Source organism: Chitinilyticum litopenaei DSM 21440 (genome assembly GCF_000428145.1).
Lineage (GTDB): Bacteria > Pseudomonadota > Gammaproteobacteria > Burkholderiales > Chitinibacteraceae > Chitinilyticum > Chitinilyticum litopenaei.
This window is the reverse complement of sequence record NZ_ATZJ01000014.1, coordinates 1-55,788: the sequence shown is the minus strand read 5'-3', so window position 1 is coordinate 55,788 and position 55,788 is coordinate 1. Positions and strand designations below refer to the sequence as shown.

Genomic DNA, 55,788 nt, shown 5'->3' with positions numbered 1-55,788 from the left:
CTCGCCGCGCAGGCTGTGGCTGAGCGCGCTGGTGATGGTGACATCGGCAAAATGCCCGATCAGCCGCGCATTGCCGGCAAAATTGACGATGCGGTTGTTGTCGGTACGACCGGCCAGCTCGGCCGGGTTTTTCTTCGAACGGCCCTCGATCAGCACGCGCTGCGTGCTGCCGACCATGGCCTGGTTGATTTCATTGGCGAATTCATCGATGCGTTTCTGCAGCCGCGAGAGTCGCGCCGACTTCACATCAGCAGGAACGTCATCCTTCAGATCGGCTGCCGGCGTGCCCGGGCGCTCGCTGTAGATGAAGCTGAAGCTGGCATCGAACTTCACATCCTCGATCAGCTTCATGGTCTTTTCGAAGTCGTCGTCGGTTTCGCCGGGGAAGCCGACGATGAAGTCGGAAGACAGGCAGATGTCCGGACGCGCTTCGCGCAGTTTGCGCACCAGCGATTTGAATTCCAGCGTGGTGTAGCCGCGTTTCATGTTCACCAGCACGCGATCCGACCCGGCCTGCACCGGCAGGTGCAGGTGCGACACCAGCTTCGGCAGCTTTTTGTAGCAGTCGATGATGCGCTGGGTCATTTCCTTGGGGTGGCTGGTGGTGTAGCGGATGCGCTCGATGCCGGGAATCTCGTGCACGTATTCCAGCAGCATGGCGAAATCGGCGATGTCGTCATCGTCGCCTTCCTTGGCGATCTTGCCGCGATAGGCATTGACGTTCTGGCCCAGGAGCGTGACTTCCTTCACGCCCTGCTGCGCCAGGCCGGCGATTTCCACCAGCACGTCGTCGAGCGGGCGCGAGACTTCCTGGCCGCGGGTATAGGGCACGATGCAGAACGAGCAGAACTTGGAGCAGCCTTCCATCACCGACACAAAGGCGGTGGCGCCCTCGACCCGCGCCGGCGGCAGATGGTCGAATTTCTCGATTTCCGGGAAGCTGATGTCGACCTGCGACTGGCCGGTTTCGCGCTTGACCTTGATCAGCTCCGGCAGGCGGTGCAGCGTCTGCGGGCCGAACACCACATCGACGTACGGCGCGCGCTTGATGATGGTTTCGCCTTCCTGGCTGGCGACACAGCCACCCACGCCGATCACCAGATTCGGGTTGGCGAGTTTCAGCTCGCGCACGCGGCCGAGATCCGAGAACACCTTTTCCTGTGCCTTTTCGCGCACGCTGCAGGTGTTGAACAGGATGACGTCGGCTTCTTCCGGATTGTCGGTTTTTTCCAGGCCGTCGGAGACGCCCAGCACGTCCACCATCTTGTCCGAGTCGTACTCGTTCATCTGGCAGCCGTAGGTCTTGATATAAACTTTCTTGCTCATTGCTACGTGTTCCGCGGCCGGGCCGCTGTGTTTGAGTCAAACAGGATGTGGGTCACTCGCTGGCGGTATCGCGGGTGACGAAGGGCTTTTTCACCGGCTTGAGTTCGGCCAGCTCGTCGGCGCTGAGCACCCACATGCGCCAGACGTAGCCGGTGCGGGCTTCGCGCACGGCGTAGACATTCACGTCGGTGGCCATTTTCGGCAGCGGGATCAGCTCGCCCTTCACGCCGCGAATCTGCAGGCCGGGCGCGGCCTCGAAGACCTTGCCGTCGAGTTTCAGCAGCGACAGCGGCCGGGTGACTTCAAAGGCTTCCAGTTCGGCGACGAAACCCCCTGGCGGCAAGGTGCGCAGCGCAGCGCTCGCGAGGGTCGAGGTCAGGCTGAAAGCCAGAAAAAACAGCCACTTGCGCATGAGTGTTGCTCCGTCATCGAGAAGGCGCATGGTAGCACGATGCGCAGTGCCTCGCGTAAACGAAAAACCCCGCAAAACAATGTTTTGCGGGGTTTTGATGTCTGGTGGCTATGGCGGGACTCGAACCTGCGACCCCAGCATTATGAGTGCTGTGCTCTAACCGACTGAGCTACATAGCCAAGAGAGGCAGGATTATGGTTTTGCTCCCGAACCTTGTCAAGCAGACTGGCGAAAATATTTACAATTTACAGCGCGCCCGAGCGGTCGGCGCCGCGAAAACCCGGCAGCAGGCTGGTGGCGCTGCGGTTTTTCGAGAAGGCGATGGCCTTGAACAGCTCGCCCATTTCGGCCGGCGACAGCAGCTTTTGCACGGCGTTGAGCGCGGCGATGCGTTCCATTTCAGTACATCCCTGGGTATGTCCGTCCAGCCTTTGCAGGATATTGCAGTCAAGCAGATACTGCCCTTGTGATACGTAACCTTCCAGCGCCAGCCCGGCGTCGGCGCCGGCATGGTAGATGGCGGAGAAGTCGACATGACAGGTCAGGTCGGTCAGCCCCGGCAGGAAGAAGGGATCATGAATGCTGTGGTGGCGGTAGTGGCCGATCAGCGTGCCTTCGTTGCGCTGCGGGTGGTAGAACTCGTGCGCCGGAAAGCCGTAATCCAGCCACAGCATGACGCCGCTCTCCAGTCCGGCGGCGCAGCTGGCGAGCAGCGCGGCGGCCTCGGGCTGGAATTCGCTGCAATAGTCATTGGGCAGCACCTGCGCGGCGGCGACCAGCGCAGGTTCCGTCAGCGGGCGGTCGGCGAAGCACAGACCCTCAGCGGCAAAACCCACGCCGCGCTCGAACAGCCGCCCTTCGGCATCGCGGTAGAGCAGCTGGCAGGGTACGGCGTCGAATACCTCGTTGGCGACCAGCATGCCCGACCAGCGCTCGGGCAGGGCGTCGAGCCAGTCCACGCGGTCGAGCAGGTGGGGCAGTGCGGCGGCGATTGTTTCGCGCTGCCGTTCGCGCAGCTCGGCGGACAGATCAAGGATGCAGTAACGCGCGGGCAGTTGCCCCTGCCGCTCCAGCTCGCCCAGCAACTGCACGGCCAGCCGGCCGGTGCCCGCACCCAGCTCCAGCACGATGCCGCCAGGCGTTTCGGCCAGTACGGCGGCGACGGTGTCGGCGAGGCTGGCGCCAAACAGCGGCGAGATTTCCGGCGCGGTGATGAAATCGCCGGCGGCGCCGAACTTGGTGCTGCCGCCGGAGTAATAGCCAAGCCCCGGCGCATACAGCGCGCTGCGCATGTAGTCGGCAAAGCTGATCCAGCCGCCGGCAGCGGCGATCAGCTGGCAGAGGTGGCTGACCAGCGCCTGCGAGTGGGCGAGGGCTTCCGGTGACGGGGCGGGGAGATTGGCTTGCTGCTGCATGCGAAATGCCATGAAAATGCGTGAAAACAGGATTCTACCGGATGAGAACACGATGCACGCTTCAGTCACGCACGCGACACATGATAATCCGGCGCCAGTAGTACTGATCACCGGCGGCGCCAAACGGGTCGGCGCGGGTATCGCGCGCTACCTGCATGCGCGCGGCTGGCGCATTGTGCTGCATTACCGCAGCGCGGCGGCAGCAGCGGCAGAGCTGGCCTCGGAGCTCAACGCCATTCGCCCCACTTCGGTGCAGATCGTGCAGCTCGATCTGCTCGATACCCCCCGTCTGTCCGATCTGGTCAGTGCCAGCCTTGCGGCGTTTGGGCGGCTGGATGCGCTCATCAACAATGCCTCGTCCTTTTTCCCGACGCCGGTCGGCGAGTTCAGCGAGGCGGCCTGGGATGACCTGCTGGGCAGCAACCTGAAGGCACCGCTCTTTCTGGCGCAGGCCGCCGCGCCCGCATTGCGGCAGACCGGCGGCAGCATCATCAGCATCACCGACATTCATGTCGAGCGGCCTTTCCCGCTGCACACGCTGTATACCGTCGCCAAGGCCGGGCTCGTTGCGATGACGAAGTCGCTCGCGCGCGAGCTGGCGCCGGAAGTCCGCGTGAACGCGGTCGCGCCGGGTGCTAATATCTGGCCGGATTCCGGGTCCGAGGTGTTTGACGCGGCGACGCGGTCTGCCATTCTGGCGTCGATTCCCCTGCAGCGGACGGGCGAGCCGGACGATCTGGCGCAGGCCATCCTTTTCCTGCTGGAAGCGCCGTATCTGACCGGCGTCATCCTGCCGGTCGATGGTGGGCGCAGCGTGGTTCTATGAGGATTTACCGATGATTTTGGATCGAGTAGCACTGGATGAATGTGACGCAGCAACGGTCAGGCAACTGTACGGCGAAGCGCAGAACTGGGCCCGGCATTATGAGCAACTTGTTGTAAATGCAAATGTCCTGATCGTTTCGGCGTGCCTGATTTTTGTTGGTTTGGCTTTCGGCGAGAAAATATCGACGGCCCAGTCCTTGATGATCATTGCGATTCCCGTCTTTATGGGCATTGTCGGTATCGTTATGACCAATACACTCTTCAATTTGTATGCAAAGTGCATTGAGCGAATGATCAGGTTCGAGAATTTCCTTGGGTGTTTTTCGGAAGGGCGCTGGCAACGCATCGATGGCGGAGGAGCATTGTTATCACCAGACTTGATGGCCCTTCCAGTAAATAAGCCGACATCGGTGCGTTTTTTCTTGGGAATGCATGGAGTATTAATTGCATCCTATGTCTTACTTGTTGGTGTAAAGCTGTCAGGTTGATGCGCAACTCGCTGCGCGCACTGGCCTGGCTGGCCGCACTGGCTACCGTGCCTGGCCTCGCTGCCGCGCTCGACTGGCGGCTTGAGCTGTTCAGCCATTTCCTGCCCCTTTATCTGTTGCTGACGCTGGCCGGACTCGGACTGGCGCGGTACTGGCCCGAACGCCTGGCCTTGCTGCTGGCCGCGCTTGCCCAACTGGGCTGGCTGTTGCTGGCGCTGCAGCCGGGCAAGATTGATGCTGTTGTATCCAGGGGTATGCCGCTGCAGCTTATTGCCTTCAATGGTTATGTGAATAACCCTGATAGGGTATTGGCTGCGCAGGCCCTGCTGCGGGAAGGGCCGGAACTGCTTTTGCTCACCGAGGCTGACGCCGGCTGGCAGGCGGCGCTGCAGCCGCTGGCAGCGGCCATGCCGCATGGTTGTGCGCGGCATGACGACAGCCCGTTCGGCATCGCACTGCTGGCGAAACAGCCCTTGCGTCACTGCGCGGTGAAAACCGTTGCCGGTCTGCCGGGCTGGCTGCCCTATGTGTGTGCCGAGCTGGCCAGCGGTCTGGTCGTGTATGGCATCCATCCCCCGCCGCCGCTGGGGGCCGAGCTGGCAGGCTGGCGCGACGCCATGCTGGACGGGCTGGCGGGGCAGATTGCCGCCGAAACGGCGCCCGTGCTGGTGCTGGGCGATTTCAACAGCACGCCGTATTCGCCGGTTTATCTGCGCTTTCGCCAGCGCGCCCGCCTGCAGGAAACCGGCGCGGCCGGCTGGCCCAGCTGGGGGCCGCCGGGCTGGCCGGCCCTGCTGCCGCTGGATCGGGTCCTGGCGCGTGGCGTGCGTGTGAACGCGCGAATTGGCCCGGCGTTGGGTTCGGATCATCGCCTGCTGCGGCTTGGCGTGGGCGGCTGAGTCCGGCCCCGCGGGGCGACCCGGGCGGATTTGTGCCATGCTTTGGAGAAGCTTTTCCGAGCCGTGCCGATGAGTACCTCCGCCCTGACCTCCGCCGAACAGCAGGCGCTGGCCGAGATCGACGCCATCCTGCACAGCGACCTTGAACGGGCGCGGCAGGCGTGCGTGCGGCTGATCGAGGCCAGCCGGCTGCAGCGCTCGCCGCTGGCGCATGTGCTGGCGGCCGAGCGCTACGGCCTGATCATGGATCACCAGGGACATGCGCCCGCAGCGCGCGACGTGCTGTTTGAGGCGCTGCAGGTGGCGCAGGCCGAGCACCTGTTCGTGAAGGAGGCCGGCCTGCTGGAACAGATCGCGCGCGGCTATTACACCAGTGGCGAGTATCGTCCCGCCATCCAGTTCTGGGCGCGTGCGGTGGAGTTGTGCGAGGCCAGCGCCGACGCCGATCGGGTGTGGATGCTGGCCAAGGTCGGGCTGGGGCAGGTCTATGACGCGCTGGGCGACCATGCTTCGGCGGTTGCACTGCACCGCGCGGCGCTGGGCCGCATCGGGCTGGCCCCCGATGCCTGGCTGGAAGCAAAGATACGCATCAATCTGGGGGTCAACCTCATCCATCTTGGCGATCTGGCGGAGGCCGGCGTCGAGTTCGAGCAGGCCTTGCAGTTGTGCAATCAGGGCCATTTCTGGGATTACGCCGCCGAGGCGCATCAGCGCTTGGGCGAACTGGCCATGCAGGCCGGCCAGCCTGATCAGGCCGAGGTGCATCTGTATGCCGGGCTTGCCACGGCCCGCATGGTGGCTTACCGCTGGGGCGAGGCCAATCTGCTGTCGGACATCGCCGAGCTGCAGGCGCAGGCCGGGCATTTGCCGCAGGCGCTGGCCACCGTGCTGGAAGGGGCGCAGATCAGCGAGGCCTTCGGCTTTATCCACATTCTCGAACGCCAGCATCTGGCCGCCGCGCGCTATGCCGAGCTGCTCGGTGGCTATTCGGTGGCGCTGGCCCAGCTGAAGGCCGGCTTTCAGCTTGCCGAGCGCATCCAGGCTGCGGCCGCGCCGGAGCGCCAGCGCGAGCTGGAGGACAAGGCGGGCCTGCGGCCCAGCCCGGGGCGCCTGCTGGTCGAGCTGTCCAACCATCCGGTGATCGACCGTGGCAATCTGGCGCGCGCCTTCAGTGAAATCTGCCGCCAGTCCTGTGCGATTCTTGCCGTGGCCCGTGCGCAAATCCTGCTGATCGACGATAGCGTGTCGGCTGTCTCCACGGCCTGCCTCTATCTGGCGCTGGAGGGGCGCACCGGCGACGGGCAGATGTGGTCGGGCAAGGAATGGCCGCAGCTGGCCGACTGGCTGGCCGAGCCCGAGGCCATCATTGCCCATGACAGCGCCCATCATCCGCTGACCTGGTCGCTGCACGCGCGCTACCTGCAAGCGGCCGGCGTTTCTTCGCTGCTGGCCTACCCGATCCGCGTGCCGGGGCGGCTGGCCGGCCTGCTGTGGCTGGAGCATGTCGGCACGCAGCGCAACTGGACGCCCGACGAGCTGGTGCATGGCAGCCAGCTCGCCGATATTGCCGCGCGCGCGCTGGCCACGCGCGAGCGCAAGGTTTTCCAGAATGAAATCCACCAGCTGAACGTGCGGCTGATGGAGGCCAACCAGGCCCTGGAAGAACGTGTGCAAAGCCGCACGCGCGAACTGGAGCAGGCCAATGCCGATCTGCGCCATGCCATGCAGAAGCTGGTGCAGGCCGAAAAACTGGCTTCGCTGGGCAGCCTGGTGGCCGGCATTGCCCACGAGCTGAACACGCCGCTTGGTGGCCTGCTGACGATGGCTTCGACACTGCAGGATGAATCCGGCGCCTTCATGGCGGCGATCCAGGAGGGGCGCGCCCGCCGCACCGAGGCCGAGCGCTTTGCCGCCTTGTGCCGCGACGGCTCCGCGCTGATCCGGGGCAATGTCGAGCGTGCCGCCGGGCTGATCGCGCGGTTTCGCCAGGTGGCCGTCGATACCACCAGCGAGCGTCGTCGCGCCTTCGATCTGGCCCAGCTGGTCGAGGATGTGCTGGCGACCATGGGCGTGGCGCTTGCGCATGCCGGCTGCCGGCTGGAGCGCCAGATTCCGCCTGGCCTGCAATTCGACAGCTATCCCGGCCCGCTGGAGCAGGTGCTGACCCATCTGCTCAGCAACACCCTGCAGCACGGCTTTGCCGGCCGCACGGAAGGGCAGATACTGATCAGCGCCCGCCCGCTGCCCGATGAGCGCGTGGAGTTGATGTATCTCGACAATGGCAACGGCATTCCGGTGCATCTGCAAAAGCGGGCCTTCGACCCCTTCTTCACCACGCGCATGGGGCAGGGGGGCTCGGGGCTGGGGCTTTATCTGGTGTACAACTTTGTAACCGGCGCGCTCGGCGGCGATGTGCGCCTCGAAAGCGTGCCGGGCCAGTTCACCCGTTTCACGCTCTCGCTACCGCGCGTGGCGCCAGGGGGCACGGCCGCGCCGTGACAGCGCCGCCTCGCTGCGCTAAAATCCCCGCCAATTCAACGATCTGCTGACAACGGGGCGCCCTTCTCTTTGGAGCTGCGCCCCGTTTCCATTGAGAGCCCATGGACGCCAAAACGACCGCCGAGGTCATGAACGACCCGGAAAAGAAAGCCCAGTACAACCTGAACAAGCTCGCCAAGCGCCTGCGCCACGGCGTCGGCGACGCGATCAACGACTTCAACATGATCGAGGATGGCGACCGCATCATGGTCTGCCTGTCGGGCGGCAAGGACAGCTACACGCTGCTCGACATCCTGCTGAATCTGCAGAAATCCGCGCCCATCGATTTCTCCATCGTGGCGGTCAACCTTGATCAGAAGCAGCCGGGCTTTCCCGAGCACATCCTGCCCGAGTATCTGCAGTCCATCGGGGTGGAATACCGCATCGTCGAGGAAGACACCTATTCCATCGTCAAGTCCATCATTCCGGAAGGCAAGACGACGTGCAGCCTGTGCTCGCGCCTGCGTCGCGGCATTTTGTACCGTGTGGCGGAAGAACTGGGCGCGACCAAGATTGCGCTGGGTCATCACCGTGACGACATCCTGGAAACGCTGCTGCTCAACATGTTTTACGGTGGCAAACTGAAGGGCATGCCGCCCAAGCTGGTGAGCGACAACGGCAAGCATGTGGTGATCCGCCCGCTGGCCTACTGCCGCGAAAAGGACATCGAGCGCTACGCCGAGATCAAGCAATTCCCCATCATTCCGTGCAATCTGTGCGGCAGCCAGCCCAACCTGCAACGCCAGGTGGTCGGCGACATGCTGCGCGACTGGGACAAGCGCTTCCCCGGCCGGCTGGAGACCATGTTCACCGCGATGTGCAATGTCGTGCCCTCGCACCTGGCCGATCCCAAGCAGTTCGATTTCGTGAACATCCGCGCCGATGGCGTCGCGCGCGAGGATGGCGACAAGGCCTTTGACAAGGAAAGCTTCAGTGATCCTTCCCGCATCAACATCCTCGCCTCGCGTCCGGTCGCCGGGCTGAATGATTGCGGAGAGATGTGATGCTGTTTCGCTCCAAGCGTTTTTCCAGAAGCTCGCCCGACGATATCGTCATCGACATTTCCGAGGATGCGGGCATCCGCAAGCTGCATTTCGGCGGCGATGACACGCAAAGCGCGATGCGCATCAGCAATCCGACCGAACTGGTGCTGGCCTACTCGCGTTGTGTATTCGGCAGCCTGCTGTTTGTCGAGCCGCCGCGCGACATGCTGCTGATCGGCCTTGGGGGCGGCTCGATCGCCAAGTGGGCGCACGAACACCTGCCGGACACGCGCCAGACCGTGGTCGAGCTGCATCCGCAGGTGATCGCGGTGGCGCGTTCGATGTTTTTCCTGCCGGAAGATGACGAGCGACTGCAGGTGATTGCCGCCGACGGGGCGGCGCATCTGTATGGTATACCGCCAGAGGCCATGGACTTCATCGTGATGGATGCCTATAGCGCCACGGGTATTGCGCCACCACTGGCCACGGAGGAGTTCTTCCGCGCCTGCAGCGAGCGCTTGCGCGACGATGGCGTGCTGGCGGTGAACCTGTGGGGTTCGGACAAGCGCTTTGCCCAGTACTGCGACCTGATTTCGGCGGTGTTCGACGCGCGCATTCTGCTGCTGCCGGCACGCCAGAAGGGCAATGTGATTGCCTTTGCCTTCAAGCGGGGCCAGAACAGTCCGAAATGGGCCGAGCTGGCGGCGCGAGCGGAAAAGCTGCAGCAGCAGTACGGCCTGGAATTTGGCGAATTTGTCACCGATCTGGCGCGCATGAACCCCCACAACGACCGCCGCCTGTTCATCTGAGCGGCGTCCTGCCCGGTTTAACAGGCTGTTGGAACAACAGCCTGTGGCCCCTTTTTTACGGCCAAGCCGGGGGAAACGTACGCAAGCCCAAGAATAAGTCCTTGATTTTGCAGGTGGCGATTTGCGCCTGGCTTTTCCCGATGCCTGATGGCAGCCGAAAATCCGCCTTTTTCAAACCCCTGTTAATCGTCCCGTCACGGTTTCCAAGCGTGGCGGCATGCCATAAAATCGGGGTAACCAACGAATTCAGGAAGTAACCATGCTCGATCGTGACGGCTATCGGCCGAACGTCGGCATTGTCATACTCAACCGCCAGAACATGGTGTTCTGGGGGAAGCGCGTGCGCGAGCACTCGTGGCAGTTTCCCCAGGGTGGAATCAAGCAGGGCGAAACGCCCGAGCAAGCCATGTATCGCGAGCTGGCCGAGGAAGTCGGTCTCTTGCCGGAACATGTGCAGATTCTCGGTCGCACGCGCGACTGGTTGAAGTATGACGTGCCCACCAACTGGGTGCGCCGCGAATGGCGCGGCACCTATCGCGGCCAGAAACAGATCTGGTTTCTGCTGCGGCTCACCGGGCGTGACTCCGACGTCTGCCTGCGCCGCACCAGCCATCCGGAATTCGATGCCTGGCGCTGGAGTGACTACTGGCTGCCGCTGGATTCGGTGATCGAATTCAAGCGCGGTGTCTATGAGGCCGCGCTGTCGGAGCTGGCCCGCTTTGTCGAAGGAATGGCGCGCCAGCAAGGCGGTAAACCCGGTGAACGCTGAGCAGGACCCAGCCCAGATCGCCAGCGAAGCCCGCTGGCGTTCGCTGCGCCTGCTCAACGGCTTTCGCCTGCTCGTGGTGTTCGGCCTGGCCATCGGCCTGCAATTGCGGGTCGGGCGCCAGGGACCGGACAGCGCGCAGCTGGGCATCATCATTCCGGTGCTGATGCTCTATGCCACGACCGCCAGCCTGTTTTTCTTCGGCATTGTCTGGCGCAAGCCCAGGCTCTCGGCGCAGCTGACACTGCAGGTCGGCCTCGACATCCTGTTCATTGTCTTTCTGATGCACGAAATGGGCGGCATCCGCAGCGGGCTGGGCATGCTGCTGCTGCCCTTTCTGGCTGGCGCCGGGCTGATTGCCCGCAGCCGCATGACGCTCTTTCACGCCGCGCTGGCCACGCTGGCGCTGCTGGGCGAAGCGGTGCACAGCACGCTGGAAACGCCGGCCTACACGGTTGATTTCATGCCGCCGGTGCTGCTGTGCCTGGCCTGTTTTGCCGTGGCCTGGGTGTCGCACCGGCTGGCCAGCTATGCCGAAGAAAACCGGGCGCTGGCCGAACGGCGCGAAATCGATCTGGCCAATCTGGGCCAGCTCAACCAGCGCATCCTGCAGGACGTGTCGGATGGCGTGCTGGTGCTGGATCGTGACGGCGTCATCCACCAGTTCAACGAGCAGATCGTGCGCCTGGGCGGCCCGGCACCACAGCTGGGCATGCCGCTGGCAGAGTGGTCGCCGGCGCTGGCCGGTCTGGTGGCGCGCTGGCGCGATGAAGACTGGGGCAAGCCCGGCCTGCTGAGCTGGCAGCGCAAGACGCTGCGGCCGCGCTTTCTGGCGCTGGGCGCCAATCGCGGCGGCAATGTGCTGATTTATCTCGAAGACATGGACCGCCTGCGCCGCGAGGCGCAGCAGCTGAAGCTGGCGGCGCTCGGGCGGCTGACCGCCAATCTGGCGCACGAAATCCGCAATCCGCTGGGGGCGATCACCCATGCCGCCCAGTTGCTGCAGGAAGAGCATCACGACGATCCGCTGCTGGCGCGCCTGACCCGCATCATCAATGAAAACGCGCTGCGTCTGGATCGCATGGTCACCGACGTGCTGGAGCTCAACCGGCGGGATCGCGTGCAGCGCCGCGAACTGCAGCTTGGTGAATGGCTGGCCGACTTCATCGAGGAATTCCGCCAGCAGGAAGGCATCACCGTGGCGTTGCCGGTCGGCGGGGCGGCGCTGGCGACGGTGCGCTTTGACCCGGGGCATCTGCACCAGGTGCTGTGGAACCTGACGCGCAATGGCTGGCGCTATTGCGGCAAGCAGCAGGGCAGCCTGTATTTCGTGCTGGGCGAGCTGGATGGCTATGTGGTGCTGGATGTCTGCAATGATGGCCCGGCCGTGCCCGCCGATGCCCAGCACCAGCTGTTCGAGCCGTTTTTCACGACCGAAGCCAAGGGCACCGGCCTTGGCCTTTATATCGCACGGGAAATCTGTGCGGCCAATGGCGCTGCGCTGGAGTATCTGACTCCGGTCGAGGGTGGCGCCTGTTTCCGGATCGTGTTCGGAGTGGTGGATGCAGAAAAGAACGAGGAATGAGCGCCGTATCCTGGTGGTGGATGACGAGCGCGATCTGGCCGACCTGCTGGAGCTGACGCTGATCAAGATGGGCCTGGCGGTCGACAAGGCCTATGGCGTCGAGGGCGCGCGCGAGCTGGTGGCGGCCAACCATTATGATCTGTGCCTGACCGACATGCGCATGCAGGATGGCGACGGCCTGGACGTGCTGCGCGCCGTGCAGGCCAGCGGCCATGACACGCCGGTCGCGGTGATCACCGCCTATGGCAGCACCGACAATGCCGTTACCGCCCTCAAGCACGGCGCCTTCGATTATCTGGCCAAGCCGGTCGCGCTCGAGCAGCTGCGCACGCTGGTGCGCTCCGCGCTCAAGCTGGATGCCGCAGCCAGCGAGGCCGCGCCCGAGGCCGCCGGCGACAGCCTGCTGGTCGGTGTCTCGCCGCCGATGCAGCAGGTACGCCAGCTGATCGACAAGCTCGCGCGCAACCAGGCGCCGGTGTACATCACCGGTGAATCCGGCTCGGGCAAGGAGCGCGCGGCACGCATGATTCACGCGCGCTCCAGCCGTGCCGACAAGCCCTTTGTCGCGGTGAACTGCGGGGCGATTCCGGAAAACCTGATGGAAAGCGAGTTTTTCGGCTATCGCAAGGGCGCGTTCACCGGCGCCAATGAAGACCGCAGCGGCTTTTTCCAGGCTGCGCACGGCGGCACCCTGTTTCTCGATGAAGTCGCTGACCTGCCACTGGCCATGCAGGTCAAGCTCCTGCGCGCCATCCAGGAGCGCAAGGTGCGCAAGGTGGGTGCCACGCAGGAAGAAGAAGTCGATGTGCGCATCATCTCGGCCACGCACCAGAATCTGGCGCGCTGCGTCGAGGCCGGCAAGTTCCGTCAGGATCTCTATTACCGCCTGAACGTCATCGAGGTGCGCATGCCCAGCTTGCGCGAGCTGGGCGACGACATCCTCACGATTGCCCGGCATGTGCTCGCACGCATCGCCGAGCGCAACGGCAGCGCCTTGCCGGAGCTGACGCCAACGGCTGCCGAGGCCATGCGCAGCTACGGTTTTCCCGGCAATGTGCGCGAACTGGAAAACGTGCTGGAGCGCGCGCTGGCGCTGTCCGACGGCACGCAGATCGGCGCGGACGACCTGCAGCTCACCGTCAGCGACGAGCCGGAGCATGGTGGCAGCGGCCTGGCCGGCTGCTTTCCGCTGCAGGATTATCTGGACCGCACCGAGAAGGCCGCCATCCTGCAGGCGCTGGGGCAAACCGGCGGCAATCGCACACAGGCGGCAAAAATCCTCGGCGTCACCTTCCGTAGCCTGCGTTACCGCATGGAAAGGCTGGGTATGTCGTGATGACTCATGCCCTTGTTGGCTTGCAGGTGGATACCCTCGCTGATTTCTGTATCGATGCCGAGGGCTGGTGCACCGCTGCCCGCCGCGTGCCCAGCCCGAACTGCAATGCCCGCCCGGCCGATTGCGCGGTCGAGCTGCTGGTGATCCACAACATCCACCTGCCACCGGGCAAGCCCTTTGGCGGCGACGATGTCGAGCGCCTGTTCACCAATACGCTGGACCGCAACGCCCATCCCGCCTACCCGCAGCTGGCGGAATTGCGCGTCAGCGCGCATTTCTTCATCCGCCGCGACGGCCGTTTGCTGCAGTTCGTGCCGACCACGCAGCGTGCCTGGCATGCTGGCGCATCCAGCTGGGAAGGGCGCGCGGGCTGCAATGACTTTTCGGTGGGTATCGAGCTGGAAGGCTCGGATTTCATTGGCTTTAGCGATATACAGTATGCCGTACTTGGCAGTTTGCTGGCCGCGCTGCGCCAGCGTCATCCCCTGCGCGCGGTGCTCGGCCACAGCGATGTCGCGCCGGGCCGCAAGAGCGATCCCGGCCCGCATTTCGACTGGGCGCGACTTGCCGCCGGGCAGGCTCCGGGCCTGATCTGGCCGGGCCCGTGCTGACTCGCTACTTTCCCTTGGCAAACAATTGTTTGGCGGTGCTGCATTGCCGCAACACAGCGGCTAGAATCAGCGGCAGCCCTTGAGGCCGGGGGTATAATCCGCGCCTCTTCGCGTGCGCAGGCTGTTGAATGCGCCTGCGAGCCGCTTGTTGCGGGAAAGCCGGAAAGGTGGACGCTTGCAGAACGAGGTGTTCATGGTTTTCGGCGGCGCGTGCTGCCGCTGGAAAACCCGGCTTATTCAACCCCTGTTATGGATGGCTGCTTCATGTCAGCGAGCTCGAGTCCCACTTCCTCCAGGCTGCCCACCCTGGCCCTGGCTGCGCTGGGCGTGGTGTATGGCGACATCGGCACCAGCCCGCTCTACACGCTGAAGGAATGCTTCAACGGCCATGTGCCGCTGACGCTGGATGCTTTCAATGTGCTGGGCATCCTTTCGCTGGTGTTCTGGTCGCTGATGCTGGTGGTATCGCTGAAATACGTCGCCATCGTGCTGCGCAACGACAACCGCGGCGAAGGCGGGATTCTCGCGCTGATGGCGCTGGCGCTGCGCGCCTCTCACGGCAATCCGCGGCGCATGCTGGTGGTGATCCTCTGCGGCATTTTCGGCGCCTCGCTGTTTTACGGTGAAACCATCATCACCCCGGCGATTTCGGTGCTGTCCGCGCTGGAAGGCATCAGCGTCATTTCGCATGAGTTCGACCCCTACATCATCCCCTGCGCCATCGCGCTGATGGTGGGCCTGTTTGCCATGCAGTCGCACGGCACGGCGACGGTGGGCAAGCTGTTCGGCCCGGTGATGACGCTGTGGTTTGTCGTGCTGGCCATCCTCGGCCTGTACAACATCATCAAGTCCCCCGAGGTGCTGGCGGCGCTCAACCCCTGGTACGCCTGGCATTTCTTTGCCGCCCACCCGCTGATCAGCTTCGTGCTGCTGGGCTCGGTGGTGCTGTGCATTACCGGCGCCGAGGCGCTGTATGCCGACATGGGCCACTTCGGCCGCCCGGCGATCCGCTATGCCTGGTTCGGCCTCGTGCTGCCGGCGCTGGTGCTCAATTATTTTGGCCAGGGTGCGCTGCTGCTGCACAACCCCGAAGCCATCAAGAACCCCTTCTTCCTGCTGGCGCCCGACTGGGCGCAGTTGCCGCTGGTGGTGCTGGCGACGCTGGCAACCATCATTGCCTCGCAGGCGGTGATTTCCGGCGCGTATTCGGTGACCAGCCAGGCCATCCAGCTGGGCTTTTCGCCGCGTCTGGATGTGCGCCACACCTCGGAAAAGGAAATGGGGCAGATCTACATTCCGCAGATCAACTGGTTCCTGCTGGCTTCGGTGATCCTGCTGCTGCTGATGTTCCGCAGCTCCAGCAATCTGGCTGCCGCCTATGGCCTGTCGGTAACCTGCACGATGGTGATGACCACGCTGCTGTCCTTTGTCGTGCTTGGCAATCGCCTGGCCGGCTGGCGCAAGAGTGTGGTGTTCGCCGTGCTGGGCCTGCTGCTGCTGATCGACATGGCCTTCCTGTCTGCCAACACGCTGAAAATCCACGCCGGCGGCTGGGTGCCGCTCTTGATCGGCCTCGTTGCCTTTACGCTGATGATGACGTGGAAGCGTGGCCGCACGCTGCTCTACGAGCGCCTGCGCGAGGGCGAAATGCCGCTGGAGGGCTTTGTCGAGGCGATGGAGTCCTCGGGAACCCAGCGTGTCGACGGCACGGCGATCTTCATGACCACCAGCAGCGACTCGGTGCCGCATGCGCTCCTGCACAACCTCAAGCACAACAAGGTGCTGCACGAGCAGGTCATTTTCATGACGCTGACCACCGACGACGTGCCGCACATTCCGCGCCGCGAACGGCTGGCCGTGCGCAAGCTGGGTTCTTCCTTCTATCAGGTGATCGCCACCTTCGGCTTCAAGGACGAGCCCAATGTGCCGCAGCTGATCGAGCAGCTGCAGCAGCTGCAGCCGGAAATCAATCTCGACGAGATGCAGATTTCCTACTTCCTCAGCCGCGAAACCATCGTCGAGGGCCGCTATCCGGCCATGGCCTGGTGGCGCCGGCGCCTCTTCAGCCTGATGATGCGCAACGCCACCCGTGTGACCAGCTTCTTCCGCATCCCGCCCAACCGCGTGGTCGAAATGGGTATGCAGGTCGAGCTGTAGTGCTGGCAAGACATGGTTGACAGGCTCCCGCGGGAGCCTGTTTTTTTACCTTCCCGATGCGCATCAGCTATCTTGCATAGGGAGTGACATGTCGCGGGGCAGGGGAATGAACAAACAGGCCAAGATATTGAAACCGCTGGAAAGCGAAGCCGATCTGCGCGAGTACCTGGACTCCGCCAAAACACAGCTGCACAAGCCCATCGGCGCGCTGCTGATCGAGGAAGGCGTCATTACGCAGAAAGACCTCGATCTGGCCATCATCCTGCAGCAAAGCACGCCGGGCATGCGCCTGGGCGCGGCACTGGTCGAGCTTGGGCTGGTCGACGAACTGGCCCTGCAGATGCTGCTGCACAAGCAGCTGGGTGTGCCGCACATCAATCTTGAACGCTTCGTCATTCCGGAAACGCTGATCCGCCGCATTCCCTCGAGCTTCGCCCGCAACAATGCCGTGATGCCGGTCATGGAATTCGACAGCGTCATCGTGATCGCCGCAGCCCAGTTGCCCGGCCAGGAAACCTACCAGGAGCTGCGCTTCCTGCTGCAAAAGCCGGTGATGATCGTGATTGCCGAACGTCTGGTGCTGCTCGGGCGGATTGCCCAGCACTATGACCAGATCGAAGAGCATCTTGAAGAAGAAGCGCGCGATGCCGCACCGAAAACGGTCGATCAGGAAGAGCGCCGGCTGTGGCTGGAGGCACAATACCTCGCCAAGCAGAAGCCGGTGGTCAAGCTGGTTGATTCCTTCTTCCAGGAGGCGCTGCGCATGCGCGCGTCCGACCTGCACATTCGACCGCGCCGCGATGATGTTGAACTGGCGCTGCGCATCGACGGTGAGCTGCGCCCTTTGCGCGTGCTGGAGCGCCACCTCTTGCCGGCGGTGGTCAGCCGCATCAAGATTCTGGCCACGCTGAACATTGCCGAACGCCGCCTGCCGCAGGATGGCCGCATCGTGCTCGAGCTCGACGGCCATGAGCTGGATCTGCGCGTCTCCATCATGCCCACGCCCTTTGGCGAAAATGTCGTCATCCGCCTGCTCAACCCGAATTCGGCGGTGCGCAGCTTTGACCAGATCGGTTATCGCAACGAGGACATGGCGCGCATCGATGAGCTGATCCGCCATGAAAACGGCCTCGTGCTCGTCACCGGCCCCACCGGCTCGGGCAAGACCACCACGCTGTACGCCATGCTGCAGGCGATTTCACGCGTCGGCCTCAACATCATCACCATCGAGGACCCGGTCGAATACCACCTGCCCAACATGGTGCAGATCCAGCTGCTGAGCAGCCAGGGCTTCGGTTTTCCGCAAACGCTGCGCCATGTGCTGCGCCAGGATCCGGACGTGATCATGATCGGGGAAATCCGCGATGCCGAAACCGCGCAGCTGGCCGTCGAGGCTGCGCTGACCGGACACCTGGTATTCAGCACGCTGCACACCACTTCGGCCTGCGGGGCAATCCCGCGCCTGCTGGAGCTGGGCGTGTCGCCGCAATTGCTGAAGACCTCCTTGCTCGGCGTGTTGGCGCAACGGCTGGTCAGGCAAAACTGCCCGAATTGCCGCAAGCCGGAGACCATCACCCCGCTGATCCGTCAGCGCCTGCATCTGGACGATGTCAGTCCCTTCGAGAAGGGCCAGGGCTGCAAGGTGTGCTCGGGCCATGGCTATCTGGGCCGGCGCGCCGTCTATGAGCTGCTGGAGCCCGACGACATCCTGCGCGAATATTTCGTGCCCACGCTCTCCGAGCGCCAGCTGCGCGAAAAAGCGCGGGCCAACGGCATGCAGTTCATGCTCGATCATGGCCTTAGTCTGGCCAAACAGGGCCTCGTCTCGCTGACCGAGGTTTACCGCGCCTGCTCCTGAGGCGCTGGCGGCTTATTTACCAATACAGAACTTGCTGAAGATCACGCCCAGCAGATCGTCGGCGGAAAACGCGCCGGTGATTTCGCCCAGCGCGTGCTGCGCCTGGCGCAGCTCTTCGGCCAGCAGCTCGATCTGCTGGTAGGCCGCGTCCGCCAGCTCCAGGCTGGCCTGGGCGCGGCGGATGGCGTCGAGGTGGCGCTCGCGGGCGAGAAACAGCCCGTCCTCCATACCCTGCCACCCTGCCAGCTCAAGCAGTTTGTTCTTCAAGGCCTCCAGGCCAATACCCCGCTTGGCGGAGACGTGGATCTCGTCGTCAGCCACGGCGCCGGGCACTTCGCCGGTCAGGTCGATCTTGTTGAACACGCGCAGCACCGGCAGGCCCTGCGGCAGGCGCTGCAGGATGGACTGATCGTGCGCGGTGACGCCCTCGCGGCTGTCGAGCAGCAAGAGCGCCAGATCGGCTTTCTCGACCGCTGCCCAGGTGCGCGCGATGCCGATGCGCTCGACGACGTCGTCGGTCTCGCGCAGGCCCGCGGTGTCGATCACATGCAGCGGCACGCCATGAATGCTCAGCAACTCGCGCACCGTGTCGCGCGTGGTGCCGGCGATGTCGGTGACGATGGCCACGTCCTCGCCGGCCAGCGCGTTCATCAGGCTGGATTTGCCGACATTGGGCTGCCCGATCAGCACGACCTGCGCGCCCTCGCGCAGCAGCCGGCCCTGGCTGGCGGTGGCCAGCACGGTCAGCAGTTGCGCGCGGATTCCCGAAAGCTTGCCGCGCGCGTCGGCGGCCTCCAGAAAGTCGACGTCCTCTTCGGGAAAATCGAGCGTCGCCTCGACCAGCATGCGCAGGTTGATCAGCTGTTCGAGCAGGGTATCGATCTCGCGCGAGAACGCGCCATCGAGCGACCTGAGCGCCGAGCGGGCCGCGGCCTCCGATTGCGCGTCGATCAGGTCGGCGACCGCTTCGGCCTGGGCGAGGTCGAGCTTGCCGTTCAGAAAGGCGCGCTTGGTGAATTCGCCGGGCTCGGCGTGGCGCGCGCCCAGCTCGGTGCAGCGGCGCAGCAGCATGTTGAGCACCACCGGGCCGCCGTGGCCCTGCAGCTCGAGCACGTCCTCGCCGGTAAACGAGTTCGGCCCCGGAAAGAACAGCGCCAGCCCTTCGTCGATGACCTGGCCATCGCCATCGCGCCATTTGGCGAAGTGCGCATGGCGCGGCGTCAGCGTACGACCATGCAGCGTGGTAACGAAGTCCTGCAGCGCTTTGCCGGAAATGCGGATCACGCCAACGCCGCCGCGTCCGGGGGCGGTGGCAATGGCGGCGATGGTGTCAGCGGTATAGAGCGACATGGCGGGAGTCAGGGTCTGCAGAAAGTTCCGCATCATACCGCATCGCCCCGGTCACTACTTTTGCCGCATCCCTGGCCTGCAAGTGGCCAGTTTTTCTACTGGGTATAGTCGCTTAGCCTTTTGCTTTGTTGAGTCGTGGGAATATGGGTTGGCGGGTATTGCCTGCTGCTCGCCCAGCCCCGCAGTGCGGCGCGCTGCCGGCAAGCGCGGCACGGCGTTGTCGCGGGCCGATCATCGTCGCGGCATTCTCCCGGCCTGACCGCTGCGGCCACAACCGGCCAGCAAAAACAGGCCTTGCCGGCCGCGACTGGTGTCAGAATTGCGTGCTGAGATTCCTGCGCAACCCCCAGCGTCGCCGCCCTGCCGGCGAGGAGAACCGATGTCCGCCTTGTCCCCGATGTCCTTGTGCGCGCTGGCTGTCGCCCTGTTGCTGGGGGGCGGCAGCGCATTCGCTGGCGGAACGCTGATTTACTGCTCGGAAGGCAGCCCTGCCGGCTTCGATCCGGCGCGCCATACCGCCGGTACCGATTTTGATGCTTCGGCTGAAACCGTATTCAATCGCCTGGTCGAATTCGAGCGCGGCTCGACGCAAATCCGCCCGGCGCTGGCCGAAAAGTGGGAAATCGCGCCCGACGGCCTGAGCTACACCTTTCACCTGCGCCGTGGCGTGAAATTCCACACCACGCCCGGCTTCAAGCCCACGCGCGATTTTGGCGCCGATGACGTGCTGTTCAGCTTCCTGCGTCTGATCGACCGGAACCATCCGTTCAACCGGGCGGCCCCGGTCGACTATCCCTATGTCACCGACATGGGGCTGGATGGCAATATCGCCGGCATCGACAAACTCGACACCCATACCGTGCGCTTGCGGCTGCGGGCCGTGGACGCCGCCTTGCTGCAGAAGCTGGCGATGTCGTTTGCGTCGATCCAGTCTGCCGAGTACGCCGAGCTGCTGCTGAAGACCGGCAAGCCCGCGCAGCTCAACACGCAGCCGGTCGGCACCGGCCCTTTTGTCTTCAAGAGCTACCAGAAGGACGCGAGCATCCGCTTTGATGGCAACAGGACGTACTGGCGGCGCGGCGAGGTGCTGCTCGACCGGCTGCTCTTCGTGATCACACCCGATGCGGGCCAGCGCTACCAGAAACTGCAAAGGGGCGAATGCCACATCATGGCCTTTCCCAGGCCCGCCGACCTGCAGGCCATGCAGGGCAAGCCGCAGCTGGCCGTGCCCAGCCAGGCTGGCTTCAACCTGGCCTTTCTCGCCTACAATGTCCGGCGCAAGCCACTCGACCAGCTCGCCGTGCGCCAGGCGCTGGACATGGCAATCAACAAGCAGGCCATCCTTGCTGCCGTCTATCGCGGGGGCGGCATGCAGGCAAGCAATCCGCTGCCACCGACACAGTGGTCGTACAACCGCAAGCTGAAAGACCCGGCCTTCGACCCGGCCAGGGCCCGCGCACTGCTGACCCGGGCCGGCGTGAAGGACGGGACCGAGATCACGCTCTGGGCGATGCCGGTGCAGCGCCCTTACAACCCGAACGCCAGACTGATGGCCGAAATGATCCAGGCCGACTGGGCCAGAATCGGCATCCGGGCCAGGATTGTCAGCCATGAGTGGAGCGAATACCTCAGGCGCGGCAAGAACGGCGAGCATGACAGCATGCTGGTCGGCTGGAACGGCGACAATGGCGATCCGGACAACTGGCTGGGCGTGAACCTTGGCTGCTCGGCGATTGGCGGCAACAACTACGCGCAATGGTGCAACAAGGACTTCGACGCGCTGATCGTCAGGGCCAGAACGCTCACCAACCAGGCCGAGCGCAGCAAACTCTACGAAAAGGCGCAGGAAATCTTCAAGCAGGAGCTGCCGTGGACGACGATCGCGCATGCGACCGTCTACCAGCCGATGCGCAAGGAAGTGCAGGGCTTCAGGATCAGCCCCTTCAATCTGATGTCCTTCTATGGCGTGTCGCTGCAATGAGGGCAGGATGGGTGGGTATACATCAATACCCATGGTGCTGGAGGCTACTTTCTGAAATGCCTTGGGCCATATACCCATTGTGGTGGCGGTTGGCAAAGTAGAGCCTGCACACGTATCCAGGCTGGACTGATCGCCTGGCCGTCAGCGTATGCGGTCTGGCACCTGCGGCTCGCGCTGTTGATGTGCGATTCGGCCGCGCAGACAGCAGCTTGTTCTTCGCTGCACCAAGACACGAACCGGGAAGATTGCGCGCCGCCAGCCCCTCAGGCAAGGCTTTTCCGCCTGCTCGTATCCCTGCAACATCACGCCGCTGTGCAAATTCCCGGGCCGACGAATTGCCAGCCAGCGGCTCATTGCAAGTGCCGGCGGGCGCCGGCCTTGACAGAGGGGGGCTCGCGCTATATGATCTTCCTTCTCTGTCGCGGGATGGAGCAGTTGGAAGCTCGTCGGGCTCATAACCCGAAGGTCGCAGGTTCGAGTCCTGCTCCCGCAACCAAGAAATACCAAGCCGCTGATTCGTGCTTGATGCATCAGCGGCTTTTCATTTCCAGCGCTTCGGCGCTTGAGATGTCACGAAAGACGTGAAACCAGTACAGACGCGGGATGGAGCAGTTGGAAGCTCGTCGGGCTCATAACCCGAAGGTCGCAGGTTCGAGTCCTGCTCCCGCAACCAAGCATAAACCCCTGATTCAATTGAAAAATTGGTCAGGGGTTTTGTCTTTTCTACTCCCCTTGTTTGTCCCAGATTGGCTGCTGTGACACTCCTGTGACGGTTTCTGTGGCAGCGACCGGCAAAAACACCCATGTTTTTGACCTTTGGGCATCGGCTGTCAACGGCTCAGGCTTCGCGTGTATTCCCCATTTTGCTTGAGTGCTTCCAGTTGTACCTTATGTACCTTCAATATACCTGGGGTACGTATCCGAATTTCCATGTGACAGTGAGCGACTGTCACAGAGAATCTTGTTGGGAGCTGCAGCGCCGCCTTGCTGCTGCACCGTATGGATCGACAGAAGGTCGCTAGAGGTCCGATTGGCAGGGGGGAAGATTGCACTTGGGTCGGTTGTGCGCATGCTGCCGGCTACTGCCCAAGCTTCCGGACTTCACTTTTCGGGTGAGGCTGAGGCATGACATATACTGCGGCCAGTGCAGAGATCAGCGCTTGGCCGGTTCGGATGAGTTTATGCGGTAGCCAGTTCGAAGCCTTGCGCTACAAGGCTTGTAGTAGCGGGCTGGGCAAAGAAAAACCCCAACTGAGAACAGTTGGGGTTTGTGTATTGGTGGAGACGGCGGGAGTCGAACCCGCGTCCGGAAGCCCTCTACGAAGGGTTCTACATGCTTAGTCTGGCCATTTGGATTTGACTCCCTTCCACGCCGACCGACAGGCTTGGGGGGAGCGAGTTACCTTGGATTTAACCCTGGCTCAAGTAACCCGAGCCGGGGCGATCCCTTCTTAATGACTCTACTGCCGGTTTGACCCGACCCGCCCGAAGGGCTCTGCGGTGTAGAGACTGGCGCAATTAAGCGGCCAGTGCGTAAGTTTCGTCGTTTGCGACTATATAAATTCAGTGTTTAACGGGGTGACTGAAATCCCGGCATGCCCCCATCCGCTTTGCAACCCCCGTCGAAACCATGGCGTCCCCGGAGTGGTCTTCAATGGATGAAGATGTTCCGATTGTACATGAATTCGCCGGCCTCCGGGGCGAGCCATTTCTGCTTCTCGGGGTGGATGGAGTTGCTTGAAGGTATGCGCGTACAAGCAATTGTGTGCATTGGCTCTGGCGCTATGGGGTGTTGGGTATATTGGCGGCTTCTGCGGCGGCGGCGAGCTCGGCTAGCAGGCGGCTGCGTTCATGGCGGGCAATGTCCTGCCAGTGGCGGCCGCTCAGTGCGCCTTCCAGCGCCCACAGCAGGTTGAGGCTGACGCGCGGCTGTTGCTGGCGTACGCGCAGGTAGGCCTGGATGGCGCCGGTGTGCGCCAGTGCGGCGCGGTCGGGAATGCCGGCGGCGGTCAGCCAGGCGGCCGATTGTGGCCCGAGGCCGGGCAGCTGCGCCAGCTCCGGCTTCATGTCGGGTTTTGCGGCAGGTCGGGCAGGCCGTAGGCGCTGAGGATGTAGTCGTATTGTTCGGCATCCAGTGTTTCGGCGACCCAGGGTTGCAGGCGGGCGACGCGTGGCGCATCGAGCAGGTAGGCCAGCAGCATGTCCGGGTCGGGCTTGTCCTGCTCGTCGCAAAACAGCTCGTAGAGCAGGGTGACGGGCACGTCGTCCGCGAGCGGCAGATTGCCGAGGTAGCCGCCGTCCATGCCTTTTTCCCAGACTTCGAGTACGCGCTTGATGTGCATTGCCGTGCTGCCGTGAGTAATCCAATCAGAGGGCGATTATAGCGCTTGCCAGCAGCAGCACGCACAGCAGCGCCGTTTCCAGCAGCTCGATGCCGGCGCCGAGGCAGTCGCCGGTTACGCCGCCCAGGCGGGCTTTCAGCCAGCAGCGGTAGGCCCAGGCCAGCAGCGGCGCGAGCAGCAGGGCGGGAGCCAGCCACAGGCTCAGGCCGGCCAGCAGCAGGCCGTTGCACCAGGCCGCGTGGCGGGTTTGCCGCCAGCCGAACTGTTCGGCCATGCCGCTGGCCAGCGGCGGCAGGCTTTGCCATAGATATACCCCCCAGCGTGCCCAGCCCGGAACCAACACCAGCATGGGTAGTAGTGCCATACCCTGGTGTTGGCTGGCCAGCAGCATCAGCAGTACCAGCTTGCTGGCGCATTGCAGGATCAGCGCCAGCACGCCGAAGCTGCCCAGATGCGGGTCTTTCAGTACGGCCAGAAAGCGTTGCGGGTCGCGGTGTGCGGCGCCCAGGCCATCGGCCATGTCGGCCAGGCCATCCAGATGCAGGCCGCCGGTGAGCCAGGCCCAGGCGAGCAGGCCGGCCAGTGCGGCCAGCCATGGATCGACGAGCTGGCCGCCGAGCACGGCGGCGGCGAGCAGTGCGCCCAGCAGCAGACCGGTGGCGGGAAACCAGACGACCGCCCGGCTGAGCAGCGCCGGGGAAAAGTCGCGTACCTGCGGGGTGGGCAGGCGGGTAAGGAACTGCACGGCAAGAATGGCCGGGCGCAGGTCGGGACGGCGCATGCGGGTTGCCTGGCGTCAGTCGGGCTGGCTGTTGCCCAGCCCCAGATTGTCCAGTCCCATCAGCAGGGGTGGCCAGCCGCTGGCCGGGTCATCCCACCACAGTGTGGCGATGCCGGCCGGCGCCAGCCAGAACTGGCTGTGCCGGCTGGCCGGCAGGCCGAAGGCATGCAGCAGCAGCACCTTGATGGTGCCCTGGTGGGCCAGCAGCAGGCGGTGTTCGGCATCCGGGCTGGCGTCCTGCCAGCGGGTGAAGGCGGCCAGCGTGCGTCCGGCAAACGCCTCCCAGCTTTCCGCGCCGGGCAGCGGATGGGCCGCCGGGTCGCGCTGCCAGGCATCCCAGGCCACGTGTTCGGCCGTGCTCCAGGCGGCCTTGGGTTTGCCGTCGAGCACGCCCAGATCCTGCTCGGCAAAGCCGCGATCCAGATGCAGTGGCAGGCCCAGATTGGCGGCGGCATCCAGCGCGAAGTCGGCGCAGCGCGCCAGCGGCGAGGCGGCGATGCTGTCGACGGGCTGTGCGGCCAGCTGCTGCCAGCGTGCCTGCAGTTGCGCGCGCCCGCTGGCCGAAAGCGCGGCATTGGTCTGGCCGAATACGGCGTGTTCGCTGCCTTCGGCGCTGCCGTGGCGGATCAGGGTCAGGCGAAAGGCGCTCATGCGGCAGGCCCCGTCACGCCGGCTTCGGCAAAGGTGGCCATGTCGCGATGCAGCGCCAGCGCCGCTTGCAGCAGTGGAATGGCCAGCGCCGCGCCACTGGCCTCGCCCAGGCGCAGGCCGAGGTCAAAGAGCGGCGTCAGCCCCAGTTCGGCGAGGCAGCGCTGGTGCCCCAGTTCCTGCGATACATGGCTGGCCAGCAGCCAGTCGCCCACCGCCGGGGCATGGCGCACGGCGACCAGCGCGGCGGCCGTGCTGATGAAGCCGTCGAGCAGGACCGGTACGCCCAGTGCGGCAGCTTCGCTGTAAAAGCCGGCCAGCGCGGCGATTTCCAGCCCGCCGACTTCGGCCAGCCAGTCCTGCGGTGTGCTCGCGCCGGCGGCATGGGCGCGCGCCAGTGCGGCGCTGACGACGGTAATCTTGTGCTGGCGGCCGGCTTCATCGACGCCGGTGCCGTGGCCGACAATCTCGTCCGGACGGCAGTCGGTCAATGCGCAGATCAGTGCGGCGGCGGCCGTGGTATTGCCGATGCCCATTTCGCCGCCGATCAGCAGGCTTTTGTTGCGCTCGCCCGCCAGCCTGGCGGCTTCCGCGCCGATCTGCCAGGCCTTGCGGCAGTCCTCGGCACTCATTGCGGCTGCCGTGCGCAGATTGGCGGTACCGGCGCGTACCGGCAGGCGGAAATAGCGCAGCGGGCTGCCAGCGTCAGGCGCGGGCTGCGGGTAGGGCGTGGCGACGCCGACATCGACCACGGCGAGGCTGGCCTGGTGTTCGCGCGCCAGTACGCTGATTGCCGCGCCGCCGGCGAGGAAGTTCAGCACCATCTGGCTGGTTACGCTTTGCGGGAAGGCCGAGACGCCATCCAGCGCCACGCCGTGGTCGGCGGCGAAGATGACGATGGCGGGATTCAGGCGCGGCGGTGTGCTGTTGCCCAGCCGGGCCGCGAACCAGATGGCCAGCTCTTCCAGGCGGCCCAGGCTGCCGGCGGGTTTGGTCAGCTGGCTCTGGCGCAGGCGTGCCGCGTCGGCACTGTTGAGGTCAAGAAAATGCATGGGATTGGCCGTCGGATCAGTTGCCGCGACCTTACGCGCCCGCCCGGCTTTCGGCAAGCTGCTGCGGATGTAAATGCTGCTGCGGAACTTTCCGGCGCCGCAGCCGGCGCCGGGCAGGCTGCGCCCTGGCGCTTGCCGGGTCCCTGCATCAAATACCTGGCGTTGTATTAGGCTGTAACCAATGCAGGTGTTTGCCTTGGCTTATATACCCTTGCTTGCATGCAGGCCTTTTTCCAGCAGCTCGCGATATTGCCGGGCAAAGGCCTCCACCCGCAGCATCTGCGGGTCGGTGACGTCCATGCCGGGAATATTGGGCACGCCATGCAGGATCAGCGGCGCCTGCAGCACCATGCCGGTGAGGTGCGTCATGGCGGTGAGCGGGCGCAGCAGCTCCTCCATCGTAAAGCGGTTGTAGCCGCTGGCGGCGTAGGCGCTTTCCGGTGCGCCGCTGCTGATGATCAGGCGCAGCGGCTTGCCGCGCAGTTGCTGGCGTTTGCCGTAGGCCCAGCCAAAGGCCAGCACTTCGTCCATCCAGAGCTTCAGGAGTGGCGGCACGCTGTACCAGTAAAAGGGAAACTGGAACACCAGCCGCCCCGCGTGCTCGCATGCCGCCTGCTCGGCCTCGACGTCGATGTCGTGCTGCGGATACATCGCCTCCAGATGATGGATCTGCACATCCGGGAGGTCGTCGATGGTGTCGATCAGCGTACGGTGCACCCGCGAGGTGGCCAGATGGGGGTGCGAGAAAATGACCAGGGTTCTCATGGCGGTGCTCCGGCGAGGCTGCTGTGTTCAGCATAGCCCGCAGCGGTTTTGTCGCTGGTCAGAAGCGTGCGTGGTTTCTCCCCGGCGGGCAGCCTCGCGCGGCTAAACTCTGCTTACTGGTACAGCAGGGAGAGTGGGCGATGCGCTTGGAGCAGGTGGCCGATACGGCAACGCAGGATGTGGTGCGGCAGATGCTGGAGGACGAGGGTCTGGTGAGTTGCGATCTCGACGACGACGGCATCGATCTGCTCGTCCTGCGCGACGGCATTACCGTCGTGGCCTGTGGCGGACTGGAGAACTTTGGCGAGTGTGCCCTGCTGCGTTCGCTGGTCGTCCGCCGGGAGTGGCGCGGGCGCGGAATTGCTGTCATGCTGCTGGCCGCGCTGGAAGACGCGGCGCGCCAGCGCGGCGCGCGCACCGCCTACCTGCTGACCAGTGGCGCCGAGCGCTATTTTCAGCGCCAGGGTTATGCCAGTGTCGCGCGCGCCAGTGTGCCCGCCGCGATTGCCGCCAGCCGCCAGTTCAGCTCGCTGTGCCCGGCCAGCGCCGCTTGCATGCGCAAGGATCTGGCGCCGCAAACCTGACAGGCCGCCGCCTGTATCCGTTTTTTCTACCATGCCCAAGGATCAAGCATGACCATCACCGTTAACGGCGCCGTAATCAGCGATGCCATGATCGCCGACGAACTGCCCCATCATCAGGATGCCGCGAACGCTCGCGACGCCGCCATTCAGAACCTGATCGTGCGCGAACTGCTGCTGCAGCGCGCCAGCGAACTGGGCATCGCCGACGGCGCCGATGACGAACGCATCGGTCAGCTGTTTGACCGCGAACTGCAGATCGAGCCGGCCGATGAAGCCGCCTGCCGCGAGTTCTACGATCACAACCCGGAAAGCTTCAAGCGCGGCGAACAGGTCGAAGCCAGCCACATCCTGTTCACCCCCGAGGAAGGCCTTGCCGGTTCGCTGGTGCGCGCCAAGGCCGAAGGCGTGCTGGAAGAGCTGAAGCTCAACCCCCACCGTTTCGGCGAGCTGGCCCGCGAGCATTCCGCCTGCCCGTCCGGTCGCCAGGGTGGCGAGCTGGGCGCCTTTGGCCGTGGCCAGATGGTGCCGGAATTCGAACAGGCCGCGTTCAGCCTGGGCGAGAACGAGCTGTATGACGGCCTGGTGGAAACCCAGTTCGGCCTGCACATCATCCGCTCCGGCAAGAAGCAGGGCGGCGAAGCCGTGAGCTTCGAGGAAGCGCAGGAGCGCATCGCCCACTTCCTCAACAGCATGGCCTCGCAGCGCGCCGTGCATGACTACATCGGCGGCCTCTTCCAGGGCGCCGACATCCAGGGCTATCAGGTCGCCATGCAGTAAGGCGCTTGCTTGCACACGCCAGGGGGAGCAATGCTCCCCCTTGTTGTTTGTCGCCGCACCGGCGGGCGTCACGCTTGCCGCCCGTCGTGCGCTGCGCCATAGTGCAGGGCTGTAATTCATAGTTGCAGGACTATTCCGGTTTCATACTCAGAAAGCCCCGAAGTCCCCGGCCGTACAGGGCTGGCAGCAGGGCGGCGCGTTCTGCCGGGCAGGACGATCCCGGGCTTTCCCTTCAGCAGTGCGGGAGCAAAGCATGATGGTGGTGGATGCCGTCATCCTGGCCGGTGGCGCAGGACGACGAATGAATGGGCGTGACAAGGGCCTGGTCGAGCTGTCCGGCCGGCCGCTGGTGGGCTGGGTGCTCGAAGCGCTGCAACAGCAGACGCTGCGGCTGGGACATATCCTGATTTCCGCCAACCGCAATCTGCCGGATTACGCCCGCTTCGGTTTTCCGGTGCTGCGCGATGTTTATCCCGGCTTTCCCGGGCCGCTCGCTGGCGTGCATGCTGCCGCACTGGCCTCGCCGGCCGATGCCCTGCTGGTGCTGCCCTGCGATGCACCGTTTCTGCCCGAAGACCTGCTGGCGCGCCTGATGGCGCCGGTGGAAGGTGGCGCCAGCGCCGCCGTGGTGCGTTGCGGCGGTGTGCTGATGCCCTGCCTGTGCCTGCTGCATCGCAGCGTGCTGCCGCAGCTGATAGAGCGGCTGGCCAGCGGCGACTTTCAGCTGGCCGGCTGGCTGGCCGAGCTCAAGGCCGCCGCGGTTGACGTGCCGGCCGGGCAAATCGCCAACATCAACAGCTTCGATGACCTGGCCATCCTCGCCGCGCGGCTTGCCGGCGTGGAAACCATCATGCTGCCAACCGAGCGCCGCGCCGATCCGGCCGCAGCCCGTTCGGTGCGCGCCACTGGCGAATTGCGCATGCAGGCCGATACGCTGCAGCGCTTTGAAGAAGGCCGCCATGCCGAGCAGCTCGGCCTCGCGCGCGCTGCCGCCATGCTGGCGGCCAAGCGCAGTGCCGATCTGTTGCCGCAATACGCCGGGATGGCGGTGCGCGCCGTCACCGTCGAGTTTGCTCCGGATCGCCTGCGCAACACGCTGCATTGCCAGGTGAGCGTCGATTGCCGTGACGGTCTGGGCGCCATGGAGGCCTTGCTGGCCGTGAACATGGCCCTGCTGACGCTGTTCGAGGCTTGCCGCGAGCATGATCAGCAACTCGTACTGGCCGAGCTTCGCCTGCTGGATTCGCTCGCACCCGCCGCCGCCAGCCTGCCTCCGGTGCTTTGAGCCGCGTCTTGCCGCCCTGGCGGCATCAGACTACCGGCCGAACACGCTGGGCGCCGATCCGGCCTGCAGTGCTTGCCAGTCCAGCCCGAAGCGCGCCAGATACTTGCGCAGCCGGTCGGCATCGTTGCTGCTGGATTTTTCCTGGCGTGACACATCGAAAAGCCGCCGGCCCGCCTCGGACAGTGTGCGGCATTCGCGGCAGACCCTGATCACCTGTTCCAGCTGCAGCCGGTCGAACAAATCGAGCGTGGCGGCCGCATCGCCCAGCAGTGCCGCCAGCGTGTCGTCTTGCCCATCCTGCCAGCCGGCCTGCAGGCGGGTGATTTCTTCGTCGACCTCATCGATGCCGATGCGCCCGCTGTCGGCCAGCGTCGCCATGCGCGTCACCGCCGCACCCAGCTCGCGGAAATTGCCGCGCCAGCGCGCCTGCGCCGAAGTGGCAAAGCGCAGGAAGCGTTCGCGCGCCTCGCGGTTGAAGCGCACCTGCTGACCGTGCTCGCGCGCAAAGCGCCCCAGCTCGTAATCGAGATTGGGGGCCAGGTCTTCGCGCCGCTCGGCCAGTCCCGGTAGCGTGTAATGCCACAGATTGATGCGCGCATACAGGTCTTCGCGGAATTCGCCGCTGGCGACCATGACGCGCAGGTCGCGCACCGTGCCGGCGATCAGCTGGAAGTCGCTTTCCACTTCGCGGTCGCTGCCCAGCGGAAAAAAGCGCTTTTCCTCGATGGCCTTCAGCAGCATCGCCTGCTCGTCAGCGCCCAGCTCGCCGATTTCATCCAGAAACAGCAAGCCGCCGTCGGCGCTGCGCAGCAGGCCGGCGCGTTCGTTTTGCGCGCCGGTAAACGCGCCCCTGGCGTGGCCGAACAGCGCCGACATCGCGCCGTCGCCGCGCAAGGTCGCGCAATTCACTTCGACAAAACGCCCCTGCAACTGGTGACGCGCCTTTTTCAACTCAAACACCTGCCGCGCCAGAAAGGACTTGCCGGCGCCAGTCGGCCCGCACAGCAGCATCGGCGCTTTCGAGCGCACCGCGACGCGTTCGATCTGTTCGATCATGCGGTTGAATGCAGGATTGAGCGTGGCGATGCCCGACTTCAGCAGCGACAGCGAGGCATCGCGCTCGTGCGCGAAGCGGGTGGCAATCTTGTCGTAGCGCGACAGATCAAGGTCGATCAGCGACATCCGCCCCTCGGGGCCCTGGCCCAGCCGCTTGATCGGTGGCGAGGTCTGCACCAGGCGGGCGGGAAAATGCCGCGATTCGGCGAGCAAAAACCAGCAGATCTGCGCGACGTGGGTACCGGTGGTGATGTGCAGCAGGTAGTCGTTCTGTTCGGTGTCGAAGGTGTGGCCGCTGGCCAGATCATGCAGCGCCGCGTACACCTCTTCGAAATCCCACGGGTCGCGCAGATTGATCTCGTGGCTGACGACTTCGGTGTTTGGCGAAATCTGCGCGATATCGCGCTTGAGTAGGGCAAACAGCGAGCGGCTGCGCTCGTCATGCAGCAATACCAGCGTATCGATGGGTTGTGCGGCTTGCTGGCACAGGCCAATGCTTGGACGCCACTTTTTCCAGCGTTCCTCTCCCTTGCCCACGTAATCGAGCACGGTTCCGGCAAAGCCGAAGGCGACGGTGCGTTTCATCTTTATCCCTAAAGATAAACTCGGATAACAAATTATCGACTTTGTCTGGCGGATTGTCTGCTTCTTGCTGGCTGGTCTGCCTGGGTTTTCGGTAAATGATCTTTTTATTCATGGCTTTGCCGGATTTTTCTCTGCTGCGCGCAAGCGCTGGCACACGCCTTGCACTCTGTCTGGCATGCAGCAACGCAGTGCTGGCAACAGGCAGCGGTTCAATAGCCGCTCCGGTGCCTCCCGCCTCTGGCGGGCAGGTATGCCGCCACACCCGGCGTCTGCATGACGGTGATGGCAAGTCGGTTGCGTCATCCGGGTTCAAGCCCCGGCTCACCACCTCTGGATCGCTCAGCGGTTGAGCATCGGTCATTGGCCGACTAGGCGGGTTCGACTCCCGCTCCAACGCCTGCAAGGGCATTTGATTGAAAACGCAGTGCCCGGTGTGAGCGATGCGCTCACCGCAGCGCTGCCGCCGGTGCCCGGCGCGCCGCCCACCAGCGGAAACGACAGGATGGGCCGCCAGCTTGGCCGATTCCCCTTGTTTCTGCCCGTGAGCTGGCCCGCCTGGCATCCGCCGTAGCGCTGCAGCCGGGATCAATGAAAAAGGATGATGATGATGTGGCAACGCTTTCTGGTACGCAAAAACGAGCGCGGCATCCTGCTGCGCGATGGCGACTTCGTGCGTGTGGTCGAGCCGGGTGAATTCCGCCTGTGGAACTGGCGGCAGCGCTATGCACTGCTGAGCTTCGCGCTGGACGAGCCGGCCTTTACTCACGCGCTGGCCGATTACCTGTGCCGCAATGAGGCGGCCGTGGTCGAGCAGCACTTTCAGCTGGTCGAACTCGCCGATCACGAAGTCGCGTTGCGCCATGAAAACGGCGTGCTGGCGGAAATCCTGCTGCCGGGTTCGCGCCAGTTGTACTGGCGTGCCGCCGCCGGGCAGACCTTCACGCGGGTGGATTTGCGCGAGAACTATGCTCTTGATCCGGCGCTGGTGGCCGGGCTGACCCAGCCCTCGCTGCGCGCCAGGGCCGTGCGCAACGCCAACGCCGTGCTGCTGGTGCAGGTGCCGGAGAATCATGTCGGGCTGCTGCGTGTCGATGGCAAGCTGCTGCGGCTGCTGCCGGCGGGGCGTTACGGCTTCTGGCGCTGCAACCGCGAGATTGTCGTCGAGCTGGTCGATACCCGCCTGCAGGCGCTGGAGGTCAGCGGGCAGGACATCCTGACCCGCGACAAGGTGAGCCTGCGCCTGAATCTGGCGGCCAACTGGCAGTTCGACAACGTGGAGCTGGCGTTTGCCCGCCTGCCCAAGCCGGCCGAGCATGTGTATCGCGAGCTGCAGTTCGGCCTGCGCGCCGCGGTGGGGACGCGTACGCTGGACGAATTGCTGGAAAACAAGCAGGTGATCGACGAGGTGGTGTCGGCGCACATGCAGGCGCGGCTGGCCGGCTTTGGCGTCAGCGTGCACGGTGTCGGCGTGAAGGACATCGTGTTGCCGGGCGAAATGAAGACGCTGCTCGCACAAGTCGTCGAGGCCGAAAAGGCCGCGCAGGCCAATGTGATCCGCCGCCGCGAGGAAACCGGCGCGACGCGCTCGCTGCTCAATACGGCGAAGGTGATGGAAGACAACCCGACCGCGCTGCGGCTGAAAGAATTGGAAACGCTGGAAAAACTCGCCGAGCGCATCGACCGGATTTCGGTGTTCGGCGGTTTCGACCAGTTGCTCAACGGCATGGTCAAGCTGACTAACTAGCCGGGTATATGCGGCTAGACAATTAAATTGAATGGTTGTGAATCAATGCCGCCATGGGTATGCGTGGCGGCGGGAGAAAGGCAATGAGCAAGGCAACGCTTCTGGAAGTGCAAAACGGAAAACCCATCAAGCTGTGGACGGCCGGCGTGCCGGTCGAGGACGAAGCGCGCGAGCAGCTGATCAACACGGCAAAAATGCCCTTTATCTTCAAGCACCTCGCGGTGATGCCCGATGTGCACCTGGGTAAGGGGTCGACCATCGGTTCGGTGATTCCGACCATTGGCGCCATCATCCCGGCCGCGGTCGGTGTCGATATCGGCTGCGGAATGATGGCGGCGCGCACGACACTGACCGCCAGCGACCTGCCGGACAATCTGTTCGGCCTGCGCAGCGCCATCGAGGCCGCCGTGCCGCACGGCCGCACGCCCGGCCCGCGTGATCGCGGCGCCTGGGGAAACACGCCGGAGACGGTCGATGCGATGTGGGGCGTGCTGCAGCCGGGCTTCAAGGCGATCACCGACAAATATCCGCGCCTGAAGAACACCAACAACCACAAGCATCTGGGAACGCTGGGAACCGGCAACCACTTCATCGAGGTGTGCCTGGACGAGGCCGACCGCGTGTGGTTCATGCTGCACTCGGGTTCGCGCGGTGTGGGGAATGCCATCGGCAACCTGTTCATCGAGCTGGCGCAGGCCGATATGCGCCAACACATCGCCAATCTGCCGCACCGCGATCTGGCCTATTTCGAAGAGGGCAGCGAGCATTTCGACGATTACGTCGAAGCCGTCGGCTGGGCGCAGGACTACGCGCGCCGCAACCGTGAGGTAATGATGAACAACGTCATCGCCGCCGCGCGCAGCGTGATTGCCAAGCCCTTTACCGCCGATGTGGAAGCGGTGAACTGTCACCACAACTACGTGCAGAAGGAAACGCACTTCGGCCGCGAAGTGCTGGTGACGCGCAAGGGCGCGGTATCGGCGCAGAAGGGCCAGCTGGGGATCATTCCGGGCTCGATGGGGGCAAAGAGCTTCATCGTGCGCGGGCTGGGAAATGAAGACGCGTTCTGCTCGTGCAGCCACGGCGCCGGGCGCACGATGAGCCGCACCAGGGCCAAGAAGCTGTTCAGCGTCGACGACCAGATCAAAGCCACCGCCCACGTCGAATGCCGCAAGGACGCCGAGGTGATCGACGAAATCCCGATGGCCTACAAGGACATCGACGCCGTGATGGCCGCACAGTCCGAGCTGGTGGAAGTGGTGCATACGCTGCGGCAGGTCGTGTGCGTGAAGGGGTAAGTGGCTTTTAAGCTTGAACCCAGCGGATCTTGCCGTCATTCCGGCGCAGGCCGGCATGCAGACGACCTTGAATAAACCCACTGGATTCCGGCCTGCGCCGGAATGACGAAGTGGTTTCGCTGGGCTGTGCAGCCTGGCTGCGAGAGATGCCTTGCAAACGCGGGCCGTGCTGCAGTAGCTTTTAATTTGGGTATTGCCATATAGGCGTTTTTATTAAATGCCTGCGTGGCAATACATTGCGAGGTTTTATGAAGGCTCGTTTTTCCCATCCACTGGATGAATCAGTTCGCCAGCGCGTGCTGCACGAGCTACAGGCTATCGAGGCGCGGCATGAGGTGCGGGTGCTGTTTGCCTGCGAGTCGGGCAGCCGCGCCTGGGGCTTTGCCTCGCCGGACAGCGATTACGATGTGCGCTTTGTCTACGTGCATGCGCCGCAGTGGTATCTGCGCGTCGAGGCGCAGCGCGACGTGATCGAAGTACCGATCTCGGACGAGCTGGACATCAGCGGCTGGGAGCTGCGCAAGGCGCTGCAGCTGCTCAACCGCTCGAACCCGACGCTGTTCGAATGGCTGGCCTCGCCGCTGGTCTATCGCGCCGATGCCGGCTGGATGGCGCAGGTGAACGCGCTGGCGCCGGCATTTTATTCCGCGCGCAAGGGCAGCTGGCATTACCGCAGCATGGCGAGGAAGAATTTCCGCGGCTATCTGCAGGGTGACACGGTAAGGCTGAAGAAGTACCTGTATGTGCTGCGCCCGCTGCTGGCCGCGCAATGGATCGAAGCCGGGCGCGGCATTCCGCCGATGCGCTTTGCCACGCTGGTTGATGAATTGCTGGCGGACGAGCCGGCGCTGTGCGCAGAAATCGATGCGCTGCTGGCGCGCAAGATGGCGGCCAGCGAGGGTGAGTATGGTGCACGCATGCCGCTGATTCATGACTGGATCGAGTCGCAGCTGGCGCTGGCCGGGCCGGCGGGGGATTCAGCCCGTCCGGATGGCGATCTCGCCGGGCTGGATGCGCTGCTGTGGCGTCAGGTGCAAGGCGCAGTCGTGTGCTGAGTCGCTTACAGCCAGGGCCACGGCGAGCGGGTGCTGGCCACCGCAATGATGTAGGCCAGGCAGGCCAGTGCGCCGGCAAATGCCAGCGCCTGGCCCCGCCGGGTTTGCGCGCGCTTGAGCGCCAGCGTGCCCAGCACGATGTAGGCGATCAGCCCCAGCAGCTTGGCGGTGAGCCAGCCCTGGGCAAAGGGGTATTGGCCGCTGAGCACGGCCAGTGCGATGGCGGCAAACAGCAGCAGCGTGTCGTTCAGGTGCGGCAGCCAGCGCAGCACCGGCCAGCGCTGCTGCCAGGGCACGCCGACGAGCGTGAGCCCGCCGCGCAGCAGGAACAGCAGGCTGGTGATGACCACGCAGGTGATGTGCAGGTGGCGCAGGGCAAGGTAGCTGAGCATGATGGCGTCGCTGGCAATGGATTCCGTGATCCCGCCAGTCTACACACCGCCCGTCCGCGCGGGGAAGTCCGCGATGCGGCGCGGCGGCGATTGCGTTACCATCCCCGCCTTGCGTGTCGGGCTGGCGTGCGCCGGGTTTGTCCCGCTGCTGCGCGCGCCCGATGCCCGTTTTTCCAGTCTTCCGAACGCGAGTACGAAATGAGTGAACCCCTGCGCCTGTCCAAACGCATGGCCGAACTGGGCCTGTGCAGCCGCCGCGAGGCCGACGAATACATTGCCAAGGGCTGGGTCAAGGTCGATGGCGTGGTGGTGGATGTGCTGGGCAGCAAGGTGCTGCCCGAGCAGCGCATCACGCTCGACCGCCAGGGCCATGCCGCGCAGGCCAGCCGCGTCACCGTGCTGATCAACAAGCCGGTGGGCTATGTGTCCGGCCAGGCCGAGGACGGCTACAAGCCGGCATCCGTGCTGGTGCTGCCGGAAAACCACTGGGTCGACGATCCGTCCGGCATCCGCTTCTCCCCCGGCCACCTGCGCGGGCTGGCGCCGGCCGGGCGTCTCGACATCGATTCGGTGGGCCTCCTGGTGCTCACGCAGGACGGCCGCATCGCCAAGCAGCTGATCGGCGAAAACTCGCTGATCGAGAAGGAATACCTGGTGCGCGTCGAGGGCAAGCTTTCCGCGCCCGATCTGCGCCTCTTGAACTACGGCCTGTCGCTGGATGGCGAAAAGCTCAAGCCCGCGCGCGTCGAGTGGCAGAACGAAGACCAGCTGCGTTTTGTGCTGACCGAGGGCAAGAAGCGCCAGATCCGCCGCATGTGCGAGCTGGTCGGCCTGAAAGTCACCGGGCTCAAGCGCGTGCGCATCGGCAAGGTCATGCTTGGCCACCTGCCGACCGGGCAGTACCGCTACCTGGGGCCTACCGAGCGCTTCGACTGATCGCTATCCGCACAGATGGGCAGGGCGGGGCCGTGGCGGCCAAGCATGCCGGTGTCGCATTGCGCACGGTGTTTCCTCTTCCTGCTTAGAAACTCTTCTCCGCAAACCACAAAAACCGATTGAACCACAGAGACACAGAGGGCACAGAGGAAGCAAAACCCTGAGAAATGCCGATGATGTTCTCCCGTTTTTCTCTGTGTTCTCTGTGTCTCTGTGGTTGATTGGGGTTTTGCTGAGAAGTCCTGCTAGTCAGGCTCCTCTGTGTTCTCTGTTTCTCTGTGGTTTCTCAAGGTTTTTCCATGCCCCGCGCTGATTTGCTCCTCGTCGAACTCGGCCTTGCCGCCTCGCGTACCGCCGCGCAGACCATGATTGCCGCTGGCCGCGTGACGGTGGCCGGCAAGGTGGTGAGCAAGGCCAGCCAGAATCTGAATGCGGCGGCCGACATCACGATTGCGCCCGATGCGGCCGATCGCTATGTGTCGCGCGGCGGGCTCAAGCTGGCCGGCGCGCTAGCGAGCGCCGCGCTCGAGGTGGCCGGCATGCAGGCGCTCGACGTCGGCATCTCGACCGGCGGTTTTACCGACTGCCTGCTGCAGGAGGGCGCGCGGCGCGTGATTGGCGTCGAGGTCGGCCACGACCAGCTGCACCCCAGGCTGCAGGCCGATGCGCGCGTCACGCAGTTCGAGGGGGTGAATGCGCGCCACCTGACGCCTGAGCTGATCGCCGGCGCGCAGGATGGTCCGCTCGATCTGGTGGTGGGCGACGTGTCCTTCATCTCGCTGACGCTGGTGCTGCCGGCCTTGCGCGCCGTGCTGCCCGCGGGCGGGCGGCTGCTGTTTCTGGTCAAGCCGCAGTTCGAGGTGGGGCCGGAAAACCTGGGCAAGGGCGGCATCGTGCGCGACGAGTCGCTCTACCCGCAGGTGGCCGCGAAAATCTGCGCCGCCGCGACGATGGCGGGCTTTTGCGTGCTCGACTATTTCGAAAGCCCCATCCAGGGCGGCGATGGCAATCGTGAGTTCTTCATTTACGCGGTTGCGGCAAAGTGATGGGTATTGGTCTGTAGCCAATGCCCTGATTTGGCTGTGGCCTGATGGGTTGTCAGGTATGCAAAAGGCCACCGTGATCGGTGGCCTTTTGCATGAATGGGTTTTCCTGACGGGCAAGACGTTTCAGCAAAGCCCGAATCCAGCACAGGGACGCAGCGATCACAGAGCAAAGCCGGAAGAAAGCGTGTGCATTTCCCGGGGTTTTTCTTCCGCTGTGGCCGCTGTGTCGTTGTGGTTCAAGAAGGGTTTTACTGGCTTGCCGCCGCGGCGGGGGCCGGCGGCGGCGCCAGCTCCGGAATCGGCTTGTCCGGGCGCAAGAGGCGCATGGCATCGTCGATTTCGGTCTTGAGCGCGCGCACCTCCGGCTGCGGGAAGGCGCCGGTGATTTCGTACAGGTAGTCGATGTTTTCCGGGAAGGCGAAGGCCGCCTGGCGCATCAGCGTGCGCGCGATGTCGCGGTTGCCGGCCAGGGTTTCCATGATGGCGCGGTGCGCCAGATCGGCAGGGTAGGGGCGCACGGCGGTGCTGCGGCGCAGGATGGCCAGCTTCCATTCCATCTGGGTGGTGGAAGGCTGGATGTAATTGCTCAGCGCGTGTTCGGCGTAATAGTCGGTCAGCGGAATGGCGCCGAGCTGCTCCAGCTGCTTCATGTTCGCCATATTCACCTGCGTATCGTTGCTGGCATCCATCACCGGATACATGCGGCAGTACAGCACGCCGGCCAGCGCGCACAGCACCAGCAGCGGCAGCGTCAGCGCCGCGATGCCGGCCTGCTGGGTCCAGGCGGGCAGCTGCAGCGCGCGCGGGCCGTCCGGATTCAGCAGGTAGAGCGCCACGGCGAAGGGGCCGAGGAAGTGGAAGTACCACAAGGGGTATTCCACCCCGCTATGCAGCAGCGACACCACGGCGAGCGACAGGCCGAACACCGTCACCGGATTGCGCCAGTGGCGCACGAGGCCCCAGGCGACGGCGAGCAGGCAGACCAGCACCGGCAGCGTGCCCAAGAGGCCCATTTCGGCCAGCAGGTTGAGGAAGGAGTTGTGCGCATGGGTGAACAGCACGCTTTCCTGCACCAGCGCGAATTCCGGGCGCACCTGCAGGGCGACGCTCTGCTGCGGGAAGGCGCCCCAGCCGATGCCGGCCAGCGGATGGGCGAGGAAGGCTTCCCAGGCCTTGCTCCATTCCACAAAGCGGCGCGCGCCGTTGGAATCCAGCCGGTCCAGCGCGGTCGGCACCGAATGGTCCTGCGCGATGCCCAGCAGCAGCTTGACGCCCTCGTTTACCCAGGGCGCGACAAACTGCATGACGATGATGAGTACGGCGGCGATGGCCAGCAAGATGCCGAAGCGCTTGACCGTCGCGCTGGCGTGCCCGGCGTAATAGCCCAGCAGCGCCAGCACGCTGCCGATGATGAACCAGGCGCCGGCATACATCAGCGGCGAGCGCGAGCTGCTCCAGGCCATCGCCAGCGCCAGCCATACCGCCAGAACGCCGCACAGCAGCCTGGGCAATTCACGGCGGGCGGTGAGCCACAGCGCCGACGCCAGGCCCCAGGCAATCAGATGGCCGTACATGTTCTTCTGGCCGATATTGCCGAAAATCAGCCGGAACTGGCCGTCCTGCAGCATGGCCTGCACCTGTCCGGCGGCAATGATGGAGTTCATCACCGCGCCGCACAAGAGGCCCCAGGCCAGCGCGGTGGCCAGACCGTCGATGCCGAAATGCTGGCGCGCGCGCGACAGCGACCAGACGCCCAGTGCCGCCGTCAGTGCATACAGCGCCGGCACGAGGCGGTCGGACCAGTAGTACACCGGCAGCACGGCGCTCTGGATGGCCAGTGCGGCCACCAGCCCCAGCCACAGCAGCATGGCCCAGGGCAGGGCGGGTTGTTCGTGACGCCGGTCGGTCGGCAGCAGCGTGGCTGCCAGCCCCAGCAGCGCCATCAGCGTCAGCGCCACCAGTTCGGATGGAAACACCGGATTGGGCGGATAGCGGAACGACACGAAGAAGGGCAGCCAGCCCAGCAGGAAGACCAGCAGCAGGAAGCTCTGCCGTGAACGGTTCAGTTGCGCCATGACTATGGTGACCAGCGTCAGCAGCGCGGCGCCGCCGGCAAAGCCGTATTTCAGCGCCGTATCGTAATCCGGCAGCCAGGCAAGAAAGGAGGGAAGCGTCATGGCGGGCAATCAGTTGAGCGGGGGCGGGGTGTCGGGAGTGGCGCGCGCCGGTTTCCACCAGGCGGCGACGATGAGGCCGGCTTCAAACAGCAGCCACAGCGGAATGGCCAGCAGGCATTGCGACACCACATCCGGCGGGGTGACGACGGCGGCGACGACAAAGGCGCCGACGATGACATAGGGGCGCGCCTCGCGCAGCTGCGCGACGGTGACGACTCCGACATGGGTGAGCACCACCACGGCGACCGGCACCTGGAAGGTCACGCCAAAGGCGAGAAACATCCCGAGCACGAAATCCAGGTATTCGCCCGAATCGGGCAGCCACTGCATCGAATCCGGCACCACCGAGGCGATGAAGTGGAACACCACGCCGAACACGAAAAAATACACAAAGGCCATGCCGGCCAGAAACAGCAGCGTCGAGCTGACAATCAGCGGCAGCACCAGCTTCTGCTCGTGGCGGTAGAGGCCCGGCGCGACAAAGGCCCAGATCTGGTAGAGCGTGTGCGGCAGCGTCAGCACCAGCGCCACCAGCGCGGCGATCTTCACCTGCAGCATGAAGGGGCTGGCAATGCCGGTGGTGATCAGTTTCTGGCCATTGAGCGCTTCGGTCAGCGGCAAGGCCAGCTGCGTGTAGAGCTCCTTGGAGAAGTAGAAGCACAGCAGAAAGCCGGCCACAAACACGATGGCGGTGCGCACCAGTCGCGTGCGCAGCTCCAGCAAGTGACCCAGCAGGGTTTGTGCGGTTTCACTCATGGGTATTAGCGTCTATCCCTTTTGGTGTCTTGGCTCTGGCCTGATACCTCGTCCGGGTAATCGGCAAAGAGATCGAGCTGGGCGTCCTGCGGCGCTGGCGCGGCAGGCTGGGGGGGCGCAGCGGCTGCCACGGGCTCGGGCGCGGCTTCGGGCTCGCTGACCTCGGTCAGCTTGCGCGGCTGGCGGCGGGGCTGGGGGGCGGCTGCGCTGTCTGGCGCCGCTGCCGGCATTGCTGCCGGCGTTGGTGACGTGCTGGCGCGGGCGCCGTCATCGGCCTGGCTGGCTGGTGCGGGAGACTGGCCGGCGGGCAGCGGCGCGATGCCCAGCGATTCGGGCGATTGCAGCGGCGGCAGCCGGTCGGTCGGGTCCAGCGCCGCTGGCAGCACGTCGAGGCTTTGCCGCAGCTCGCGCCCTTCGGCGCGCAGCTCGGCCTCGATTTGCGCCAGCTCGGTTTGCGCTACCTGCTGTTGCAGGTCGGCTTTCACGCTGTGGACAAAACGCTGCGCACGGCCGAACAGAATGCCGGCCGTGCGCGCAACCTTGGGCAGCCGCTCGGGACCGAGCACGACCAGCGCGACGGCGCCGACCAGCAGCAGTTCACCAAAACTGATATCGAACACGACTTGCCGGGCTTAGCGCTTGTCGCTGTCGGGCTTGGCGGCGTCCTGTTGCGCCGGCTCGGCCGGCTTGGCGGCGTCGTCTTCACCCTTCACGCCATCCTTGAAGCCCTTGACGGCGGAACCGAGGTCCTTGCCGACCGAGCCGAGTTTCTTGGTGCCAAACACCAGAATGATGATCAGCAGAACGACCAGCCAGTGCCAGATGCTGAAGGAACCCATGAAAATTCTCCAAATAAGTCAAAAATCGGTCAGATATCGGCTGCTCAGGCCGCCGCTTGCGGCTGGCCCAGAACATGCACGTGCAGGTGATAGACTTCCTGGCCGCCGGCCGCGCCCGTGTGCACGCGCGTGACAAAGCCGGCATCCAGGCCGTGTGCCCTGGCCATTTGCGGCGCCAGCAGCAGCAGCTTGCCAAGGATGGCCTGGTCGTCGGCCGTGGCCGCGAACAGCGATTCGATGTGCTTTTTCGGAATCAGCAGCAGGTGCACCGGCGCCTTGGGGGCGATGTCGTGGAATACGACCACGTCCTCGTCCTCATAGGCTTTCTTGGCCGGAATCTGCCCGGCGGCAATCTTGCAGAAAATGCAGTCGCTCATGGTCTTTCCTGATGGAATTGGGCGGTCTGACCGGCCCCAGGGCTGGTCAGCTTAAACGGCCGGCTTGTTGCGCGAGGCTTTTTCCTCGACACCGGAAATGCCTTCGCGGCGCGCCAGTTCGGCCAGCACATCCTCGTGGCTGAGTCCCTCGTGCGCCAGCAGCACCAGCGTGTGGAACCACAGATCCGCGACTTCGCGCACCAGATGCAGCTTGTCGCCATCCTTGGCGGCCATGATGGTTTCCACGGCTTCCTCGCCCACCTTTTTCAGGATGGCGTCCGTGCCCTTGGCATACAGGCGGGCCACATACGACGTGCCGGGATCGGCATGACGGCGCTCGGCAAGTACGGCGGACAGGCGTTCGAGAATTTCGGCGGAAACCATAATGCACTCCAGAAGGCGGAAATTGCCGCCATTATACGGCGCGTGCGCCGGCAAGTGTCAGCCGGCGGGCTGGCCCGGGCTGGCCGTTGCTGCCGGGCAATCCGGCCGCCGCGGCCCGCACCCGCCAGAGCGGGTCCAGCGCCAGGACGGCAAGCCGTGTCAGCCCGGGCAGCAGGCCCCGGACGTCTGGCGTGAGCAGCTCAAGGGTGCGCAGCGTAAGCGGCGCGGGTGACAGGATGATGACGGCGCATCAATGGCCGTGGCCATAGATGACGGACGGGTCTTTCAGTACCGGATCGACCGTTTGCCACTCGCCGTCGACCAGCGTGCGGAAGAAGCAGCTCTCGCGCCCGGTGTGGCAGGCAATGCCGCCTTCCTGGGTGATCTGGTAGATCAGCACGTCGCCGTCGCAATCGAGCTGGATGGCGGCCACGCGCTGGAAGTGGCCGGATTCCTCGCCCTTGTGCCAGAGTTTCTGGCGGCTGCGCGTCCAGTAGTGCGCGCTGCCTTTTTCCGCGGTCAGCGCGACCGCCTCGCGATTGGCGTAGGCAAACATCAGCACGCGGCCGGAATCCTTGTCCTGGGCGATGACGGGGACGAGGCCCTGTGCGTCCCACTTGATTTCGGTCAGCCAGTCGGCCGCCTTGGGGGAGGTGTCAGTCATCAGCGCAGCTCCAGCGTGGTGGCGAGCGAGTCGCCCTTGAGGTCGAAAACCAGCTCGGCCTTTTGCGGGCCGGCGGCGGCCAGCTCGCCGGCCAGCGCGCCGCGCCGTTCCAGCGGGTAGTAGCGCTTGCCGTGCTGGTCGACGACGGCGATGCCGTCGGCGGCGAAATTCATCGAGGCCTTGCCGAACTGCTGCACGGTGAGGAACACCGTCATCAGGTCGCCGTGGCGCACATGGTTGATGTTCACCGACAGGCCGGGGCGTGCGCGGATCTTCATGTCCTCGCAGGCCTGCGCCAGCGGCATGGCCAGCGCCGCGGCGAGCAGCAGGACCGTGCTTGCGAGGCGGCGCATCACAGTCGCACCTCGATGCCGGCAGCGCGCATCGCTTCCTTGGCCTCGCGCACCGTGTATTCGCCGAAGTGGAAAATGCTGGCAGCGAGCACCGCGTCGGCATGGCCCTGGGTCACGCCGTCGACCAGGTGCTGCAGATTGCCGACGCCGCCCGAGGCGATCACCGGAATCGACACCGCGTCGGAAATCGCGCGCGTCAGCGGCAGGTTGAAGCCGATCTTGGTGCCGTCGCGGTCCATGCTGGTGAGCAGGATTTCGCCGGCGCCATAGTCCTGCATCTTCAGCGCCCACTCGACCGCATCAAGGCCGGTGGCGCGGCGTCCGCCATGCGTGAAGATTTCCCAGCGCGAGTTGTCTGCGTTCACCGCCTTGGCATCGATGGCCACCACGATGGCCTGGCTGCCGAAATGGCTGGCGGCATCGCGCACCACGTCCGGATTGGTGACGGCCGTGGTGTTGATGCTGACCTTGTCGGCGCCGGCATTGAGCAGCCGGCGTACATCGGCCACCTCGCGCACGCCGCCGCCGACGGTCAGCGGAATGAAGACCTGGCTGGCGACCGCCTCGATCACGTGCAGGATCAGGTCGCGGTTGTCGGAGCTGGCGGTAATGTCGAGAAAGGTCAGCTCGTCGGCGCCCTGGTCGTTGTACTTCTTGGCGATCTCGACCGGGTCGCCGGCGTCGCGCAGCCCGACGAAATTGACGCCCTTGACCACGCGGCCGGCGGTCACGTCAAGACAGGGAATGATGCGTTTGGCGAGAGGCATAAATCAGTTACCACAGAGGCACAGAGAACACAGAGAAGGGTGTTTGTGAGGGTATTGTTGTGCAGCCTTTTATTTCCAGTGGCTGCATGGCTATACCCGCAAAAACTCTGTGTTCCTCTGTGTCTCTGTGGTGAATTGGAGTTAAGTGTTCGACAGTTCGTCGGCCAGGTCCTGCGCGGCCTTGAAGTCGATGGTGCCTTCGTAAATGGCGCGACCGGTGATCACGCCCTCGATGCCTTCGTCTTCCACGGCGCACAGCGCCTTCACGTCGTCGAGATTGGTCAGGCCGCCCGAGGCGATCACCGGAATGGTCAGCGCGCGCGCCAGCTCGACGGTGGCTTCGATATTGATGCCCGACAGCATGCCGTCGCGGCCGATGTCGGTGTAGATCACCGACTCGACGCCATAGCCTTCGAAGCGTTTGGCCAGGTCGACGACGTCATGGTCGGTGACCTTGGCCCAGCCATCGGTGGCGACCTTGCCGCCCTTGGCGTCGAGCCCCACGATGATGTGGCCGGGGAAGGCATCGCAGGCCTCGTGCAGAAAGCCCGGCTGCTTGACCGCTGCCGTGCCGATGATCACGTAATCAATGCCGGCGTCGAGATACATCTCGATGGTTTCCAGGCTGCGGATGCCGCCGCCCAGCTGCACCGGCACGCTGCCGTCCACGGCCTTGAGAATCTGCTTCACGACGCTGAGGTTCTTCGGCTTGCCGGCAAAAGCGCCATTGAGGTCAACCAGGTGCATGCGGCGCGCGCCCTGGTCGAGCCAGTGCGAGACAAAGCTGGCCGGGTCGTCGGAAAAGACGGTGGCGTCATTCATTTCGCCCTGGCGCAGGCGCACGGCCTGGCCGTCCTTGAGGTCAATCGCGGGGATGATCAGCATGATGGTGTGTGTAGGCAGAAGGTTTAAAACCCAACGCAGCGACGCAGAGGCGCAGAGAAGACCGGGTCTGTTCTCTGCGTCTTTGCGCCTTTGCGTTGAAGACGTTAGGTTCTGTTGACGTTTTGTTTGTGCTGCCCGGTTGTGCTGTTTCAAACAAAACGTCAACAGAACCTAGCACTGGCCGTTCCAGTGCACGAAATTCTTCAGCAACTGCAGCCCCGGCGTGCTGGATTTCTCCGGGTGGCACTGAATGGCGAAGATATTATCCTGAGCCACGGCGGCCGCAAAGCGGTAAGGATAGGCCGACTCGATCACGGCGATGTCATCCTGTGGCGCGAAATGGTAGCTGTGCACGAAGTAGAAGCGCTCGCCATCGGGGATGCCCTGCCACAGGGGGTGTTCGCGACGGATGAACATTTCGTTCCAGCCCATGTGCGGCACCTTCAGGCGCTGGCCGTGCGCGTCGACCATCTGCGCGGCCGGAAAGCGCACAACCTCGCCGCGGAAGATGCCCAGCGCTTCGGTCGGGCCTTCGGCGCTACGCTCGAACATCAGCTGCGCGCCGACGCAAATGCCCAGAAAGGGTTTTTCGGCAGCCGCCTGGCGCACGCTGGCGATCAGGCCGGATTCCTGCAGGTGGGCCATGCAGTCGGGCATCGCGCCCTGGCCGGGGAAAACGACCTTGTCGGCGGCGTCTATGGTGGCCGCGTCGGCCGTCAGCACCACTTCGGCGTGGTCTTCGGCAACGAGCTGCATCGATTTCACCACCGAATGCAGATTGCCCATGCCGTAATCAACGATTGCGATTTTCATGGGGTAGGCCTGGCAGGCTGTTGAAAAACAGCCTGCGTTGCGTTTTTGCCGGCATCGCCGGGAAAAATGTATGGAAACATGGTGTAAGCCATTGCAGTGTTGCGGCTGGTTTGCACCGGGCTTTGCCCGGTGCCTGGTGCGCTTGGGGTGGCCATCGCGTTCAAATGGTAAGTGTTCAGCCGACCAGCGTGCCCTTGGTGGACGGCGTGATGCCCGCCATCCGCTCGTCCGGTTCACAGGCCATGCGCAGCGCGCGGCCCAGCGCCTTGAAAATGGTTTCGGCCTGGTGGTGGGCATTCTTGCCGCGCAGATTGTCGATGTGCAGCGTGATGGCGGCGTGGTTGACGAAGCCCTGGAAGAATTCGCCAAACAGGTCGACATCGAAGCCGCCAATCGCGGCGCGCGTGTACTCGACCGGGTAGGTCAGCCCCGGGCGGCCGGACAGGTCGACGACCACGCGCGACAGCGCTTCATCGAGCGGCACATAGGCGTGGCCGTAGCGGCGGATGCCCTTCTTGTCGCCGACGGCCTTGGCGAAGGCCTGGCCCAGCGTGATGCCGACATCCTCGACCGTGTGGTGCGCGTCGATGTGCAGGTCGCCCGTGGCCTTGATCTCGATGTCGAACATGCCGTGGCGCGCGACCTGGTCGAGCATGTGCTCGAAGAAGTGCACGCCGGTGTCGAAGCTCGACTTGCCGGTGCCATCAAGATTGATGGTGACGGTGATCTGGGTTTCCAGCGTGTTGCGGGTAACGGTGGCCTGGCGCATGAATCGGACTGCCTGCAGCGAGTGATGGGGAAAGGTGGCCGGTCAATCGGCGCAAACCCGGATTGTCGCCCAGAAGTGCCCGCAGGTGAAGTGCCGCGTACCGTTGCCGGACGCCGTGCGGCGGGTCATGTGCATGTCGTGCGGCTGGTCCATACTGGTTTCGGTATTTTGTGCTGCTGCGCTGTGTGCCGGAGTCAGGCAAACTAGCGCGATCATGTGTTCATCATATTGAGAGGGCGTAAGCAATGAGGGATTCACAGAGGACTTCCATGAGCCGGGCAAGCATCGGCTTGCGCAACAGCCTGCTTGCCCTGGCGATTGCCGGCCTGCTGGGCGCTTGCGGTCAGGACAAGAAGCCCCCCGAAATTCCGCCTGCGCCGGTGAATGTGATCGAGCTCAAGCCGACCTCGGCGCCGATGACGACCGAGCTGGTCGGTGAAACCGCCGGTTACCGCGATGTCGAAGTGCGCGCGCGCGTCAGCGGCATCCTGCTCAAGCGCACCTATACCGAAGGCCAGGCCGTGCAGGCCGGGCAGGTGCTCTTCGAGATCGACCCCGAGCCCTACAAGGCGGCGCTGGATCAGGCCAAGGGCGTGCTGGCGCAGGAGCAGGCCAAGCTGGCCAAGGCGGTGGCCGACCGCGACCGCATCATTCCGCTGTTCAAGGAAAACGCTGTCAGCCGCAAGGATCACGACGACGCGATTGCTGCCTACAACGCGGCCATCGCCAGCAACCAGTCCGCCCAGGCCAGGGTGAAGGAGGCCGAGCTGAATCTGGGTTACACGAAGGTGACCGCGCCGATTTCCGGCATGACCAGCAAGGTGGCGCAATCGGAAGGCAGCCTGATCAGCGCCAGCGGCGAAAGCGGGCTGCTGACGACGATTTCGCAGTTCGACCCGCTCTACGTCAATTTTTCCTATTCCGAGCAGGACCGCCTGACCTTCGAGCGTCTGGTCAGCTCCGGCAAGCTGGCCATGAAGGACGCCAGCAACTGGACGGCGCGCCTGCGTCTGGCCGACGGGCGCATGTATGGCGAAACCGGCAAGCTGAATTTCTCGGACAACCGCGTCGATCCGAAAACCGGCACCATCCGCGCGCGGGCGATTTTCGACAACAAGCAGGGCGAGCTACTGCCCGGCCAGTTCGTCCGCGTGATTCTCGATCTGGGCACGCGGCAGGACACCTTGATGGTGCCCGAGCGCGCCATCGTGCAGTCGCAGGCCGACCGCCTGGTGATGACCGTGAACGCGCAGAACGAGGTGGTGCCGCGCCCGGTGCGCCTGGGGCCGACCATCGACGGCCTGGTCGTGGTGGAAGAGGGCCTCAAGGCGGGCGAGAAGGTGATCGTCGAAGGACTGATGAAGGCGCGTCCGGGCAGCAAGGTGGCACCGAGCGTGGCCAGTGCCGCAGCGGCCAGCGCCGTCGCCGCGCAATAAGGAGTCGCCATGTTCTCCAAGTTCTTCATTGAACGGCCCATTTTCGCCAGCGTGATTTCCATCATCATCGTGCTGGCGGGTCTGGCCGCCATGCGGGTGCTGCCCGTCGAGCAGTACCCGGAAATCACGCCGCCGGTGGTGTCGGTCGTGGCCTTTTATCCTGGCGCGACGCCCGAGGTGATCTCGCAGACGGTGGCCGCGCCGCTGGAGCAGCAGATCAACGGCGTCGAAAACATGATCTACATGCAGTCTGGCTCGGCCTCGAACGGCTCCATGACGCTGAACGTGTATTTCGACATCGGCACCGACCCCGACCAGGCGACGATCAACGTCAACAACCGCGTGTCCGCCGCGATGGCGCAGCTGCCCGAGGAAGTGAAAAAGCAGGGCGTGACGGTCAAGAAGAAATCGACCGCCATCCTGCAGGTGGTGACGCTGGATTCGCCCAAGGGCAGCTATGACACCACCTATCTCTCGAACTATGCGCTGCTCAACATCATCGACGAGCTCAAGCGCATTCCGGGGGTGGGCGATACCACGCTGTTCGGCGGCACCGACTATGCCATGCGCGTCTGGCTGCGCCCCGACCGTCTGGCCCAGCTGGGCCTGACTCCCAGCGACGTGATTGCGGCGATCCGCGAGCAGAATGCCCAGTTCGCCGCCGGCAAGATCGGCGCGCAGCCGACCACGGCCAAGGTTGATTTCACCTTCACCGTGCAGACCAAGGGCCGGCTGGAAGACGTGAGCGAGTTCCAGAACATCATCGTGCGCTCGATGCCGGACGGCTCGAAAATCCGCGTGAAGGATGTGGCGCGCGTGGAGATGGGCGGCAAGGATTACGACCTGCTGGCCAAGGTCAACGGCAAGCCCGCCATCGGCATCGCGACCTATCTGCAGCCGGGCGCTAATGCCGTGGCCGTCGCCGAAGCGGTCGCCGCCAAGATGGAAGAGCTGAAAACGCGCTTCCCGCAGGACCTGAACTACAACATTCCCTATGACACGACCCAGTTCGTGAAGATCTCGATCGAGGAAGTGGTGCACACGCTGCTGGAAGCCATCGTGCTGGTGTTCCTCGTGGTGTATCTCTTCCTGCAGAATTTCCGCGCCACGCTGATTCCCTGCATCGCCGTGCCGGTGTCGCTGATCGGCACCTTTGCCGGCATGCTGGTGCTGGGCTTCTCGATCAACCTGCTGACACTGTTCGGCATGGTGCTGGCCATCGGCATCGTGGTGGATGACGCGATCGTGGTGCTGGAAAACGTCGAGCGCATCATGAGCGAGAAAAAGTGTTCGGCGAAGGACGCTGCCATCCAGGCCATGCAGGAAGTATCCGGCCCGGTGGTTGCCATCGTGCTGGTGCTGTGCGCGGTCTTTTTGCCAGTAGCCTTCATGGGCGGCATGACCGGGGTGATGTACAAGCAGTTCGCCGTGACCGTTGCCGTCTCGGTGGCCATTTCCGGCCTTGTGGCGCTGACGCTGTCGCCGGCGCTGTGCGCGGTGCTGCTGAAAAACAGCCATCAGCCGCCGGCGCGCTTCTTCGTCTGGTTCAACAACTTCTTCGACCGGCTCACCGGCAAGTATGTCGGCGGCGTGGCCTTTCTGAACCGGCGCGTCGGCGTCGCCTTTGCGCTGATCGCGGTGATCCTCGTGAGCACCTGGGGGCTGTTTGCCCGCGTGCCGGGCGAACTGGTGCCCAACGAGGACCAGGGTTATCTGATCGCTGCCGTGATGCTGCCCGATGCGGCCTCGCTGAACCGCACGCAGGCGGTCGCCAACCAGTTCGACCAGATGACGATGGCCAACAAGAATGTCGCCAATACGGTGACCTTCTCGGGCTTTGACATCCTGTCCGGCGCGGTGATCAGCAACAGCGGCATTTCCTTCATCACGCTGAAGGACTGGGATGAACGCCAGGGCGCGGGGGACGACTCCTTCGCGCTGGCGAAAACCTTCCAGGGTATGGGCTATATGGGCCTGAAGGACGGTTTTGCCGCCGTCTTCAATCCGCCGCCCATCATGGGCATGTCGACCACCGGCGGTCTGGAGGGCTATCTGCAGAATCGCGGCACCGGCGGCGCCAAGGTGTTCGCCGGCGAAGTGCAGCGCTTTCTCGAAGCCGCCAAGAAGCGGCCGGAGTTCGCCAGCGTGAGCAGCACCTTCCGCGCCAATGTGCCGCAGATCTATCTCGATCTCGACCGCGAAAAGGCCAAGGCGCTGGGTGTGCCGATCAATGCGGTGTTCGACACCATGCAGGCGACGTTTGGCCAGGTGTACGTGAACGACTTCAACCAGTTCGGCCGCACCTATCGCGTGCAGCTGCAGTCCGAAGCCGATTACCGCGCCCGCCCGAACGACATCCGCAATGTCTATGTGCGTTCGCAGGCCGGTGACATGATCCCGCTGACCAGTCTGGTGACCGTCAAGGATTCCAGCGGTCCGGAACTGGTCGAGCGCTTCAACGTCTTCCAGTCGGCCAAGATCATGGCGCAACCGGCGCCGGGCTACAGCTCCGGGCAGGCCATCAAGGCGCTGGAGGAAGTGGCCGCGCAGGCGCTGGGCAATGACGCCAAGCTGGAATGGACCGGCTCGGCCTACCAGGAGAAAAAGGCTGGCGGCACGGCCGCGATGGCGTTCATCTTCGGCATCGTGATGATTTTCCTGATCCTGGCCGCCCAGTATGAAAAATGGACGCTGCCCTTCGCGGTGATCACCGCCGTGCCGTTTGCGCTGTTTGGCGCGCTCTTGGCGACCTGGCTGGCCGGCATGACCAACAATGTCTACTTCCAGATCGGCCTGGTGACGCTGGTTGGCCTGGCGGCCAAGAATGCGATCCTGATCGTCGAATTTGCCGTGATGAAGCACGAGGAGGGCATGAGCCTGCTGGATTCCGCGCTCGAAGCCGCGCGCCTGCGCTTCAGGCCCATCATCATGACCTCGCTGGCCTTCATTCTGGGCTGCGTGCCGCTGGTGTTGTCCAGTGGCGCCGGCGCCGCCAGCCGCCATGCGCTGGGCACGCCGGTGATCGGCGGCATGCTGGCCGCGACCTTTATCGCGATTTTCTTCATCCCGCTGTTCTTCCGCCTGATCATGCGCGGCTCCGGCCGTCAGGCTGCCGCCAAGGAGACCGCCCATGACTAAGTTCCCACTGCGTCCGGCCTGCCTGGCGCCGCTGCTGCTGGCGAGTCTGCTGGCCGCTTGCGGGCTGAATCCGCGCTATGAAACGCCGGCGCTGGCGCTGCCGGAAGGTCAGCAGAACGCACCGCTTGTCAGCGCGCGCTGGTGGGAGGCTTTTCAGGATCCCGAGCTTGACCGGCTGATCGGGCTGGCGCTGGCCGACAGCCCGTCCATCGAAGTGGCGCTGGCGCGCGTCGATGAAGCGCGCGCCGTGCTGGGCATCACCAGTTCGGCCCAGCTGCCGACGCTGGCCGCAACGGCCGCCGCCGGCCAGGGGCAGCGCTCCGAAGCCGTGTACGGTGCGCCGCAAAACACCATCGGCGCCTATTCGGCCGGCCTGCAGCTGAGCTGGGAGCTCGATCTGTGGGGGCGCGTGCGCAACTCGACCGCTGCTGCCCGCGCCAGCCTGCAGGCCAGCGAATATGCGCTGGACGGCGTGCGCCTGTCGCTGGCCGCACAGGTCGCCGAGCAGTATTTCAGCCTGCAGGCCCTGCGGGCCAGCCTGGAAGTTACGCAACAGACGGTGGCCACGCGCGAGGAATCCTATCGCCTGCGCAAGAAGCAATTCGAGGGCGGCATTACCTCCGAACTGGAAATGCGCCAGGCGGAAACCGAAGTGGCCGCCGCCCGCGTTTCGGCGCTCGACCTGCAGGGCCAGGTTGCCGCAGCCGAGTCGGCGCTGAGCGTGCTGGTTGGCGTGGCGCCGCGCGAGCTGTATGCCGCGGGCATTGCGGTGACGCCGCAGCAGAAATCGGCGGTCGTGGCCGCGAGCGTCGTTCCGGCGGGAATTCCTTCCGACCTGCTGCTGCGCCGCCCCGACATCCGTCAGGCCGAGGCTGCGCTGCGCGCCACGCAGGCGCAGATTGCCGCCGCCCGCGCCGCGTATTTCCCGCGCATCAGCCTGACCGGCTTGCTGGGCGTGGAAAGCCCGCAGCTGTCCTCGCTGTTCCAGAGTGGCAGCACAACCTGGACCTACGCCGGCAATCTGGCCATGCCGCTGTTCAACAACGGCCTGACGGCGGCCCAGGTCGACCAGGCTCGCGCGCAGGAGCGCGCGGCGGCAGCGGCCTATCGTCAGACGGTCAGCCAGGCCTTTGCCGATACCCGCGCGGCGCTGAAGCTCTACCAGGCGGCCGAGCAGAAATATCTGGAGCTGTCGGTCTCGCTGGACGTGCTCAAGCGGCAGCTCTATCTGGCCAGTCTGCGCTACAACAATGGCTATTCCAGCTATCTGGAAGTGCTCGACAGCGAGCGCAGCCTATTCCAGGGGCAGCTCAGTCTCAGCGATGCCCAGCGGCAGAAGCGCCTGGCGCTGGTGGCGCTCTACAAGGCGCTGGGCGGCGGCTGGCAGCCCGCGGCGGGCGAGGCGTCCGTGGCGGCGTCCGGGGCTTAAGCCCCTCTCGGTGAAGATCCGCGGGCTTGCCTGCGGGTCTTCATGGTCATGCCTAGGCCGGGCAGGCATGTCGCCGGGAAGTCTTGCTGATCTCATGGTTGTCTGTGGGTATGTCTTTCTAGCTCAATGCCCTGCTTGGCTATGGCCGTATAGCCTGCGATGTATGCTGTTTTTCAGCTTGGCAGGTCTGCAGGCGTCGTCTGGGTGGCGCTTACGCCTGCCAGAGTGCCGCCGCCCGGCTCAGCCCTTGCGGGCGGCGTCGGCCAGCGCGAGGCCGGTGACGCGCTGCTGTGGGCCGTCCAGCCGGGCATTGAGCTGGCGGCCGGCCAGCATGCCCGTCTGCTCGATCCAGCGATGGCTGAGGCGCGACACGGCCAGCACGGCGGCGAGGATGAGCAAGCCCAGCAGTGAATCACCGGCCGCGCTGCCGCTGCGGAAATACAGCAGCTGGCTGGCCGGGTCGTAAAACAGCCAGTTTGGCCCGCCCAGCGCGGCCAGGGCCTGCAGCAGCAGCTTGACGGCCTGCAGCACCGGGTAATGCGTCAGGTAAATCGAGAATGACCAGTGCCCCAGCTGCACAAAGCCCGCCTTGCCCAGCCAGCGCGACAGCCGCCCCCGTTCGGCGGCAAACACCAGAATGGCCGCCACGAACACCCAGGTGGCCAGATAGCTTTTCGCTGGCAGGCTGAGCAGCAGCACGGCCGTGACCAGCGCCAGCGCCAGCACTTCCAGGGCATTGCCCAGAATCATGCCGCTGCGCGGGAATGGCCGCGAAGGCCGGGCGCGCCAGTGCTGATAGGCATGCTGCGCCAGCGCGCCGAGCACGAAACAGTTCAGCCCGCGAAATGCCCCGCTGCCGGTAAACGGTGCCTGGACGAGGACGGCCAGTGCGCAGGCCAGCGCGGTCAGCAACAGCCACAGGCGCTGGCGACGGCCCGCCAGCAGCAGCAAGAGTCCGAACGCCACATACAGATAGAACTCGACGCTGATGCTCCAGGCCGGGCCATTGAAGGCAAAGGGATTGGCGCCGGGCCACCAGGCCTGCAGCAGCAGCAGCTGCCAGGCGAGCTGCTCGCCGGCGGCCGGCGTCAGCCAGGCCAGGCTGTCATCCAGCGAGTCGCCGGCCACGCCAAAGCGCAGCACCAAGAGGAGCAGCATCGCTGCCAGCGTGGCCAGATGCAGCGGCACGATGCGAAACGTCCGCGCGAGCATGAACTGGCGAAAATCGCGCAGGCTGAAGTCCGCGTCGCGGTAACGCCAGGCCAGCACAAAGCCGCTGAGCGTGAAAAAGAATTCGACCAGCAGTCCGGAAGCGCGAAACAGCGCCCATTCGCTGAAACCCTGCCACAGGTGCAGATGAAAAACGACAACCAGCAAGGCGCACAGCCCGCGGAAACTGTCGAGAACGGTATAGCGCTGGGGGAGGGAGGCGGCGGTGTGCATGCGGCGGGCGACGAGCGACAATGCCGCGCATTCTACAAAGCGGATGCCGTCGGCCGTGTTGCGATTTGTCTGCCGGTTTGCCTGCGGAGAAGCAGCCCGAGGCCAGGCGGCTGCAGGCCGCCCACTGCCGCGAAATATGGCGAAGCAGGCCGGAAAAGCGCAGCGCCTTCCGGCGCTTGCGCCGTGTCGGATGGTGCTGGCGCGTATCCGGCCTGCGAAGAGGCCGTGCCTGTTGTTGCGGCAGTGCGCCGGCCGCCCCGTTGCAGGGCGGCCGCTGCCGGTTTAGCGGGGCGGGTTGACGACGATGTAGGTCACATTGCTGCCCTGGTATTGCGGCTGATACCAGGTGTTGCCGCACTGCTGATAGGTGATGTTGGCATAGACCACCGGCACGCAGTTGGGCGGCACCGAGTTGACGATGGAGCCGATCACGGCCGCCGTCGCGGTGATGGCGGCCGCCGTGGCGATCGGATGGTAATCGTTGTCCCAGCAGCCGCCGTGGCAGCCGCCGCCATCCACATCGATGTTCACGTCGCGGTCGATATTGATGTTGTTGACATTGGTATTGCGTACATTGGTGTTCTTGGTATTGCGGGTGGCATTGGTATTGCGTGCCGTGTTGTTCTGCACATTGGCGCGCGGCGCGGCCTCCGCACGCGGCGCGGCGCCACGATTGGCGGTGGCCGGCTTGTTCACGCTGCTGCGGGCTTCGCCCTTGGCGCGCGGAGCGGCTTCGGCCAGCATGCCGTAGCTCAGCAGCGCGGCGGCCATGGCGCTCAGCATCAGGGTCTTGCGGGTAGTGGTCATGGTAGGTTCCCCGAGTTATTGCGCGCTGGCGGAGGTGAGCGGAATGGGCAGATCGCCCTTGGCGGGCTGGAAGCGGAAGTCGCCCGCCCTGGCCTTGGCCTTGGTGTTCCAGCGGTAAGTCACACTGTATTCCGGCTGCTCGGACTGATCGGTGCTGGTCACCACCAGCTTGCAGGGCAGCGGGCGCTCGCCGCGGCTCACCCACAGCTGCCAGTCGATCGTGTCCTCGCGGAAGGCCAGATGATCGCAACGCTGGCCGTTGACCGTCGATGCGCCGACGTAAACCGCGCTCTTGATGGCGTCAAGCTGCGCCTGGCTCTTGCCGAACAGGAAGAGGTCGGCCAGCGGAATCTCGATGCCCAGCTTCTCTTCGGCGGTCTCCAGCATGGCGGCCGTATTGCCGGGCAGTGGCGTGCTGGCGTAGTAGCGCGTGGCCGGCGCATAGAGCGTCAGCTGCTTGCCGTCGAAATAGATGTTGCGGCTCAGGCGGTCGCCACGAATATCGACGCGCAGCTTGTCCTTGCCGCTGGCGAGCAGGCTGGCGCTGGCCAGCTGCTTGATCTTCTGGCCATTGTCGAGCACCACGTCGCGGCTGGCGTCGGCCTCGACGCGGAAATCGCCCAGCGCGCGCAGGGTGGCGCCCATCTCGACCAGCTTGTCGATCACGCGGGGGTTGCGCACCGGGTTTTCAGCGGCAGCGTCGGCAGCCGCCGCGCCGCCGCTGCACAGCAGCGCCACAGCGCTGGCCGCCAGCAGGGGGTATCGCAGTTTCATAAGGTTTCTCCACATGAATGGGGTTTGCCATCGGCAGGAATGCCCTAGCCCGGATTTTTCATGAGTTCGGGGTCGGCGGAGGGCTTAAAGCCGCATAGGATATGCTTTCCAGACCGATCCACAGACAACTCCGCCGATGCCAAAGTGTACCGCACCTGAACTCCCGTTTGGCCGTCTTGGCCGTTGCCAGATCGAGGCCAATTTCACTGGCGGCGCACTCAGTTCCGATGGCGGACTGATGTTGCTGCGCCAGACTGATCACCGCATCGGTTTGTCAGAGGCCGTCGCCAAG

Annotated in this window: 53 protein-coding genes, 3 tRNA genes and 1 other RNA gene (1 of these 57 only partly in view); 28 read left to right on the top strand and 29 right to left on the bottom strand. The window is 64.5% G+C overall.

Annotated features, from left to right (window positions below; translation table 11 throughout):
* The 4 genes from miaB to C515_RS0107400 form a co-directional block, all read right to left on the bottom strand.
* On the bottom strand, positions 1-1,326 hold the 5' portion of the coding sequence (gene miaB / locus C515_RS0107415) for a tRNA (N6-isopentenyl adenosine(37)-C2)-methylthiotransferase MiaB (RefSeq protein WP_028455009.1). 21 nt of this gene lie to the left of the window's left edge; the window shows 1,326 of its 1,347 coding nt (coding positions 1-1,326); the start codon lies at positions 1,324-1,326; its stop codon lies off the left edge, out of view.
* A gap of 52 nt (positions 1,327-1,378) precedes the next feature.
* Complete coding sequence (locus C515_RS0107410) at positions 1,379-1,738, bottom strand: hypothetical protein (protein WP_028455008.1); 360 nt, start codon at positions 1,736-1,738, stop codon at positions 1,379-1,381.
* A 102-nt stretch (positions 1,739-1,840) separates the two neighbouring features.
* Positions 1,841-1,917: transfer RNA gene (locus C515_RS0107405), tRNA-Met, on the bottom strand.
* A 66-nt stretch (positions 1,918-1,983) separates the two neighbouring features.
* Entirely contained in the window at positions 1,984-3,165 is a 1,182-nt protein-coding gene (locus C515_RS0107400) for a class I SAM-dependent methyltransferase (RefSeq protein ID WP_028455007.1), read from the bottom strand.
* Positions 3,166-3,205: 40 nt separating this feature from the next.
* On the opposite strand from C515_RS0107400, the gene C515_RS0107395 reads away from it, so the two are divergent.
* The 12 genes from C515_RS0107395 (at position 3,206) to C515_RS0107340 (ending at position 18,008) form a co-directional block, all read left to right on the top strand.
* Entirely contained in the window at positions 3,206-3,979 is a 774-nt protein-coding gene (locus C515_RS0107395) for a pteridine reductase (protein WP_051304736.1), read from the top strand.
* A gap of 10 nt (positions 3,980-3,989) precedes the next feature.
* On the top strand, positions 3,990-4,466 hold the full coding sequence (locus C515_RS0107390) for a hypothetical protein (protein WP_144290387.1): 477 nt from the start codon (positions 3,990-3,992) through the stop codon (positions 4,464-4,466).
* On the top strand, positions 4,466-5,365 hold the full coding sequence (locus tag C515_RS0107385; RefSeq protein ID WP_028455004.1) for an endonuclease/exonuclease/phosphatase family protein: 900 nt from the start codon (positions 4,466-4,468) through the stop codon (positions 5,363-5,365). The genes C515_RS0107390 and C515_RS0107385 overlap by 1 nt, the downstream gene beginning before the upstream one ends.
* Before the next feature lie 69 nt (positions 5,366-5,434).
* Complete coding sequence (locus tag C515_RS22400) at positions 5,435-7,864, top strand: ATP-binding protein (RefSeq protein ID WP_051304735.1); 2,430 nt, start codon at positions 5,435-5,437, stop codon at positions 7,862-7,864.
* 101 nt (positions 7,865-7,965) lie between these two features.
* Positions 7,966-8,907, top strand: a complete 942-nt coding sequence (gene ttcA / locus C515_RS20055; protein WP_373277247.1) for a tRNA 2-thiocytidine(32) synthetase TtcA — start codon at positions 7,966-7,968, stop codon at positions 8,905-8,907.
* On the top strand, positions 8,907-9,695 hold the full coding sequence (locus C515_RS0107370; RefSeq protein ID WP_043648562.1) for a polyamine aminopropyltransferase: 789 nt from the start codon (positions 8,907-8,909) through the stop codon (positions 9,693-9,695). The genes ttcA and C515_RS0107370 overlap by 1 nt, the downstream gene beginning before the upstream one ends.
* A gap of 259 nt (positions 9,696-9,954) precedes the next feature.
* Positions 9,955-10,464: an RNA pyrophosphohydrolase gene (locus C515_RS0107365; protein WP_028455002.1), complete on the top strand. Its 510-nt coding sequence runs from the start codon at positions 9,955-9,957 to the stop codon at positions 10,462-10,464.
* On the top strand, positions 10,415-12,046 hold the full coding sequence (locus C515_RS20050) for a sensor histidine kinase (protein ID WP_158380790.1): 1,632 nt from the start codon (positions 10,415-10,417) through the stop codon (positions 12,044-12,046). Before C515_RS0107365 ends, C515_RS20050 begins: the two co-directional genes overlap by 50 nt.
* Complete coding sequence (locus C515_RS0107355; protein WP_028455001.1) at positions 12,024-13,382, top strand: sigma-54-dependent transcriptional regulator; 1,359 nt, start codon at positions 12,024-12,026, stop codon at positions 13,380-13,382. Before C515_RS20050 ends, C515_RS0107355 begins: the two co-directional genes overlap by 23 nt.
* Positions 13,382-13,993: a 1,6-anhydro-N-acetylmuramyl-L-alanine amidase AmpD gene (ampD, locus tag C515_RS0107350; protein ID WP_051304733.1), complete on the top strand. Its 612-nt coding sequence runs from the start codon at positions 13,382-13,384 to the stop codon at positions 13,991-13,993. Before C515_RS0107355 ends, ampD begins: the two co-directional genes overlap by 1 nt.
* Before the next feature lie 264 nt (positions 13,994-14,257).
* Entirely contained in the window at positions 14,258-16,150 is a 1,893-nt protein-coding gene (locus C515_RS0107345; protein ID WP_028454999.1) for a potassium transporter Kup, read from the top strand.
* 106 nt (positions 16,151-16,256) lie between these two features.
* Positions 16,257-18,008: a GspE/PulE family protein gene (locus tag C515_RS0107340; RefSeq protein ID WP_158380789.1), complete on the top strand. Its 1,752-nt coding sequence runs from the start codon at positions 16,257-16,259 to the stop codon at positions 18,006-18,008.
* 12 nt (positions 18,009-18,020) lie between these two features.
* Here the strand turns inward: C515_RS0107340 and mnmE are convergent, their stop codons facing one another.
* On the bottom strand, positions 18,021-19,358 hold the full coding sequence (gene mnmE / locus C515_RS0107335) for a tRNA uridine-5-carboxymethylaminomethyl(34) synthesis GTPase MnmE (protein WP_028454997.1): 1,338 nt from the start codon (positions 19,356-19,358) through the stop codon (positions 18,021-18,023).
* A 379-nt stretch (positions 19,359-19,737) separates the two neighbouring features.
* Between mnmE and C515_RS0107330 the strand changes: the two genes are divergently transcribed.
* The 3 genes from C515_RS0107330 (at position 19,738) to C515_RS0107320 (ending at position 22,012) form a co-directional block, all read left to right on the top strand.
* On the top strand, positions 19,738-21,339 hold the full coding sequence (locus C515_RS0107330; protein ID WP_308417121.1) for an ABC transporter substrate-binding protein: 1,602 nt from the start codon (positions 19,738-19,740) through the stop codon (positions 21,337-21,339).
* A gap of 420 nt (positions 21,340-21,759) precedes the next feature.
* Positions 21,760-21,835: transfer RNA gene (locus C515_RS0107325), tRNA-Met, on the top strand.
* 101 nt (positions 21,836-21,936) lie between these two features.
* Positions 21,937-22,012 (top strand) — tRNA-Met (locus C515_RS0107320).
* A gap of 603 nt (positions 22,013-22,615) precedes the next feature.
* On the opposite strand, the gene ssrA is transcribed toward C515_RS0107320, so the two are convergent.
* The 7 genes from ssrA to C515_RS20035 form a co-directional block, all read right to left on the bottom strand.
* Positions 22,616-22,980: a transfer-messenger RNA gene (gene ssrA / locus C515_RS23010) on the bottom strand.
* A gap of 141 nt (positions 22,981-23,121) precedes the next feature.
* Positions 23,122-23,406: a TfoX/Sxy family protein gene (locus C515_RS20045; protein WP_051304732.1), complete on the bottom strand. Its 285-nt coding sequence runs from the start codon at positions 23,404-23,406 to the stop codon at positions 23,122-23,124.
* A complete protein-coding gene (locus tag C515_RS0107310; protein WP_028454995.1) occupies positions 23,403-23,681 on the bottom strand; it encodes a DUF7683 domain-containing protein in 279 nt (92 codons plus the stop codon). The genes C515_RS20045 and C515_RS0107310 overlap by 4 nt, the downstream gene beginning before the upstream one ends.
* A gap of 25 nt (positions 23,682-23,706) precedes the next feature.
* Positions 23,707-24,462, bottom strand: a complete 756-nt coding sequence (cobS, locus tag C515_RS0107305) for an adenosylcobinamide-GDP ribazoletransferase (protein ID WP_245575002.1) — start codon at positions 24,460-24,462, stop codon at positions 23,707-23,709.
* Positions 24,463-24,477: 15 nt separating this feature from the next.
* Entirely contained in the window at positions 24,478-25,113 is a 636-nt protein-coding gene (locus C515_RS20040; protein ID WP_051304731.1) for a histidine phosphatase family protein, read from the bottom strand.
* Positions 25,110-26,162 (bottom strand): nicotinate-nucleotide--dimethylbenzimidazole phosphoribosyltransferase, encoded by a 1,053-nt coding sequence (gene cobT / locus C515_RS0107295; protein WP_028454993.1) that lies wholly within the window; start codon positions 26,160-26,162, stop codon positions 25,110-25,112. Before cobT ends, C515_RS20040 begins: the two co-directional genes overlap by 4 nt.
* A 201-nt stretch (positions 26,163-26,363) precedes the next feature.
* A complete protein-coding gene (locus C515_RS20035; RefSeq protein WP_043648561.1) occupies positions 26,364-26,927 on the bottom strand; it encodes an NAD(P)H-dependent oxidoreductase in 564 nt (187 codons plus the stop codon).
* A gap of 140 nt (positions 26,928-27,067) precedes the next feature.
* Between C515_RS20035 and arsN2 the strand changes: the two genes are divergently transcribed.
* From arsN2 to mobA, 3 genes are all read left to right on the top strand, one after another.
* The gene (gene arsN2 / locus C515_RS20030; RefSeq protein ID WP_043648559.1) at positions 27,068-27,511 is read left to right on the top strand and encodes an arsenic resistance N-acetyltransferase ArsN2; all 444 of its coding nucleotides are present in this window, start codon (positions 27,068-27,070) and stop codon (positions 27,509-27,511) included.
* A gap of 48 nt (positions 27,512-27,559) precedes the next feature.
* The gene (locus C515_RS0107280) at positions 27,560-28,288 is read left to right on the top strand and encodes a peptidylprolyl isomerase (RefSeq protein WP_028454992.1); all 729 of its coding nucleotides are present in this window, start codon (positions 27,560-27,562) and stop codon (positions 28,286-28,288) included.
* 253 nt (positions 28,289-28,541) lie between these two features.
* Positions 28,542-29,573 (top strand): molybdenum cofactor guanylyltransferase MobA, encoded by a 1,032-nt coding sequence (gene mobA / locus C515_RS22395; protein ID WP_081686812.1) that lies wholly within the window; start codon positions 28,542-28,544, stop codon positions 29,571-29,573.
* A 30-nt stretch (positions 29,574-29,603) separates the two neighbouring features.
* On the opposite strand, the gene rtcR is transcribed toward mobA, so the two are convergent.
* Entirely contained in the window at positions 29,604-31,214 is a 1,611-nt protein-coding gene (gene rtcR, locus C515_RS0107270; protein WP_028454991.1) for an RNA repair transcriptional activator RtcR, read from the bottom strand.
* 598 nt (positions 31,215-31,812) lie between these two features.
* On the opposite strand from rtcR, the gene C515_RS0107260 reads away from it, so the two are divergent.
* The 3 genes from C515_RS0107260 to C515_RS0107250 all read left to right on the top strand — a co-directional run bounded on the left by C515_RS0107260 (position 31,813) and on the right by C515_RS0107250 (position 35,311).
* Entirely contained in the window at positions 31,813-32,958 is a 1,146-nt protein-coding gene (locus tag C515_RS0107260) for a slipin family protein (RefSeq protein ID WP_245575001.1), read from the top strand.
* Between the two features lie 83 nt (positions 32,959-33,041).
* On the top strand, positions 33,042-34,256 hold the full coding sequence (locus tag C515_RS0107255; RefSeq protein ID WP_028454989.1) for an RtcB family protein: 1,215 nt from the start codon (positions 33,042-33,044) through the stop codon (positions 34,254-34,256).
* 248 nt (positions 34,257-34,504) lie between these two features.
* The gene (locus C515_RS0107250; protein WP_051304729.1) at positions 34,505-35,311 is read left to right on the top strand and encodes a nucleotidyltransferase domain-containing protein; all 807 of its coding nucleotides are present in this window, start codon (positions 34,505-34,507) and stop codon (positions 35,309-35,311) included.
* A gap of 5 nt (positions 35,312-35,316) precedes the next feature.
* Here C515_RS0107250 and C515_RS0107245 read toward each other — a convergent pair whose 3' ends face one another.
* Positions 35,317-35,703, bottom strand: a complete 387-nt coding sequence (locus C515_RS0107245; protein ID WP_043648556.1) for a SirB2 family protein — start codon at positions 35,701-35,703, stop codon at positions 35,317-35,319.
* Between C515_RS0107245 and C515_RS24355 the strand changes: the two genes are divergently transcribed.
* The 3 genes from C515_RS24355 to C515_RS0107230 all read left to right on the top strand — a co-directional run bounded on the left by C515_RS24355 (position 35,702) and on the right by C515_RS0107230 (position 37,685).
* Entirely contained in the window at positions 35,702-35,905 is a 204-nt protein-coding gene (locus C515_RS24355; protein ID WP_028454986.1) for a hypothetical protein, read from the top strand. The genes C515_RS0107245 and C515_RS24355 overlap by 2 nt on opposite strands.
* Complete coding sequence (locus tag C515_RS0107235) at positions 35,902-36,639, top strand: pseudouridine synthase (RefSeq protein WP_028454985.1); 738 nt, start codon at positions 35,902-35,904, stop codon at positions 36,637-36,639. The genes C515_RS24355 and C515_RS0107235 overlap by 4 nt, the downstream gene beginning before the upstream one ends.
* A gap of 299 nt (positions 36,640-36,938) precedes the next feature.
* The gene (locus C515_RS0107230) at positions 36,939-37,685 is read left to right on the top strand and encodes a TlyA family RNA methyltransferase (protein WP_028454984.1); all 747 of its coding nucleotides are present in this window, start codon (positions 36,939-36,941) and stop codon (positions 37,683-37,685) included.
* Between the two features lie 248 nt (positions 37,686-37,933).
* Here C515_RS0107230 and C515_RS0107225 read toward each other — a convergent pair whose 3' ends face one another.
* From C515_RS0107225 to hisB, 12 genes are all read right to left on the bottom strand, one after another.
* A complete protein-coding gene (locus C515_RS0107225; protein ID WP_028454983.1) occupies positions 37,934-39,862 on the bottom strand; it encodes a PglL family O-oligosaccharyltransferase in 1,929 nt (642 codons plus the stop codon).
* Positions 39,863-39,871: 9 nt separating this feature from the next.
* The gene (tatC, locus tag C515_RS0107220) at positions 39,872-40,618 is read right to left on the bottom strand and encodes a twin-arginine translocase subunit TatC (protein ID WP_028454982.1); all 747 of its coding nucleotides are present in this window, start codon (positions 40,616-40,618) and stop codon (positions 39,872-39,874) included.
* A 5-nt stretch (positions 40,619-40,623) separates the two neighbouring features.
* A complete protein-coding gene (gene tatB, locus C515_RS24780) occupies positions 40,624-41,238 on the bottom strand; it encodes a Sec-independent protein translocase protein TatB (RefSeq protein WP_051304728.1) in 615 nt (204 codons plus the stop codon).
* A gap of 12 nt (positions 41,239-41,250) precedes the next feature.
* Positions 41,251-41,457, bottom strand: a complete 207-nt coding sequence (gene tatA / locus C515_RS0107210; protein WP_028454981.1) for a Sec-independent protein translocase subunit TatA — start codon at positions 41,455-41,457, stop codon at positions 41,251-41,253.
* Positions 41,458-41,501: 44 nt separating this feature from the next.
* Complete coding sequence (locus tag C515_RS0107205; protein ID WP_028454980.1) at positions 41,502-41,834, bottom strand: histidine triad nucleotide-binding protein; 333 nt, start codon at positions 41,832-41,834, stop codon at positions 41,502-41,504.
* A 51-nt stretch (positions 41,835-41,885) separates the two neighbouring features.
* Complete coding sequence (locus C515_RS0107200; protein WP_028454979.1) at positions 41,886-42,218, bottom strand: phosphoribosyl-ATP diphosphatase; 333 nt, start codon at positions 42,216-42,218, stop codon at positions 41,886-41,888.
* A gap of 250 nt (positions 42,219-42,468) precedes the next feature.
* Positions 42,469-42,882 carry a phosphoribosyl-AMP cyclohydrolase gene (gene hisI / locus C515_RS0107195; protein ID WP_028454978.1) on the bottom strand — a complete coding sequence of 138 codons (414 nt, stop codon included), beginning with the start codon at positions 42,880-42,882 and terminating at the stop codon, positions 42,469-42,471.
* Positions 42,882-43,235 carry a hypothetical protein gene (locus C515_RS0107190; protein WP_028454977.1) on the bottom strand — a complete coding sequence of 118 codons (354 nt, stop codon included), beginning with the start codon at positions 43,233-43,235 and terminating at the stop codon, positions 42,882-42,884. The genes hisI and C515_RS0107190 overlap by 1 nt, the downstream gene beginning before the upstream one ends.
* Positions 43,235-44,002, bottom strand: coding sequence for an imidazole glycerol phosphate synthase subunit HisF (hisF, locus tag C515_RS0107185; protein WP_028454976.1), 768 nt, complete (start codon positions 44,000-44,002; stop codon positions 43,235-43,237). The genes C515_RS0107190 and hisF overlap by 1 nt, the downstream gene beginning before the upstream one ends.
* A gap of 141 nt (positions 44,003-44,143) precedes the next feature.
* A complete protein-coding gene (gene hisA, locus C515_RS0107180; protein WP_028454975.1) occupies positions 44,144-44,887 on the bottom strand; it encodes a 1-(5-phosphoribosyl)-5-[(5-phosphoribosylamino)methylideneamino]imidazole-4-carboxamide isomerase in 744 nt (247 codons plus the stop codon).
* 171 nt (positions 44,888-45,058) lie between these two features.
* Positions 45,059-45,700 carry an imidazole glycerol phosphate synthase subunit HisH gene (hisH, locus tag C515_RS0107175; RefSeq protein ID WP_028454974.1) on the bottom strand — a complete coding sequence of 214 codons (642 nt, stop codon included), beginning with the start codon at positions 45,698-45,700 and terminating at the stop codon, positions 45,059-45,061.
* 175 nt (positions 45,701-45,875) lie between these two features.
* Entirely contained in the window at positions 45,876-46,469 is a 594-nt protein-coding gene (hisB, locus tag C515_RS0107170) for an imidazoleglycerol-phosphate dehydratase HisB (RefSeq protein WP_028454973.1), read from the bottom strand.
* A gap of 269 nt (positions 46,470-46,738) precedes the next feature.
* On the opposite strand from hisB, the gene C515_RS0107165 reads away from it, so the two are divergent.
* Genes C515_RS0107165 through C515_RS0107155 form a run of 3 tightly spaced genes read left to right on the top strand, consistent with a single transcriptional unit; the run spans position 46,739 to position 52,472 of the window.
* On the top strand, positions 46,739-47,905 hold the full coding sequence (locus tag C515_RS0107165; protein WP_043648549.1) for an efflux RND transporter periplasmic adaptor subunit: 1,167 nt from the start codon (positions 46,739-46,741) through the stop codon (positions 47,903-47,905).
* A gap of 9 nt (positions 47,906-47,914) precedes the next feature.
* A complete protein-coding gene (locus C515_RS0107160; RefSeq protein ID WP_028454971.1) occupies positions 47,915-51,043 on the top strand; it encodes an efflux RND transporter permease subunit in 3,129 nt (1,042 codons plus the stop codon).
* The gene (locus C515_RS0107155; protein ID WP_043648547.1) at positions 51,036-52,472 is read left to right on the top strand and encodes an efflux transporter outer membrane subunit; all 1,437 of its coding nucleotides are present in this window, start codon (positions 51,036-51,038) and stop codon (positions 52,470-52,472) included. Before C515_RS0107160 ends, C515_RS0107155 begins: the two co-directional genes overlap by 8 nt.
* A 240-nt stretch (positions 52,473-52,712) precedes the next feature.
* On the opposite strand, the gene C515_RS0107150 is transcribed toward C515_RS0107155, so the two are convergent.
* The 3 genes from C515_RS0107150 to C515_RS0107140 form a co-directional block, all read right to left on the bottom strand.
* Complete coding sequence (locus C515_RS0107150; protein ID WP_043648545.1) at positions 52,713-53,936, bottom strand: acyltransferase family protein; 1,224 nt, start codon at positions 53,934-53,936, stop codon at positions 52,713-52,715.
* Between the two features lie 261 nt (positions 53,937-54,197).
* Positions 54,198-54,722: a hypothetical protein gene (locus tag C515_RS0107145; RefSeq protein ID WP_028454968.1), complete on the bottom strand. Its 525-nt coding sequence runs from the start codon at positions 54,720-54,722 to the stop codon at positions 54,198-54,200.
* 15 nt (positions 54,723-54,737) lie between these two features.
* Entirely contained in the window at positions 54,738-55,496 is a 759-nt protein-coding gene (locus C515_RS0107140) for a DUF2092 domain-containing protein (protein WP_028454967.1), read from the bottom strand.
* Positions 55,497-55,632: 136 nt separating this feature from the next.
* On the opposite strand from C515_RS0107140, the gene C515_RS24910 reads away from it, so the two are divergent.
* Positions 55,633-55,788 (top strand): transposase (locus C515_RS24910; RefSeq protein ID WP_211234006.1); only part of this gene is annotated, 156 nt, incomplete at its 3' end.

Coding starts and splice junctions, on each gene's coding strand:
- C515_RS0107410 (WP_028455008.1), bottom strand. CDS start 1,738: ATGCGCAAGTGGCTGTTTTTTCTGGCTTTCAGCCTGACCTCGACCCTC.
- C515_RS0107400 (WP_028455007.1), bottom strand. CDS start 3,165: ATGGCATTTCGCATGCAGCAGCAAGCCAATCTCCCCGCCCCGTCACCG.
- C515_RS0107395 (WP_051304736.1), top strand. CDS start 3,206: ATGCACGCTTCAGTCACGCACGCGACACATGATAATCCGGCGCCAGTA.
- C515_RS0107390 (WP_144290387.1), top strand. CDS start 3,990: ATGATTTTGGATCGAGTAGCACTGGATGAATGTGACGCAGCAACGGTC.
- C515_RS0107385 (WP_028455004.1), top strand. CDS start 4,466: ATGCGCAACTCGCTGCGCGCACTGGCCTGGCTGGCCGCACTGGCTACC.
- C515_RS22400 (WP_051304735.1), top strand. CDS start 5,435: ATGAGTACCTCCGCCCTGACCTCCGCCGAACAGCAGGCGCTGGCCGAG.
- ttcA (WP_373277247.1), top strand. CDS start 7,966: ATGGACGCCAAAACGACCGCCGAGGTCATGAACGACCCGGAAAAGAAA.
- C515_RS0107370 (WP_043648562.1), top strand. CDS start 8,907: ATGCTGTTTCGCTCCAAGCGTTTTTCCAGAAGCTCGCCCGACGATATC.
- C515_RS0107365 (WP_028455002.1), top strand. CDS start 9,955: ATGCTCGATCGTGACGGCTATCGGCCGAACGTCGGCATTGTCATACTC.
- C515_RS0107355 (WP_028455001.1), top strand. CDS start 12,024: ATGCAGAAAAGAACGAGGAATGAGCGCCGTATCCTGGTGGTGGATGAC.
- ampD (WP_051304733.1), top strand. CDS start 13,382: ATGACTCATGCCCTTGTTGGCTTGCAGGTGGATACCCTCGCTGATTTC.
- C515_RS0107345 (WP_028454999.1), top strand. CDS start 14,258: ATGTCAGCGAGCTCGAGTCCCACTTCCTCCAGGCTGCCCACCCTGGCC.
- C515_RS0107340 (WP_158380789.1), top strand. CDS start 16,257: ATGAACAAACAGGCCAAGATATTGAAACCGCTGGAAAGCGAAGCCGAT.
- mnmE (WP_028454997.1), bottom strand. CDS start 19,358: ATGTCGCTCTATACCGCTGACACCATCGCCGCCATTGCCACCGCCCCC.
- C515_RS0107330 (WP_308417121.1), top strand. CDS start 19,738: ATGTCCGCCTTGTCCCCGATGTCCTTGTGCGCGCTGGCTGTCGCCCTG.
- C515_RS20045 (WP_051304732.1), bottom strand. CDS start 23,406: ATGAAGCCGGAGCTGGCGCAGCTGCCCGGCCTCGGGCCACAATCGGCC.
- C515_RS0107310 (WP_028454995.1), bottom strand. CDS start 23,681: ATGCACATCAAGCGCGTACTCGAAGTCTGGGAAAAAGGCATGGACGGC.
- cobS (WP_245575002.1), bottom strand. CDS start 24,462: ATGCGCCGTCCCGACCTGCGCCCGGCCATTCTTGCCGTGCAGTTCCTT.
- C515_RS20040 (WP_051304731.1), bottom strand. CDS start 25,113: ATGAGCGCCTTTCGCCTGACCCTGATCCGCCACGGCAGCGCCGAAGGC.
- cobT (WP_028454993.1), bottom strand. CDS start 26,162: ATGCATTTTCTTGACCTCAACAGTGCCGACGCGGCACGCCTGCGCCAG.
- C515_RS20035 (WP_043648561.1), bottom strand. CDS start 26,927: ATGAGAACCCTGGTCATTTTCTCGCACCCCCATCTGGCCACCTCGCGG.
- arsN2 (WP_043648559.1), top strand. CDS start 27,068: ATGCGCTTGGAGCAGGTGGCCGATACGGCAACGCAGGATGTGGTGCGG.
- C515_RS0107280 (WP_028454992.1), top strand. CDS start 27,560: ATGACCATCACCGTTAACGGCGCCGTAATCAGCGATGCCATGATCGCC.
- mobA (WP_081686812.1), top strand. CDS start 28,542: ATGATGGTGGTGGATGCCGTCATCCTGGCCGGTGGCGCAGGACGACGA.
- rtcR (WP_028454991.1), bottom strand. CDS start 31,214: ATGAAACGCACCGTCGCCTTCGGCTTTGCCGGAACCGTGCTCGATTAC.
- C515_RS0107260 (WP_245575001.1), top strand. CDS start 31,813: ATGATGATGATGTGGCAACGCTTTCTGGTACGCAAAAACGAGCGCGGC.
- C515_RS0107255 (WP_028454989.1), top strand. CDS start 33,042: ATGAGCAAGGCAACGCTTCTGGAAGTGCAAAACGGAAAACCCATCAAG.
- C515_RS0107250 (WP_051304729.1), top strand. CDS start 34,505: ATGAAGGCTCGTTTTTCCCATCCACTGGATGAATCAGTTCGCCAGCGC.
- C515_RS24355 (WP_028454986.1), top strand. CDS start 35,702: ATGATGGCGTCGCTGGCAATGGATTCCGTGATCCCGCCAGTCTACACA.
- C515_RS0107245 (WP_043648556.1), bottom strand. CDS start 35,703: ATGCTCAGCTACCTTGCCCTGCGCCACCTGCACATCACCTGCGTGGTC.
- C515_RS0107235 (WP_028454985.1), top strand. CDS start 35,902: ATGAGTGAACCCCTGCGCCTGTCCAAACGCATGGCCGAACTGGGCCTG.
- C515_RS0107230 (WP_028454984.1), top strand. CDS start 36,939: ATGCCCCGCGCTGATTTGCTCCTCGTCGAACTCGGCCTTGCCGCCTCG.
- C515_RS0107225 (WP_028454983.1), bottom strand. CDS start 39,862: ATGACGCTTCCCTCCTTTCTTGCCTGGCTGCCGGATTACGATACGGCG.
- tatC (WP_028454982.1), bottom strand. CDS start 40,618: ATGAGTGAAACCGCACAAACCCTGCTGGGTCACTTGCTGGAGCTGCGC.
- tatA (WP_028454981.1), bottom strand. CDS start 41,457: ATGGGTTCCTTCAGCATCTGGCACTGGCTGGTCGTTCTGCTGATCATC.
- C515_RS0107205 (WP_028454980.1), bottom strand. CDS start 41,834: ATGAGCGACTGCATTTTCTGCAAGATTGCCGCCGGGCAGATTCCGGCC.
- C515_RS0107200 (WP_028454979.1), bottom strand. CDS start 42,218: ATGGTTTCCGCCGAAATTCTCGAACGCCTGTCCGCCGTACTTGCCGAG.
- hisI (WP_028454978.1), bottom strand. CDS start 42,882: ATGACTGACACCTCCCCCAAGGCGGCCGACTGGCTGACCGAAATCAAG.
- C515_RS0107190 (WP_028454977.1), bottom strand. CDS start 43,235: ATGCGCCGCCTCGCAAGCACGGTCCTGCTGCTCGCCGCGGCGCTGGCC.
- hisF (WP_028454976.1), bottom strand. CDS start 44,002: ATGCCTCTCGCCAAACGCATCATTCCCTGTCTTGACGTGACCGCCGGC.
- hisA (WP_028454975.1), bottom strand. CDS start 44,887: ATGCTGATCATCCCCGCGATTGACCTCAAGGACGGCCAGGCCGTGCGC.
- hisH (WP_028454974.1), bottom strand. CDS start 45,700: ATGAAAATCGCAATCGTTGATTACGGCATGGGCAATCTGCATTCGGTG.
- hisB (WP_028454973.1), bottom strand. CDS start 46,469: ATGCGCCAGGCCACCGTTACCCGCAACACGCTGGAAACCCAGATCACC.
- C515_RS0107165 (WP_043648549.1), top strand. CDS start 46,739: ATGAGCCGGGCAAGCATCGGCTTGCGCAACAGCCTGCTTGCCCTGGCG.
- C515_RS0107160 (WP_028454971.1), top strand. CDS start 47,915: ATGTTCTCCAAGTTCTTCATTGAACGGCCCATTTTCGCCAGCGTGATT.
- C515_RS0107155 (WP_043648547.1), top strand. CDS start 51,036: ATGACTAAGTTCCCACTGCGTCCGGCCTGCCTGGCGCCGCTGCTGCTG.
- C515_RS0107145 (WP_028454968.1), bottom strand. CDS start 54,722: ATGACCACTACCCGCAAGACCCTGATGCTGAGCGCCATGGCCGCCGCG.
- C515_RS0107140 (WP_028454967.1), bottom strand. CDS start 55,496: ATGAAACTGCGATACCCCCTGCTGGCGGCCAGCGCTGTGGCGCTGCTG.